This is a genomic window from Silvibacterium bohemicum, from assembly GCF_001006305.1.
Lineage (GTDB): Bacteria > Acidobacteriota > Terriglobia > Terriglobales > Acidobacteriaceae > Silvibacterium > Silvibacterium bohemicum.
In genome coordinates this window covers 1-57,379 of the sequence record NZ_LBHJ01000008.1, presented here as the reverse complement: position 1 = coordinate 57,379, position 57,379 = coordinate 1, and the positions used below count along the sequence as shown (strand labels likewise).

At 59.1% G+C, this 57,379-nt stretch carries 49 protein-coding genes, 1 tRNA gene and 1 pseudogene; 25 read left to right on the top strand and 26 right to left on the bottom strand.

Translation table 11 applies throughout. From position 1 onward, the window contains the following. Positions 1 to 97: 97 nt before the first annotated feature. Both queG and bla read right to left on the bottom strand, forming a co-directional pair. On the bottom strand, positions 98 to 1,282 hold the full coding sequence (gene queG / locus XX99_RS15420; RefSeq protein ID WP_050060307.1) for a tRNA epoxyqueuosine(34) reductase QueG: 1,185 nt from the start codon (positions 1,280 to 1,282) through the stop codon (positions 98 to 100). 42 nt (positions 1,283 to 1,324) lie between these two features. Continuing rightward, positions 1,325 to 2,200: a class A beta-lactamase gene (gene bla / locus XX99_RS15415; RefSeq protein ID WP_231581416.1), complete on the bottom strand. Its 876-nt coding sequence runs from the start codon at positions 2,198 to 2,200 to the stop codon at positions 1,325 to 1,327. 307 nt (positions 2,201 to 2,507) lie between these two features. Between bla and XX99_RS15410 the strand changes: the two genes are divergently transcribed. The 4 genes from XX99_RS15410 (at position 2,508) to XX99_RS15395 (ending at position 7,250) form a co-directional block, all read left to right on the top strand. Continuing rightward, on the top strand, positions 2,508 to 3,455 hold the full coding sequence (locus XX99_RS15410; protein ID WP_050060306.1) for a UDP-glucuronic acid decarboxylase family protein: 948 nt from the start codon (positions 2,508 to 2,510) through the stop codon (positions 3,453 to 3,455). A 187-nt stretch (positions 3,456 to 3,642) separates the two neighbouring features. Then, positions 3,643 to 4,572 carry a LysR family transcriptional regulator gene (locus XX99_RS15405; protein WP_050060305.1) on the top strand — a complete coding sequence of 310 codons (930 nt, stop codon included), beginning with the start codon at positions 3,643 to 3,645 and terminating at the stop codon, positions 4,570 to 4,572. Between the two features lie 69 nt (positions 4,573 to 4,641). Beyond that, the gene (gene pstS / locus XX99_RS15400; RefSeq protein ID WP_050060304.1) at positions 4,642 to 6,105 is read left to right on the top strand and encodes a phosphate ABC transporter substrate-binding protein PstS; all 1,464 of its coding nucleotides are present in this window, start codon (positions 4,642 to 4,644) and stop codon (positions 6,103 to 6,105) included. 263 nt (positions 6,106 to 6,368) lie between these two features. Then, positions 6,369 to 7,250, top strand: coding sequence for an alpha/beta fold hydrolase (locus tag XX99_RS15395; RefSeq protein WP_156186014.1), 882 nt, complete (start codon positions 6,369 to 6,371; stop codon positions 7,248 to 7,250). A 75-nt stretch (positions 7,251 to 7,325) separates the two neighbouring features. Here XX99_RS15395 and XX99_RS15390 read toward each other — a convergent pair whose 3' ends face one another. Further along, complete coding sequence (locus tag XX99_RS15390; RefSeq protein WP_231581415.1) at positions 7,326 to 8,441, bottom strand: LacI family DNA-binding transcriptional regulator; 1,116 nt, start codon at positions 8,439 to 8,441, stop codon at positions 7,326 to 7,328. Positions 8,442 to 8,573: 132 nt separating this feature from the next. Between XX99_RS15390 and XX99_RS15385 the strand changes: the two genes are divergently transcribed. From XX99_RS15385 to XX99_RS15365, 5 genes are all read left to right on the top strand, one after another. Next, positions 8,574 to 9,266: an L-ribulose-5-phosphate 4-epimerase gene (locus tag XX99_RS15385; protein WP_050060302.1), complete on the top strand. Its 693-nt coding sequence runs from the start codon at positions 8,574 to 8,576 to the stop codon at positions 9,264 to 9,266. Positions 9,267 to 9,349: 83 nt separating this feature from the next. Further along, positions 9,350 to 11,077, top strand: coding sequence for a sodium:solute symporter family protein (locus XX99_RS15380; RefSeq protein ID WP_082125620.1), 1,728 nt, complete (start codon positions 9,350 to 9,352; stop codon positions 11,075 to 11,077). Between the two features lie 14 nt (positions 11,078 to 11,091). Then, entirely contained in the window at positions 11,092 to 11,304 is a 213-nt protein-coding gene (locus XX99_RS15375) for a hypothetical protein (RefSeq protein WP_050060300.1), read from the top strand. A 46-nt stretch (positions 11,305 to 11,350) separates the two neighbouring features. Then, a complete protein-coding gene (locus tag XX99_RS15370; RefSeq protein WP_050060299.1) occupies positions 11,351 to 12,772 on the top strand; it encodes an L-fucose/L-arabinose isomerase family protein in 1,422 nt (473 codons plus the stop codon). 166 nt (positions 12,773 to 12,938) lie between these two features. Beyond that, entirely contained in the window at positions 12,939 to 14,552 is a 1,614-nt protein-coding gene (locus XX99_RS15365; RefSeq protein ID WP_050060298.1) for a ribulokinase, read from the top strand. Positions 14,553 to 14,583: 31 nt separating this feature from the next. Here the strand turns inward: XX99_RS15365 and XX99_RS15360 are convergent, their stop codons facing one another. Next, positions 14,584 to 15,348 carry a hypothetical protein gene (locus XX99_RS15360; RefSeq protein WP_231581413.1) on the bottom strand — a complete coding sequence of 255 codons (765 nt, stop codon included), beginning with the start codon at positions 15,346 to 15,348 and terminating at the stop codon, positions 14,584 to 14,586. Between the two features lie 155 nt (positions 15,349 to 15,503). After that, a pseudogene (locus XX99_RS28685) lies at positions 15,504 to 15,989 on the bottom strand (glycosyltransferase family 39 protein); the annotation flags it as partial. On the opposite strand from XX99_RS28685, the gene XX99_RS28375 reads away from it, so the two are divergent. Next, positions 15,936 to 16,070 (top strand): hypothetical protein, encoded by a 135-nt coding sequence (locus XX99_RS28375; protein WP_260315464.1) that lies wholly within the window; start codon positions 15,936 to 15,938, stop codon positions 16,068 to 16,070. The pseudogene XX99_RS28685 and the gene XX99_RS28375 overlap by 54 nt on opposite strands. A gap of 242 nt (positions 16,071 to 16,312) precedes the next feature. On the opposite strand, the gene XX99_RS15350 is transcribed toward XX99_RS28375, so the two are convergent. Together XX99_RS15350 and XX99_RS15345 are read right to left on the bottom strand one after the other, a co-directional pair. Then, positions 16,313 to 16,960 carry a nitroreductase family protein gene (locus XX99_RS15350; protein WP_311732244.1) on the bottom strand — a complete coding sequence of 216 codons (648 nt, stop codon included), beginning with the start codon at positions 16,958 to 16,960 and terminating at the stop codon, positions 16,313 to 16,315. A gap of 232 nt (positions 16,961 to 17,192) precedes the next feature. Next, complete coding sequence (locus XX99_RS15345; RefSeq protein WP_156186013.1) at positions 17,193 to 18,311, bottom strand: hypothetical protein; 1,119 nt, start codon at positions 18,309 to 18,311, stop codon at positions 17,193 to 17,195. 101 nt (positions 18,312 to 18,412) lie between these two features. On the opposite strand from XX99_RS15345, the gene XX99_RS15340 reads away from it, so the two are divergent. Then, entirely contained in the window at positions 18,413 to 19,324 is a 912-nt protein-coding gene (locus XX99_RS15340) for a hypothetical protein (RefSeq protein WP_050060293.1), read from the top strand. A gap of 39 nt (positions 19,325 to 19,363) precedes the next feature. Here the strand turns inward: XX99_RS15340 and XX99_RS15335 are convergent, their stop codons facing one another. Further along, positions 19,364 to 19,996: an MBL fold metallo-hydrolase gene (locus XX99_RS15335; protein ID WP_050060480.1), complete on the bottom strand. Its 633-nt coding sequence runs from the start codon at positions 19,994 to 19,996 to the stop codon at positions 19,364 to 19,366. Positions 19,997 to 20,130: 134 nt separating this feature from the next. Here XX99_RS15335 and XX99_RS15330 point away from each other — a divergent pair, with 134 nt between their 5' ends. Both XX99_RS15330 and XX99_RS15325 read left to right on the top strand, forming a co-directional pair. Further along, positions 20,131 to 20,388, top strand: a complete 258-nt coding sequence (locus XX99_RS15330; RefSeq protein WP_050060292.1) for a hypothetical protein — start codon at positions 20,131 to 20,133, stop codon at positions 20,386 to 20,388. A gap of 152 nt (positions 20,389 to 20,540) precedes the next feature. Continuing rightward, positions 20,541 to 22,184: a tannase/feruloyl esterase family alpha/beta hydrolase gene (locus XX99_RS15325; RefSeq protein ID WP_082125619.1), complete on the top strand. Its 1,644-nt coding sequence runs from the start codon at positions 20,541 to 20,543 to the stop codon at positions 22,182 to 22,184. Between the two features lie 207 nt (positions 22,185 to 22,391). On the opposite strand, the gene XX99_RS15320 is transcribed toward XX99_RS15325, so the two are convergent. Then, positions 22,392 to 23,192, bottom strand: coding sequence for an ABC transporter ATP-binding protein (locus tag XX99_RS15320; protein ID WP_050060291.1), 801 nt, complete (start codon positions 23,190 to 23,192; stop codon positions 22,392 to 22,394). Between the two features lie 29 nt (positions 23,193 to 23,221). On the opposite strand from XX99_RS15320, the gene argJ reads away from it, so the two are divergent. Together argJ and XX99_RS15310 are read left to right on the top strand one after the other, a co-directional pair. Beyond that, entirely contained in the window at positions 23,222 to 24,442 is a 1,221-nt protein-coding gene (argJ, locus tag XX99_RS15315; protein WP_082125642.1) for a bifunctional glutamate N-acetyltransferase/amino-acid acetyltransferase ArgJ, read from the top strand. Between the two features lie 269 nt (positions 24,443 to 24,711). Continuing rightward, complete coding sequence (locus XX99_RS15310; protein ID WP_231581411.1) at positions 24,712 to 25,527, top strand: hypothetical protein; 816 nt, start codon at positions 24,712 to 24,714, stop codon at positions 25,525 to 25,527. A gap of 150 nt (positions 25,528 to 25,677) precedes the next feature. Here XX99_RS15310 and XX99_RS15305 read toward each other — a convergent pair whose 3' ends face one another. From XX99_RS15305 to XX99_RS15295, 3 genes are all read right to left on the bottom strand, one after another. Next, positions 25,678 to 26,511 carry a DUF2076 family protein gene (locus XX99_RS15305; RefSeq protein ID WP_050060289.1) on the bottom strand — a complete coding sequence of 278 codons (834 nt, stop codon included), beginning with the start codon at positions 26,509 to 26,511 and terminating at the stop codon, positions 25,678 to 25,680. A gap of 160 nt (positions 26,512 to 26,671) precedes the next feature. Then, positions 26,672 to 30,607 (bottom strand): TonB-dependent receptor, encoded by a 3,936-nt coding sequence (locus XX99_RS15300; protein ID WP_082125641.1) that lies wholly within the window; start codon positions 30,605 to 30,607, stop codon positions 26,672 to 26,674. A 247-nt stretch (positions 30,608 to 30,854) separates the two neighbouring features. Beyond that, positions 30,855 to 33,320, bottom strand: a complete 2,466-nt coding sequence (locus XX99_RS15295; RefSeq protein WP_184085204.1) for a TonB-dependent receptor — start codon at positions 33,318 to 33,320, stop codon at positions 30,855 to 30,857. A gap of 377 nt (positions 33,321 to 33,697) precedes the next feature. Here XX99_RS15295 and XX99_RS15290 point away from each other — a divergent pair, with 377 nt between their 5' ends. Beyond that, positions 33,698 to 34,873 carry a cytochrome P450 gene (locus XX99_RS15290; RefSeq protein ID WP_156186012.1) on the top strand — a complete coding sequence of 392 codons (1,176 nt, stop codon included), beginning with the start codon at positions 33,698 to 33,700 and terminating at the stop codon, positions 34,871 to 34,873. Between the two features lie 217 nt (positions 34,874 to 35,090). Here the strand turns inward: XX99_RS15290 and XX99_RS15285 are convergent, their stop codons facing one another. After that, a complete protein-coding gene (locus XX99_RS15285; RefSeq protein WP_231581410.1) occupies positions 35,091 to 36,251 on the bottom strand; it encodes a pyridoxal phosphate-dependent aminotransferase in 1,161 nt (386 codons plus the stop codon). Between the two features lie 175 nt (positions 36,252 to 36,426). Here XX99_RS15285 and XX99_RS15280 point away from each other — a divergent pair, with 175 nt between their 5' ends. Both XX99_RS15280 and XX99_RS15275 read left to right on the top strand, forming a co-directional pair. Continuing rightward, on the top strand, positions 36,427 to 37,080 hold the full coding sequence (locus XX99_RS15280; protein ID WP_050060285.1) for an HAD family hydrolase: 654 nt from the start codon (positions 36,427 to 36,429) through the stop codon (positions 37,078 to 37,080). 125 nt (positions 37,081 to 37,205) lie between these two features. After that, a complete protein-coding gene (locus XX99_RS15275; RefSeq protein WP_184085207.1) occupies positions 37,206 to 37,670 on the top strand; it encodes a hypothetical protein in 465 nt (154 codons plus the stop codon). A 79-nt stretch (positions 37,671 to 37,749) separates the two neighbouring features. Here the strand turns inward: XX99_RS15275 and XX99_RS15270 are convergent, their stop codons facing one another. The 3 genes from XX99_RS15270 to XX99_RS15260 form a co-directional block, all read right to left on the bottom strand. Continuing rightward, positions 37,750 to 38,583, bottom strand: a complete 834-nt coding sequence (locus XX99_RS15270; protein ID WP_221302535.1) for an alpha/beta fold hydrolase — start codon at positions 38,581 to 38,583, stop codon at positions 37,750 to 37,752. A 54-nt stretch (positions 38,584 to 38,637) separates the two neighbouring features. After that, positions 38,638 to 38,973 carry a PspC domain-containing protein gene (locus XX99_RS15265; protein WP_082125618.1) on the bottom strand — a complete coding sequence of 112 codons (336 nt, stop codon included), beginning with the start codon at positions 38,971 to 38,973 and terminating at the stop codon, positions 38,638 to 38,640. Positions 38,974 to 39,113: 140 nt separating this feature from the next. Further along, a complete protein-coding gene (locus XX99_RS15260; RefSeq protein WP_156186011.1) occupies positions 39,114 to 40,289 on the bottom strand; it encodes a tetratricopeptide repeat protein in 1,176 nt (391 codons plus the stop codon). A gap of 326 nt (positions 40,290 to 40,615) precedes the next feature. Between XX99_RS15260 and XX99_RS15255 the strand changes: the two genes are divergently transcribed. Then, positions 40,616 to 41,077 (top strand): hypothetical protein, encoded by a 462-nt coding sequence (locus XX99_RS15255; protein ID WP_184085209.1) that lies wholly within the window; start codon positions 40,616 to 40,618, stop codon positions 41,075 to 41,077. 238 nt (positions 41,078 to 41,315) lie between these two features. Here XX99_RS15255 and XX99_RS15250 read toward each other — a convergent pair whose 3' ends face one another. The 4 genes from XX99_RS15250 to XX99_RS15235 form a co-directional block, all read right to left on the bottom strand. Next, positions 41,316 to 41,621, bottom strand: a complete 306-nt coding sequence (locus XX99_RS15250) for an ATP synthase F0 subunit C (protein ID WP_050060283.1) — start codon at positions 41,619 to 41,621, stop codon at positions 41,316 to 41,318. 140 nt (positions 41,622 to 41,761) lie between these two features. Beyond that, entirely contained in the window at positions 41,762 to 42,505 is a 744-nt protein-coding gene (atpB, locus tag XX99_RS15245) for a F0F1 ATP synthase subunit A (RefSeq protein ID WP_050060282.1), read from the bottom strand. Between the two features lie 26 nt (positions 42,506 to 42,531). Next, entirely contained in the window at positions 42,532 to 42,996 is a 465-nt protein-coding gene (locus XX99_RS15240) for an ATP synthase subunit I (protein ID WP_050060281.1), read from the bottom strand. 6 nt (positions 42,997 to 43,002) lie between these two features. Beyond that, positions 43,003 to 43,257: an AtpZ/AtpI family protein gene (locus tag XX99_RS15235; RefSeq protein WP_184085212.1), complete on the bottom strand. Its 255-nt coding sequence runs from the start codon at positions 43,255 to 43,257 to the stop codon at positions 43,003 to 43,005. A gap of 117 nt (positions 43,258 to 43,374) precedes the next feature. Here XX99_RS15235 and XX99_RS15230 point away from each other — a divergent pair, with 117 nt between their 5' ends. Next, a complete protein-coding gene (locus tag XX99_RS15230; RefSeq protein ID WP_050060279.1) occupies positions 43,375 to 45,129 on the top strand; it encodes a lysine--tRNA ligase in 1,755 nt (584 codons plus the stop codon). Between the two features lie 371 nt (positions 45,130 to 45,500). Here XX99_RS15230 and map read toward each other — a convergent pair whose 3' ends face one another. Genes map through XX99_RS15210 form a run of 4 tightly spaced genes read right to left on the bottom strand, consistent with a single transcriptional unit; the run spans position 45,501 to position 47,686 of the window. Continuing rightward, complete coding sequence (map, locus tag XX99_RS15225; protein ID WP_050060278.1) at positions 45,501 to 46,244, bottom strand: type I methionyl aminopeptidase; 744 nt, start codon at positions 46,242 to 46,244, stop codon at positions 45,501 to 45,503. 10 nt (positions 46,245 to 46,254) lie between these two features. Next, entirely contained in the window at positions 46,255 to 46,569 is a 315-nt protein-coding gene (locus XX99_RS15220; protein ID WP_050060277.1) for a BrnA antitoxin family protein, read from the bottom strand. Then, positions 46,538 to 46,846, bottom strand: a complete 309-nt coding sequence (locus XX99_RS15215) for a BrnT family toxin (RefSeq protein ID WP_050060276.1) — start codon at positions 46,844 to 46,846, stop codon at positions 46,538 to 46,540. Before XX99_RS15215 ends, XX99_RS15220 begins: the two co-directional genes overlap by 32 nt. A 42-nt stretch (positions 46,847 to 46,888) precedes the next feature. Further along, entirely contained in the window at positions 46,889 to 47,686 is a 798-nt protein-coding gene (locus XX99_RS15210; protein ID WP_050060275.1) for a TIGR00282 family metallophosphoesterase, read from the bottom strand. Between the two features lie 230 nt (positions 47,687 to 47,916). Between XX99_RS15210 and XX99_RS15205 the strand changes: the two genes are divergently transcribed. Beyond that, positions 47,917 to 48,330, top strand: coding sequence for an Rrf2 family transcriptional regulator (locus XX99_RS15205; RefSeq protein ID WP_050060274.1), 414 nt, complete (start codon positions 47,917 to 47,919; stop codon positions 48,328 to 48,330). Between the two features lie 89 nt (positions 48,331 to 48,419). On the opposite strand, the gene XX99_RS15200 is transcribed toward XX99_RS15205, so the two are convergent. After that, positions 48,420 to 49,856, bottom strand: a complete 1,437-nt coding sequence (locus tag XX99_RS15200) for an MATE family efflux transporter (RefSeq protein WP_082125617.1) — start codon at positions 49,854 to 49,856, stop codon at positions 48,420 to 48,422. 36 nt (positions 49,857 to 49,892) lie between these two features. On the opposite strand from XX99_RS15200, the gene XX99_RS15195 reads away from it, so the two are divergent. From XX99_RS15195 to poxB, 4 genes are all read left to right on the top strand, one after another. Beyond that, positions 49,893 to 49,982 (top strand) — tRNA-Ser (locus XX99_RS15195). A 1,905-nt stretch (positions 49,983 to 51,887) separates the two neighbouring features. Then, on the top strand, positions 51,888 to 53,603 hold the full coding sequence (locus tag XX99_RS15185) for an NAD-dependent malic enzyme (RefSeq protein ID WP_050060272.1): 1,716 nt from the start codon (positions 51,888 to 51,890) through the stop codon (positions 53,601 to 53,603). Positions 53,604 to 53,668: 65 nt separating this feature from the next. Beyond that, positions 53,669 to 55,114, top strand: coding sequence for a class II fumarate hydratase (gene fumC / locus XX99_RS15180; RefSeq protein ID WP_050060271.1), 1,446 nt, complete (start codon positions 53,669 to 53,671; stop codon positions 55,112 to 55,114). A gap of 116 nt (positions 55,115 to 55,230) precedes the next feature. Further along, positions 55,231 to 56,958, top strand: coding sequence for a ubiquinone-dependent pyruvate dehydrogenase (poxB, locus tag XX99_RS15175; RefSeq protein WP_050060270.1), 1,728 nt, complete (start codon positions 55,231 to 55,233; stop codon positions 56,956 to 56,958). 91 nt (positions 56,959 to 57,049) lie between these two features. On the opposite strand, the gene XX99_RS27295 is transcribed toward poxB, so the two are convergent. Then, on the bottom strand, positions 57,050 to 57,223 hold the full coding sequence (locus tag XX99_RS27295; protein WP_156186008.1) for a hypothetical protein: 174 nt from the start codon (positions 57,221 to 57,223) through the stop codon (positions 57,050 to 57,052). Positions 57,224 to 57,379 lie beyond the last annotated feature (156 nt).

Sequence of the window (57,379 nt, the reverse complement as noted above, 5' to 3'; positions counted from 1 at the left end):
CTCTTTCGCTTGCATCTCCAGACGGGTCGTTTCGGCGCAGTCCCAGCCGATAAGCCCGCATAATCTTCTGCGGCCTCTTGCCAGTCCCGCCTATCGGTCAAGGGGCCGTTCGTGTCTCTGCGGCATCATCCGGGGTGCTCTCGCCTTCCAGCCGGCGTACCGCCCATTCCGCCGCATCGGAAAGTCCCGATTCGGCGGATCTTGCCCACTCGCGCAGTTGTGGCAGAAATCGCTGCAATCCGCTGTTGCCCATGGCGATGGCCAGATTGCGCCGGAAACCATCGAACCGCGCCCGCTTCACCGGCGAGCCGTAAAACCATTCGCCGAAGTCTCGTTCGCTCATCGAAGCCAGCCAGTCGAGTGCGGGATTGATCAGCGCCGTGCGCGGAGCAAGCTCCGGGTCGGCGACGATGAAAGCTCTTCCGGCAGCGCTCTTCTTATTCCAGGGACAGACATCCTGGCAGATATCGCAGCCGAAGACATTGCGGCCGATTCCCTCGCGCAGATCGGTGATGCCGCCGTCGCCCGGAACGGCGCCCGGGATGATTCCCCGCTTCTCGATGGTCAGATACGAGATGCAGCGCGTGGCATTCATCCGATAGGGCGTAAGCGCCTGGGTGGGGCAGGCGTCGATACAGCGGGTGCAGCTTCCGCAGCGGTCGGCGGCCGGCAAGGCCAGCTCATCGGCTCTGACTTCGAGCGAGGTAATGATCACGCCGAGAAAGAGCCACGACCCTAGCTGCTGATTCAGCAGGCAGGTATTTTTTCCTGTCCAGCCCAGGCCGGCATAGCGTGCGTAGACCCGCTCCACGATGGGGCCGGTGTCCACGTAGCATCGCGATTCGATGGCCCCGAACTGCTCCTGCAACCTGGCTTCGATGGCCTTGAGGCGCTTCAGCAGCATCTTGTGATAATCGGACGGCCGCTGCGCCTCGCCCATATTTTGAGAACCCGACCAGGCATAGCGCGCGATCCACGCCGCGCCTTCGGGCGCAGGATCGATTGATCGCGGATGCTCCGAGCTGTAATCGGCCACGCAGACGATCACCGACTTCGCCCACGGAAAAGGGGCGCGAACCGAAGACCGCAGCGGATCTCCCTGTTCGTTCACACGCTTCAGGTAGTCCATCTCGCCAGCGTGTCCGGCATCGACCCACGCAGCGAAACGCTCGCGCTCTTCTTGACTCGCGATTGAGGTAGCATCCGGCACCGCAGCCACTCCGCCCAGCGTGAAACCCGCCTCTCGGGCCAGCTCGCGTATGAGGGATTGGGTGAGTGCCATGGAGATAGAGTGACACGGCCGATGCGGATCGGCACATGCCTGTTAAACGAGCGACAGTCGAACCAGCCTGCCGACCTCGGCAAGCATCGCTCCCCGCTTGCTCTCCTGGCCGGGACATTGCGTGATGTAGGCGGTGACGATGACCGGCGGGCGCCCCACAGGCCAGAAGACACCGATGTCATTGGTGGTGTGCTCGCCGTTCGAGCCGGTTTTGTCGGCTGCGCGCCAGCCCTGCGGCAGATTTGCCCGCAGGCGTTCCAGGCCGGTGAGGTTCGCTTCCATCCACTGTGTCAGCTGATCGCGCGAAACCGAAGAAAGCACATTTCCCAGCAGCACGGATTTCAAATCGTCGGCCATAGCCCGAGGCGAAGTGGTATCGCGTGGATCGCCGGCTAGCGATTCATTCAGCGATGTCTCGGTGCGATCAAGCCGCGTGACCTGGTCTCCAATGGAGCGCGAAAACGCGGTGATGCCCGAGGGACCGCCGATGCTTTCGAGCAGAAGATTCGCGGCGGTATTGTCGCTGCGCGTCAACGCGGCGTGGCAGAGATCGGAGATGGTCATGGTTCCACCGGCATGCGGCTCAGTGAGCGGCGAGTAGGGCACCAGCGGCTTGGGAGGAATTGAAATGGCGCGATCGAGCGTCTCGCGATGGCCCTCGACATGGCTATCGACGCGCTGCAACACCGCGGAGGCCAGCAGAAACTTGAAGGTGCTGCACATGGGAAAGCGCTCGTCGGCACGATGGCCTGTGCGCGTACCATTTGCAGTGTCGAGCACGCTCACGCCGAGGCGGCCGCCGCTGGTCTGTTCGAGCCGCGCGAGAGCTGTAGGCAAGGTGCTGAATTCCTCCGGCATCGCATGAAGAAGAGCAGGCGTAGCAAGAGCGGTGACGGCAAGAAAACGGCGGCGGCTCAATATCGTTCGCATAGTGTGCATGGGCAGGTGGCAGAACAGGCTAGCTGAAACGATTAGAGCATTGCGCACGCATCGCGCCCATGCACATCTTGATTCTCCGCATAACTCGGGAATAAATAGCCGCAATTTGGGTTGCCGCTAACTGCTTGATAATCCTCTTCGAGTTGTTGCGTTCTCTGCGCTGCTTGCCTACTATTGAGGCAGAGTATTTGTACATAGGGTCTTTGCGTCGTCAACGCTCTGATTTATTTCACGCACGCGTTTCATCGCCATTCAAATACAAACGACAAGCGAGTTTATTGCACAAATGCGCATACTCATCACCGGAGTCGCCGGATTTCTAGGCTCACATTTGGCAGATGCTTTGCTCGCGGACGGAAACAGCGTCGTCGGCGTCGATAATCTGGCCACGGGATCACTCAACAACCTGAAGCATCTCGACAACGAGGTGCGCTTCGAGTTCCGCGAGCTGGATATCTGCGAAGCGTTCGATCCGGGCCGCGTCGATTACGTCTTCAACTTCGCGTCGCCGGCCAGCCCGGTCGATTATTCGAAGCTGGGCGTCGAAACGCTGGCGGTCGGTTCGTCGGGCACGCGTAATGCTCTCGAAGTGGCCAAGAAGTATCGCGCCAAATTTCTTCACGCCTCCACCTCCGAGTGCTATGGAGATCCTTCGGTCCATCCGCAGACTGAAGACTACTGGGGCAACGTGAATCCCATCGGACCGCGCTCGGTCTATGACGAAGCGAAGCGCTTCTCCGAAGCGCTGACCATGGCCTACCATCGCTACTACCACGTCGACACGCGCCTGGTGCGGATCTTCAATACCTACGGTCCGCGTCTGCAGAAGAACGATGGCCGCGTCATCTCAAATTTTGTAGTGCAGGCGCTCAAGGGCGAAGACCTGACGGTCTACGGCGAGGGCGATCAGACGCGGAGCTTCTGCTATGTCGCCGATGAGATCGAAGGCATTCTCGGTCTCTCACGTTCTGACGAACATCTGCCGGTCAACGTCGGCAATCCCAATGAGTGGACCATCCTGGATTGCGCGAAGACCGTGCTCAAGGTCACAGGCTCGAAGAGCAAGATTGTTTATCGTCCGCTGCCGCAGGATGATCCCATGCAGCGCAAGCCGGATATCTCAAAGGCGAAGCGTCTCTTTGGATGGGAGCCGAAGATCGATCTCGAGACTGGGCTGCAGCTTAGCCTCGAATATTTCCAAACGACTATTGATGAGGAAGCCAAGGTTAAGTAACACCTCGTCAACGGCGCGGGACGAGCGATCGACGCACAACGATAATCCTTTCAATCCGTAAAAAAGTTCTTTATGCTTGCATTAATTTTGCAAGCGAGAGAGCTGCGATAGCGTTGTCTGGCCGGCCTGGTCCTGTCGACGGAGATTTTTCGCCAGCTCTCGCCGCGGGAATGGATTCGAGTCACGCATGGATTTTGAGCAACTGCGAACCTTTCTGGAAGTCTGCCGGCTGCGCAGCTTCTCCCGCGCCGCGGAAAAGCTGATGGTCACCCAGCCGGCGATCTCGGCCCAGATCCGCACGCTTGAAAACGAAGTCGGCGCGCGCCTCTTCGACCGCGACGGCGGCAAGGTCACCTTCACCGCCGCGGGCAAGGTCTTCGAGCCCTTCGCCGAGCACTGCTTGCAGGTACACAACCACATCATGGTGGCAATCGGCGAGCTACATCGTTCGCCGCGCGGGGAGATCTCCGTCTGCGCGAACGAGGCGACCAGCCTCTACGTGCTGCCCACCGTCTTTGCGCAGTTCAAGCGGCAGTATTCGCGCGTGGGCTTGAGCATCGTGCGCGCGGATCGCGGCCGCACCCTGGAGTCGGTTCTCAATCGCGAAGTCGACTTCGGCGTCATCTCGCTTCCCCTCAAAGATCCCCGGCTCACAATGGATCTCATCCATCGCGATGAGATCGTGCTGGTCGCCCCCAAGAATCATTCGCTGGCCGCGCGCGAGGTAGTGAAGTTCCCCGAGATTCTGCAGCACTCGCTGCTGCTGCCCAAGCAGGGGCGCCAGCGCGAGCTGATCGAAGACCTCTTCCGCAGCTACGACGTGCATCCTCGCGTGGCCATGGAGGTCGAATCGAGCGAGTTGCTGAAGCGCCTGATCATTGCCGGGCTGGGCATGGGCTTTCTGCCCCGCACCAATGTGCTGCTCGACGAAAAGGCCGGCCTGGTGCAGATCATCAAGCTCGAAGGGGTGCGGCTGAACCGCGAGCTGGCGCTGGTCTTCCGCAAGGACAAGACCCTCACCCGAGCCGCGCATGCTTTTCTGGAGATCGCCACCGGCCGCGCGCGGCCGCACACGCCTCCGCCTCCACCGGTGAAGAGCGGCCGCCAGGCAAAATAGCGTATCGGCGGCGAGAATCGCTCCAATTCATCCAATTTGTATAAAGATTGTTGCAAGCTATTCTCGGCCATGAGATTGACTTTTTGCGGCGGACGAATTCCGGGCTATCGCACCAGCGGCGGGAAGCTCCTGCTCTTCGCTGTTCTTTTCGCATTCTCGCTTTTTCAGAGCGGCGCGCAATCTCAGACCAGCACAGGCTTGCATACCGTTCATTCCGTCTTCGTAGCACCGGCAGGCAGCGGGCCGACTGCGGAGGCGACGCGCAGGCGGCTCATCGATCGCTTAAAGAAGAGCAGCGCGGTCCGGGTCGTAAACGACGCGGCATCGGCCGATGCCATTCTGCATAGCAGCGCAGTCATCTGGCCGACGGGAACGGTTTCACCGAACCCGCGTTCGAAAAGCGTAATGCTCACCAACTATCAGGGATACCTGTCGGCCGAGCTCACTGACGCCTCGAATCGCACGCTCTGGTCCTATCTCGTAACGCCGAGCCGCTTCCGCATGACGAATATCCTCGACGATCTCGCGGACAATCTGAGCGACCGGCTGCTGGCCGCATTGAAGGCCGGTGTCTCCACCGCTGCGACAGCTCCGGGGGCAACTGGAAGCACAACCGTATCGCTCCGGGCTGCGGGCGCGACCTTCCCTGCTCCGCTCTATCAGAAATGGTTCCAATCTTTCGCCGCGGAGCCGGGCGGATTCCCGATCGGCTACGGCGCGATCGGCTCGGTAGATGGTCTTCAGCAGCTCGCCGCGTCCAAGATCGATATGGCAGCTTCCGATATCCCAGCGCAGCAGGATTCGGCACAGCCCGGTCTCCTCTACTTCCCCACCATCGTCGGCGGCGTGGTGCCGATCTACAACCTGCCCGGCTCCGGCCGGTCGTTAAACCTTACGCCGCGTCTGCTCGCCGATATCTACTCGGGCAAGATCCGCAAATGGAACGACTCACTCATTCGGGAAGCAAACAGCGGTGTTCGACTGCCCGATACGGAGATCGCCGTCGTGCATCGCTCCGACGGCAGCGGTACGACCTATGCCTGGACCGCATTTCTCGCGACAGCCAGCCCGGAGTGGAAGACGAAAGTGGACGCGAGCGTTACATGGCCGGTCGGTGAAGATGCCTCCGGCAACGAAGGCGTAGCCGACAAAGTCGCGCACACCCCCAACGCCATCGGATATGTCGAGCTCATCTATGCCATTCAGCATCGGCTCAGCTATGCCGCCGTGCAGAATCCCGCAGGACGATTTATCAAGGCCGATCTCGACAGCATCATTGCGGCCGCCGCGAATGCGCACACACCGGGAGCCTCGATCCTGAACGCCGCAGGCAGGAACGCCTATCCCATCGCAACCTTCACTTCCCTGGTGGTGCCAACCACAGGCGGCAACATCGAGCGTCGCGCAGCGGTAGGCAAGTTTCTGCGCTGGATGCTCACCACCGGGCAGAAGCAAGGCTCTGCGCTGGGCTACGCTCCGCTGCCGCGAGAGGTTGTCGCCGACGAGCTGCGCGCGGTCGATGCGCTGAAATAAAACGCGCGGATACGATGGGCTATCGCTTTTCGTTGACAGGGATTTGCCGCTCCTCTAGTCTGATCTCGTCAACCCGGGTAGCGATAGACGCAGGGGCCTGAAATAACAGGTGCGTGTCTAGAGCGATGGTTGATGCGAGCTTCCCTTGCCGTTTTGGGGGAAGGGCTCGCCCAAAGCTACCCGACCCCATCGAGTGAAGTTCCTCAATCTTCCCGCAAGTTGAACATTCATGCGGACGCACTGCGTCCGAGGGGAGATGTTCTGTGAGCAAATATCGAAATGTGAGGATGGCCCTGTGCGCCATCTTTGTCGCCACGCTGATCGTGTTCGGTGCGCAAGCGCAAAACAAGGTCGAAACAGTCCCGTATGGGGCGAACCCGGCGGCTGGGCATTCTCTGCGCGTGGATGACGCGAACATCTATTACGAGACTTACGGAAGCGGCGGAACTCCGCTCGTGCTGCTGCACGGCGGCCTGTACGGATACATCGAAGAGTTCGGCGAATTGATTGGGGAGTTGAGCAAGCATCGCCGCGTGATTGCGATCGCCACTCGCGGCCATGGAAAATCGGATATCGGGACGAAGCCTTTTTCCTACTCCCTGTTCGCCGACGACGCCTTTGCGGTGATCCGTCACGAGACAAGCGACAAAGTCGACGTGCTGGGCTTCAGCGACGGAGCAATCACCTCGTACACCCTGGCAAGCGCGCATCCGGAGCTGATACGGCGCTTAGTCGCCATCGGTGGACCTCGGAAGTTTGCCGATTGGACTCCAAGCGCGCAAGCGGAGGAGAGGAATTCGAAGCCCTCCGATGTGGAAAGAGACTCGCCCCAGTTCGCGTCCGCCCGGAAGATGCTGATGCCGCAGCCGGAACGATGGCTGGAGTTTAACGAGAAGCTCAATGCCATGTGGCTGGGTCCGGTCTACGTGACCGATGATCAGATTCAGTCGATCAGAATTCCGACTCTGATCATTGCGGGTGATCACGATCCCTACAATCAGATTCCCAAGTTTGTCGAGCTCTTCCAGCTATTGCCCAAAGGAGAGCTGGCCATCATTCCCGGCTGCGGCCATGTAGTGCTCGAGTGCAAAGGACAGTTCACCATCTCCGCGGTCAAGACTTTTCTCGATGGAGCGGAAAACTGATGCGTGATTTTCATGAGATAACCAGCCGTGTGTTGATGTCAGCATATAGCCTGCTCGTCGAAATCCCGGTACTCGTTACACCTTCTTGCTGCTCTTCTTTTTCTTTGTGCTCGGCGTGCCTGCGGCCGGCGCCAGTGCGCTGTCGCGAGGGTAGCCGGTCGATTGCCGGACGACGAGCGAGGTGGTGACCTTCCATTCGCGAGGATGGCCTCCCTGCTCCTGTTCGGCGATGGCGCGCAGCGCGCCGAATGCGGAGCGGGCAAGGTCGTTCCTCGACATGCGGACCGTAGTCAGCGGCGGATTGACGAACTCCGCGAGGTGAATGTCGTCGAAGCCGATCAGCGAGATGTCTTCGGGAACGCGCAAGCCGGCGCGGGTGAGCACGCGCAGGCCGCCGATGGCGGTCATGTCGTTCGAGCACATGATCGCGGTGGGCAACTCGGGCAGCGCCAGCAGCTGCTCCATGCAGCGCATGCCGCCCTCCAGCGTGTGGTCGCCTTCGAAGATCCACTCCGGATTGGGCGTCACCCCGATCTGCTCCAGCGATTCGAGAAACGCGGCCGTCCGCAGTTGCGACGACCGCTGTTGCGAAGGGCCGCTGATGTATCCCAGCTTGCGATGGCCCAGCACGGCCAGATGCTGCACGCCCTGCTGAATGCCCTTGCGGTAATCCACCAGCAGCGGGCGCACCAGGTCGCCCGGCGGTCCGGAATCGACGAAGACCATGGGCACATGGCGCGAGGCCAGCTCTTCCAGCAGCGGCTGTTCCACGCCGAAGGTCATCACCGCGACGCCTTCGACGTTGCGCTCGATCATGCGCCGCACGGCGAGCGACATGCGCTCGGGATGGTAGTTCGTTGAGCCGATCAAAATCTCGTATCCATTCTCGACGGCGATGTCCTCGAAGCCGCGGATCAGCTCGGGGAAAAACGGGTTGGTGATTTCGGAGATGAGCAGGCCCAGCAGCCGGGTGCGTCCGGAGACCAGGGCGCGCGCCTGGGTGTTCGGAAAATAATTCAGCTCGCTAATGGCGAGCCACACGCGGTCGGCCAGCTCCTTGTCGACCGTGGGGACGCGGTTGATGGTGCGCGAGACGGTGGCGATTGAAACCTTGGCGTGTTTCGCCACATCGCGGATATCCAGACGGCGGTTTTCACTCTTCGGTTGACGCGGACGTTTTTTGATGGCCAAAAAGACTACCTCTTGCTTGACTTGAACAGTTTAAAGCGCATACTTTCAAAGTTCCAGTAAACGTTTGCCAAAGATTAGGTGGTAAAACGCTTTAGTAACTGGCATTATGCTCGGGGAGGAGTTTTCGGCTCGATGTTAGACCAACTGCGCAGCGAGGTGCTCGAAGCCAATCTGGAGATCGTGCGCCGCGGCCTCGTCCTCTACACCTTCGGCAACGCCAGCGGCATTGACCGCGCGGCCGGGCTGGTGGTCATCAAGCCCAGCGGCGTGCCCTACGAAACCATGAAGCCCAGCGACATGGTGGTCACCGATCTCAACGGCAAAATCGTCGAGGGCACCCTCCGTCCCTCCTCTGATCTGGGAACGCATCTGCTTCTCTACCGCGAATTCCCTGCCATCGGCGGCGTTGTTCACACCCACTCGGAATATGCGACTTCATGGGCGCAATCCGGCCGCGAGATTCCACCCTTCGGCACCACCCATGCCGACTACTTCTACGGCCCGGTCCCGGTGACCGAGGAGCTGACCGACGAAGAGATCGGCAGCGACTACGTCTTGAACACCGGCGTGGCGATCATCCGGCGCTTCCAAAACCTCGATCCAGCCGCAGTGCCCGGCGTCCTGGTGCGGGGACACGCGCCATTCGCCTGGGGGAAGACGCCCGGCGAGGCCGCCTACAACGCCGTGGTGCTCGAATCGATCGCCCGCATGGCCTATTTCACCGTCACCCTCAACGCTGCCTGCGGCGGAGTTTCGCAGGCGCTGCTCGACCGTCACTATTTCCGCAAGCATGGGGCCGATGCCACCTACGGACAGGCTCGCTAGACGTTTCACGCAGGGTAAGAAGTTACACATATTTTCCGGCTTTATGGCTTTGCATTTTGTCACAACCTAAGGAACGTAAATAGATGCACCTTCTACCCGGTCTCATGCTGGCCCTCTTCGAGGGGCCCGTCACCAAGCAGCTCGCCCACCTCAACGCGGTCGACATCGCCGTCATTGCCATCTACTTCGGCATCGTCCTCTTCATCGGCTTTTACTTGAAAGGGTCGGCCAACACCAGCGAAGAGTTCTTCATGGCCGGCCGCGAGATGACCGCCTGGATCGCGGGCCTGAGCTTCGTCTCGGCAAACCTCGGATCGCTGGAGCTGATGGGCTGGGCTGGCTCGGCTTATCAGTACGGCATCCTGGCCACACACTGGTACTGGATCGGCGCGATTCCGGCGATGCTGTTTCTCGGCATCATCATGATGCCGTTTTATTACATCTCGAAGGTCAATTCCGTTCCCGGCTATCTCTACCTGCGTTACGGCAATGGCGCGCGCGCTCTTTCCGCCGTCAGCTTCGCCTTCATGACGGTGCTGATGAGCGGCATCAACATGTATTCGATGGCGCTGGTGATGAAGGTTGTCCTGGGCTGGAATCTGAACTTCAGCATCTGGGTCTCGTCCATCACCGTGGCGCTCTATGTCGCGCTGGGCGGACTGCGCTCGGCCATCTACAACGAGGTGCTGCAGTTCATCCTCATCTGGCTGGGAGCGCTGCTGGTGCCGATCCTGGGGCTCATCGAGGCCGGCGGCTGGACCAAGCTCAAAGCGCAGATCCTCACCAACGTTGGCAACACGCAGTACGTTCACATGTGGAGCGGCCTGGGCCACTTCAGCGACAATCCCATGGGCGTGCACTGGTCGGGCATCGTCTTCGGCCTGGGGCTGGTGATCAGCTTCGGTTACTGGACCACCGACTTCCTGGTCGTCCAGCGCGTGCTCTCCGCGCATAACCTGCGCGCCGCGCGCATGGCTCCCATCATCGGCGCGGGCTTCAAGATGGCCGTGCCCTTCATCGTCATCCTGCCCGGCCTGATCGCACTGTCGGTGCTTCCCTTCCATCTCGTCGGCGAATCGCAAGCCGTGGCCACCGGTCAGCACAGCTACAACGAAGTGCTGCCGCTGATGCTGGTGCGCTACTGCGGTCCCGGCCTGCTCGGCCTGGGCGTAACCGCCCTGATCGCTGGATTCATGTCGGGCATGGCCGGCAATGTCAGCGCCTTTTCGACAGTGTGGACCTATGACATCTACGGCGCATTCCTGAACAAGAAGGCCAGCGACCGCCACTATGTTTCGATGGGCCGCTGGTGCACCTTCGTCGGTGTGCTCATCTCGGTGGGCACGGCTTATCTCGTGCAGCACGCAGCCAGCATCATGGACTACGTGCAAAGCCTGTTCAGCTTCTTCATCGCGCCGCTCTTTGGGACGGTGATCCTGGGCATGCTCTGGAAGCGCGCCACTAAGGCGGGAGGGTTCTGGGGCCTCCTCGCCGGCACCGCTACCGCAGTCGGGCTGTGGGCGTGGGTGCACAACGATCCTTCGGCGGTGCGTTATGTAGCGCTCTCGCCAGACGCCAGGGCCCTGGCTCTGGATATGTATCGCGCGCTGTGGTCGTGGCTGGTGTGCGTCATCGTAACCGTGGTGGTCAGCTATATGACTCCGGCGCGGCCGGTGGCGGAGCTGGAGGGCCTGGTTTACGGAGCATCGCCAATCCCTCAAGAACATGACGAGCACTGGTATCAGAAACCGATCGTATGGGCGGGCGCCATCGCCGTCCTCTTCATTATTCTCAACATCATCTTCTGGTAGAGGGGAGCAGGCCGATGCGTGAAGCACTTTCAATTTGGTTCTTTGCAGGAGTTCTGTTCTTCATCTACGGAGTCGTCATTACCGCCGAGGGGATATGGGAGCTCAGCCATCCTCTCGTTCACCCTCCGGTGCTGAATTCGCTGCATGCTCCCATCTGGTGGGGTGGGCTGATGTTTGTTGCCGGACTTTCTTACACCATTCGTTTTTGGCCGCGGAAACTGCGCTAGGCAGTTCCATCGATATTTTTAAGCAATTGAAAGAGATTAGGGGCATATGAAAAAGCAACTTACCTTCGGAGTCATCGTCGGCAGCCGCGGATTCTTCCCGCACCACCTGGCCAAAGAGGGCCGCGAAGAGATGATCAAGGTGCTCGACGCGGCCGGCTACAAGTCGATCGTGCTCACACCCGAGCAGACGCAGCATGGAGCCGTGCAGACGCCGGACGATGCCCGCCACTGCGCCGAGCTCTTCAAGAAGCATCGCGAAGAGATCGACGGCATTATCGTGACGCTGCCCAACTTCGGTGAAGAGCGCGCGATTGTCGACGCCATCCGCCTCTCCACGCTGCAGGTGCCGGTGCTGGTCCAGGCCACGCCCGACCGCGCCGACACCATGAAGATCTCGCATCGCCGCGACAGCTTCTGCGGCAAGATGTCGGCCTGTAACAACCTCATGCAGTACGGCATCCCTTACTCAATCACCGCGCTGCACACGGTGTCGCCGAGCTCCGAGGCCTTCAAGAAGGATCTGGCCTGGTTCTCCGCCGTCTGCCGGGTGGTCGGCGGCTTCAAGAACCTGCGCATCGGCGCCATCGGCGCTCGCCCCGCGGCCTTCAACACCGTCCGCTACAGCGAGAAGCAGTTGGAACGCGCGGGCATTTCGGTCGAGACGCTGGATCTCTCCGAAGTACTGGGCCGCATCGCCCGCCTGAAGGATTCGGACGACGCCACGCAGGCCAAGCTCGCGGCCATCAAGGCCTACGTGCCGACCAGCGGCATCCCCGAAGAAGCGCTGCTCAAGATGTCCAAGCTGGGCGCGGTCATCGACGGCTGGATGAAAGAAACCTACTGCACCATCAGTGCCATCCAGTGCTGGACATCGCTGGAAGAGTATTTCGGCGTGGTGCCCTGCACCATCATGAGCATGATGAGCGAGAACCTCTTCTCGAGCGCCTGCGAAGTGGACGTGGTCGGGGTGCTCAGCATGTACGGCCTCGCGCTGGCTTCAGAGACGCCCTCTGCGCTCCTCGACTGGAACAACAACTACGGCGAAGATCACAATAAAGCCGTCTGCTTCCACTGCTCCAACCTGCCCAAGCACTTCTTCGCCGACGTGGTCATGGACTTCCAGGCCATCATTGCCGGCACCGTGGGCAAGGAGAACACCTTCGGCACCTGCGTGGGCCGCGTGAAGGCCGGAGCCATGAGCTACCTGCGCTTCTCCACCGACGACTACACCGGCAAGATCCGCGGCTACATCGGCGAAGGCGAGTTCACCAACGATCCGCTGGAGACCTTCGGAGGAGCCGGCGTGGTGAAGATTCCCAAGATGCAGAAGCTGCTGCGCATGATCTGCGAGAAGGGCTTCGAGCATCACGTCGCGGCGAATTTCTCTACGGTGGCCAGCTCGGTCTATGAGGCGGCAACCCGCTATCTGGGCTGGGATATGCACTATCACGAGCAGCCGCAAGACTAATCCCACTGTTTCAAGCAGCGGGAAAGTTTGTTGTTCGAAGAGAAAAGGCTGCCGTGTTGATTCCACGGTAGCCTTTTTCCGGCTAGAATGATAAAACGTTTTCTCGAAAGCCGGACTACTCGTTCCGGCCTGATTTTTTTAACCGATTTTCGTTGAAGGAGCCTGTGTGGCAGTCGTAGCCGGAGTCGATTTTGGAACCTTGAGCGTTCGCGTAACCCTGCTGGATAGCGGCCACGGAGCGGGCACCGTGAACTGCGGCCGCCTGAGCACCGCCAGCGCGGAATATCCTCTCAAGCGCAAGCGTGAAGACCCCGACTACGCCACTCAGTCCCACACCGATCAGATGAACGCGCTGGTGCGCGCCACGCGAAAGGCCCTCGACAGCGCTGGTATCGACGGAGCGCAGGTGGAGGCCATCGCGCTCGACACCACCGGCTCCAGCGTGGTGCCGGTGAACGCGCAGCTCGAGCCCCTCGACGACTACTACCTGTGGTGCGATCACCGCGCCAAGAAGGAAGCGCAGCAGATTACCGCGCTGGCCCACGCGCAGAAGCTCGAAGCCATCCAGTGGTGCGGCGGCGTCTATTCGCACGAGTGGGGATTCGCCAAGCTGCTGCACTGGCTGCGCCATAATGCCCAGAAACGCCAGCATTTCTTTACCGCATTCGAGCATTGCGACATGGTGGCCGCCACACTGGCGGGCATTACCGACGCGACCCAGGTCAAGCGAAGCGTCTGCGCCATGGGCCACAAATGGCTGTGGAACCCGAAGTGGGGCGGGCTTCCGCCGCAGGAGTTTTTCTCCGCACTCGATCCCCTCTTCGACGGCATCCGCGCGCGCTTCGATGGCGAATACCTCACCTCGGACAAGATTGCCGGCCATCTCGCGCCGAAGTGGGCGGAGGCCATGGGACTGAAAGCAGGCATTCCCATTCCGGTCGGAGCCTTCGACGCACACTGGGACGCCATCGGCGCAGGCTGCCGCGAGGGCGACGTAGTGAACGTGGTCGGCACATCGACCTGCATCATCGCCATGGAAAAGAAGACCACGCTGGTGCCCGGCGTCTGCGGCATCGTGCCCGGCAGCGTGCATCCCCACTACACTGGCGTCGAAGCCGGGCTCTCGGCCACTGGAGATATCTTCGAGGCCATTGCGCGGCGTGCCGGAACACGGGTCGCAGACCTGTCTCAGGGACTCGAAGCCTATCGCGCCGGACAGACCGGGCTGCTGCGTCTCAGCTGGGACAACGGTGACCGCACCGTGCTGGTCAACTCCGAGCTGGGCGGCGTGACGCTGGGATGGAATCTCATCCACACCGCGCAGGACGAGCTTTTCTCGGCCATCGAAGGCACGGCGTTTCACACCCGCATCATCCTTGAACGGATGGCGGGGCATGAGGTGCCCGTCGACCGGGTCATCAACGCCGGCGGCATCCCGCAGAACAATAAAGTCCTGAATCAGGTGTACGCTAACGTGCTCAACAAGCCGGTGCTGGTGCCAGCAGGGATTCCCACCAGCCTGGGCTCGGGTATCTTTGCGCTTTTGGCGGCTGGGGCATTCCAGACGATTGAAGACGCCCAGGCGGCGATGTGTCTCGACTACACGACCTACAAACCGCAGCCCGAAGCGGTCGCGATCTACGACCGGCTCTTCAGGCACTATCGCGATCTCTATTTCGCGTTGGGAAGCCGTGGCGCTGGGGCAGTGGCTTTGGGAGATGTGCTGCCCGAGCTGCGTGCGATCGCCGCCGAAGTCAGAAGAGTGGAAACGGCCGTCTGACAGCAGACCGATGTAAGTCTGCATCGCGACCTCACATCATCGGACGGCCATCGGCGGGTTCCCTGCCCTCTACTCTCTGCCAAAGGACGTCTCCGTCCGGGAATGCCTGCACCGGCCGGAAAGACGCTGTTAAATAGGATCGAACGGGCGACAGATCGTCCCTGCAAGCCGTGAAATCGCATCGCTCATCCAGGTGGTGCGTCCACAACACATAGCGGACCTGCCTCGCATCCAGCTGCCGGATGACCGGCTTCATGTCTTTGTTGAAGCCCGGATCCCATCGAGACAATGTCGGCAGGTAAAGCGGATTCTGTACCTTCAATGGGAGATAGCCGCCGGGCCACCCGGCTTGAAGAAAGAACTCTCCCGGCTGTGTACGCTGCGCTAACAGCTGCAACTTCCCGTAGACTTCGCGAGTGGCGGCAAACTGCCCGCCAGCCAGTTCGCCACGCGAGCTGTTCACGGCGTGCTTCTCGATCGTCTGATAGGCGCCGAATACAATCACGGCGACCGAGGCTGCGAGGAACATTGCTCTAGCAGGAAGGCGCAACCTTCCGGCCGCCCACACCACCAGCACGATTCCAGGCATCGCGATCGCGAAGAGCCTCAGCACGTTGACGCTGACTGCCACATCAAGGAGGAGTAAGAGTCCGGTCAGACTGAGGAGCGTGGCCTGGTTCCAGGGAAAGAGCAAGTCGCTGCGCAGGCGCCAGCATTTCCAGAGGGCAAACGCGTAGACCAATGGCAGAAGGATGTAAACAGCCAAATACGGCAGCAATCCGGGGAGAGTCGCCATCCTAACCGCCCGGGGAGACCAAAAGACCAAGGAGTTTCGGCGGCATATCGGGATACGGCTTGCACCAGGCAGAACCATAACCGCTCGAAACCGACGGTGCCGAGATAGTGGGCATACAGACACAGCGCAACAGCCCCGAAAGTGAGGATGAGAGCCGCTGCAGACTTCGCCATATGCACGCGCTCTTCGTGCTTCCGCACGCCGCTCAACAAGAGATAAATCACAAAGGCGAAAAGAGCTGCTGCCGCGTGGACATGATTAAAAAAACTGGCAAGCCCCAGAAGCGCGCCTGACCATGCCATCCTTCCGATGCTCAATCGCTCCATGCTGACGCGCACTGCGAGGAAAATCAAGAGGACGGCGAACCAATGATGTGTAGCATTCAAAAATTTGCCGTATATGAGGACCAGGAACAAGGCCGTCGCCAGCATCGCAGGCGCATTCTTCATGAGCTGCCGCGCGAGAGAAAAGCACAGGCAGGCCGAGAGCACCCCAAGGACGAGAGCAACTGCATTGGTCACCCAGATCGTCTCTCCGAAGACTTTGAAGCAGGCTGCGTAGACGAGATCGGTGCCGGGAGGCGTGCATTGAAAAAAATCACGGTAGATCGCCTGCCCGCCCACGATCCGCTGGGCTCCCATCCAGAAATAAATCTGATCGCCGCTGAGCAGGAACGGAAACCGGAGCGAACTGAAGAGATTCAGGTAAAGATAAATCGCTGACGTGAACGCAAGGACAATATGCCATCGCGCGATGTCGCCGTGAGGGCGCGAAAAGGCGCCAACGCTGTTTTCTTTCATAGCGATAGAACTAACCTTCAGGAAATTTCTTCTCTGTGTCCGAAAATCGTTGTGATGAGCTGCAAAAAACTGCGTGGCGGCAGGAATTTTGTGGCGCTGCTACCTCGGAAGGAGATGGCTACAGGAGGATACAGCGGAAACGACAAGAGAGAAGGATCGAAAGGTCAGGAGCTGAAGCGGATGGGCTTCCCGTATTCCCCCTCGAAGACCGTTCGTCCCATGCTGAAGCGTCCGCCGAAGTATTTGTCCGAACCGCTGAGATGTCCGATGGCCAGCAGCGCGACTACCTGATAACTCAAGGGAAGCTTCAGCGCCTCGCGAACCTTCTGTTCTTCGAAGCCTTCCATTGGAGCGGTGTCGTAGCCCATCACCTCGGCCGTCCACATCATGGTAGTGAAGGCCAGCATCACCTGCTTGTTCAGCCAGGCCGCCATGTCAGGCAGCTCAGAGAAGTAATTGGGGATATTTTGCCGTGCCCGCTCGGCGTAATTTTCCGGCATGCCGCCGGCGCAACCCATGCGCAGCATCTCCTCGAGATCTCCGTTGCGCCATCCATCGGCGTCTCCGCAGGCCACAATCACCACCGGAGCCTCTTCCACCTTTGCCTGGTTGTAGGCCGCAGCCCGCAGGCGGCGCCTCTGCTCCACATTGCGCACCACGACGAAGCGCCACGGCTGCAGGTTATAGCCTGAAGGCGCATGGAGACCCGCGTCCAGAATCCGCTTCAAGTCGGCTTCCGGCACAGGCGTTCCGTCAAAACTCGGAGTGTCGCGCCGGCCCGCGATTGCCTGCGAGAGTGTCTTTTCCGTCATATTCCCCATGCGGCAGATGGTCCCTTCTGGTTGTAACCTGACTCATCTCTGGCTGTCTAGGTTGATCGAGCGCGCACTCTTATCGACACTTCCGCTTCCAAAGACACCAACGATAAGATGCGACGCCCATCGCATGACTCGACCGGGGGCGAGAGTCGATGCCGTAAAAGCAAAATAACAGCGGGATGAGGGATACCCCGTCAATTCAAAGTACGTTCTGTCGCAGTGACCACTACGAAATCTGTCCCATGGGAAGCTCGATCGCGAAGGTACGTTGCCCCTGCGCTTGAGCATAGACCCAGATGCCGTGAAATGCCTGTCGAATCTCGGGGTGCGCGGCGATCAGGGCTTTCATGAGCTCGACGATCTCCGCACGCGTGGCGACCGGGTCCGAGGTGTCTTTCGAGTTGTAATTCACGACCAGGTCCAGCTCGCCGGAGAATGCCTCGGTACGCAGATTCGTAATCTCAAATGTCTTTCCACCCGCAGCCAGCTTCATCGGCTCGGCGCCGGGAAGATCCGGGGGACGTACACCCTGCATCTCCTTCTGCAGCTTTTCCAGGTTCGGGCTGGAGAGAAAATCTACCGGGATGAGCAGAAAAGCCGCGGTCTGATAGTAGAAATAGGCGGTCCATGGCTGCTTTTTCTGCGCATACTGCCGCGCCTCCGACCAATACCAGGTGCCTTCTTTGCCTCCCAGGCTCATGGGCTTGACGAAGAACCCGGCCAGCTTCCAGCTTGCCGGCGTTTCCGGACTGGCAGGCGGCGTCTTAACCGACGCACTTGTAGCCGTCGCACTTACGGCCCCTGCCCCTACAGTCGCTGCGCCAGGCGGCAATTCTTTCTGCAGAATCAACGAAACCTGCTGCGGATGCTCGACGCCGGTGGCATGCGACAAGGCCAGCAGATAGACCCCGGGCGGAAGCTGGGGGATGGTGACCGTCACTACCATCGACGATCCTCCGACGGAGCAGAAAAACTGCGTCTCCTCCTCCGTGGTTTTGAGGTCGGTGGAATCCAGCCGGTACATCACGTTCACGGTGAAGGCCGCGCCCTGGATCTGCGGCGAGAGGGTTTGGATACTTTGCGCGATCCCCTCGAAGGAGGCCGCGACCGGGGCGATGGTGAGAGCCTTGACGGCTTCCGTGTTCCCGGCCTGCATGGGAGCTTCCAAGGCCCGCAGCGCGCGAACGTACTCCGCACGCTCGGCGTTGGTCATCTGGCTTTCTGTGGTGCAGGTGACGGCGTGAGCCTGGGTGGCAGCACAAAAGATTGCTGCGACGGCGAGTCCTATTTCCGCAAAGCGCCGATAAGGAGAGGTGAAGGAAAAACCGCGGCTAACTGGATGCATAGATTGAGAAACCGGCACGCAAAATTGGTGAGCGAATCGAAACCACTGCTAGTCTAGTACAGAGAGGGCAGAAAGGCTTATGCCCGGAAGCTGGTAGAGTCATGAACCGTATTCCGCAGCTCGGGTTGGATGAAGAATTTCGGTCCGGAGACGAAGGCAAGGGCGCGTCCGTAGCTGCTCCCCTAACGTCCATCGCGCATTACGCCTGCCTGCGGACGAATGCCCCCAGCCGCCTGTTTCTTGCTTCGACGTTGACCTTTTTGCTCGGCGCGACCGCCTCGGGGCAGGTGATGCAGCCGCCGGGAACCTTTCAGGGACACGGCCATCTCGGCTTTCCGAATCAGCAGCCCAATGCCCAGCAAGCCGGTACGCCGCAGAACCAGTCTGTTCCACCACCACAGGGCGCCGGGGCGCAAGCCGCTCCCACACCAAGCGCGATGGCGCCGGCCTCCTCATCGGGCCTGCCCGCTTCCGTTCTCGACCATCCCGCGGAGGCTGCCAAGGTCGATCTGGCCGGAGGCAAGCTGACCATCGCTGCCAACAATTCCAGCCTGAGCGCCATTCTGAATCAGCTTTCCACCTCCGCCGGCATGACCGTCGACGGCATGAATAAAGATCAGCGCATCTTTGGCACCTACGGCCCCGGCGATCCGCGCGAGATCCTCTCGGCGCTGCTCGACGGCACCGGCTACAACATCGTGATGTTCGGCAAGACGACGGCTGGGACGCCGAGCCAGTTGACTCTGAGCCCACGCGGCGCCAGTGCCGGCTCCGCGGCCGCCGGCGGCATGCGAAATTCGGTCCGCTCCAATCAGGACGACGAGGACGAAGAGCCGGCCCCGACGCAGTATCAGGACAACCAGCCGCCTCCACAACCGGCGCCTTCGTCACCAGGACCCGGCGTCCCTGGCCAACCTAACGGCGGCGTGAGAACCCCGCAGCAGATCCTGCAGGACATGCAGTCGCGCCAGCAGCAACAACAGGCTCAGCCGCCAGAACAGCAGCAGCCATAGAGCCATAGGAGCCATAGGAGCCGAGAAAAATCCCTTTCTTCAGACTCCCTGGAGAAAGGGGTTTCTCTCCCGCTCTTCTCCGATGCTGGTCTCGTATCCGTGTCCAGGAATGACGCGCGTCTCCTCCGGAAGCACCAGCAGCCGGTTGTGGATGGAGGCCAGAATCTGCGCCGAATTGCCTCCGGGCAGATCGGTGCGCCCCACTGAGCCGGCAAAAAGCGTATCCCCCGCGATCAGCAGCTTCTCCGGCGCGAAGTGCAGGCAGATCGATCCCTGGGTATGTCCCGGCGTATAGATCACCTGCGCCGCATGGTTGGCGATGCCGACCACCATGCCATCGTCCGCGCTCATATCTGGTGGAGCGACCTCGGGCGGAGTCATGCCCAGCCATCCCGCCTGCACGTCCATAATCTCCAGCAGCTCCATATCCTTCTCGTTCATCAGCACCGGTGCGCCGGTTATCCGCTTCAACTGCAGAGCCCCGCCCACATGATCGATATGCCCATGGGTAATGATGATCTGCTTCAGCGTCAGCTTATGTTTGGCCAGCCGCGCCAGGATGTCGGGAATGTTGTCACCGGGGTCGATCACCATGGCTTCGCGTGTCGTCTCATCGCCCACAATCGAGCAGTTGCATTGCAGCCGGCCTACCGGAAAAGTCTCAAAGATCATGAGCCCATTGTCGTCGATACCGGATTGTCTGGAAAGCCGCTCCGGGAGTACAAATGGCTTCGCCCGATTCGCGTGAACGAACTCCGATTGCACTAAAATGAACGTGCGCAATCGACGACAGAACAGGAGCAAACATGCCGGTAAGAAAAGAGTGGACCGAGTGGCATCTCACCCCGCGTGGCTGGGAGAAGGGCGCAACCCGCGTACACGGCCAGGGCAACACCTGGGTTGAGGAGCCTTTGGACCGCGTCCTTAGCTGCGTCTATCAGGAGCTGCAGACCGACGCTTCGCCGGAGGCCAAGAAGTGGAAAGAAGAGACATGGCGATCCAAGAAATCTGAAGATGTCACCGCTCTCGAACAGAAGTTCGGCGCCTGCCCCGATAGCCTTTGAGGATTGGAAACACCGGCGCTTGCGCTACCGCCGGGATGACAACAACAGGGCAAGCGGCGCACGGATTCATCCAGCCAATGCGAAGCCGCAGTATTCATTCCAGCGCGACATGAAAGATGTTTCAATACCTCTACCATTCCTGGAGGAATTGAATGCATCGGTGGTTACATTTAGGGATCGCCCCGTTTTTGCTGGCTTCCGCGGCTCTAGGTCAGAAGGCGACGTCGTGCGCCGACCTCGCGAAGTTGAATCTGCCCCACACCAAGGTTCTTCTCGCCGAGGAAGTCCCAGCCGGCCAGTTCGTTCCTCCGGGAGACGCGGCCTCGCCTGCGGACGCCGCCATTTACAAGCACATTCCCGCCTTCTGCCGGGTCGCAGTAGAAGCCGCGCCGACACCCGCCTCCGAGATCAAGATTGAAGTGTGGCTGCCCTTGAACGGTACGCCGGAAAGCAGCCAGTCGGCGGCCGCCTGGAACAGCAAATTCCGCGGACAGGGAAACGGCGGCTTCGCCGGCGACATCAACTACTCGCTGCTGGCACTGTCTGTGAGCCAGGGCTACGCCACAGCGGGAACCGATACCGGGCACGCGACCCGAGGCGCAGCGTGGGCGCTTAACCAGCCGGAGAAGATCATCGATTTCGGCTATCGCGGCATCCATGAGATGACCGCCAACGCCAAGGCCATCCTCGACGCCTACTACGGCAAGCCGGCGGCGCGTTCCTACTTCGCGTCTTGTTCAGACGGCGGCCGCGAGGCGCTCATGGAAGCGCAGCGCTTCCCTGAAGACTACGACGGCATTCTGGCCGGCGCACCCGCCTATATCTGGACCAACAACCTCACCGCCGGCATGCACAAGACGCAGGCGCTCCTGTCCGATCCCGCAAGCTACATCTCTCCGGCCAAGCTTGTCACCCTTTCTTCGGCCGTTCTCGATGCCTGCGACGCCAACGATGGGCTAAAGGACGGCGTGGTCAACGATCCACGTACCTGCCATTTCAAGCCCGAGATGCTGGCCTGCACCGGCGAGGATTCGAACAGCTGCCTGACGCCTCCTCAGGTGGCGATATTGAAGACCATCTATTCTCCGACGCTGGACTCAAGCGGCCGGCAGATTTATCCGGGTGGCCTGCCCGGCGGCGAGCTGGGTCCTAACGGCTGGGTGCCATGGATTTTTGGAGCGGAGCCCGGCAGGAGCCAGGGTGCTGGCTACGGCATCGGCTATTTCTCCAACATGGTCTACGACAACCCGCACTGGGACTTTAAAACTTTCACCGTCGACGACGGCCTGAAAACCGCGATTGCCAAAACGGCAACGGCGCTCAACGCCACCGATCCCAACCTGAAGCCCTTCGCCAGCCGCGGCGGCAAGCTGATCCTCTATCATGGCTGGAACGACCCGGCCATATCGCCGCTCAGCACCATCGACTACTACCAGCAGGTGAAGCAGGCCAACAGCAATGCGGATTCGTTTGTCCGCCTCTTCATGGTTCCCGGAATGCAGCATTGCTATGCGGGACCCGGCGCGAGCAGCTTCGGCCAGTTCGGATGGCGTCCCGGCACCGGACCCGATGACGTCCAGCACGATATCTACCGCGCGCTGGAGCAGTGGGTCGATGGGGGCATGGCGCCGGAACAGGTTATCGCCGCCAAGATCGAGAGCGACGGCAAGAGCGCTCCCAAGCTAACCATGACCCGGCCAGTCTGCGCCTATCCGAAGGAGCCGAAGTACAACGGAACTGGAGACACTTCGGATGCAACGAACTTCAGCTGCGTAAAGACAGCGGATAAGAAGTAGGGTGTAGGGGGCGGAAAAACAGGGGACAGGGGATAGGGTTCAGGGTGCAGAAAACAGGGTATAGGGGATAGCGTTCAGTGCGGCCGACCAGGCTTGTCTTCTAAACCCTATCCCCTATACCCTAGTTTGCTGCCCCCTATACCCTAGTTTGCTGCCCCCTGTACCCTGATTTGCTGCCCCCTAATCCCGATTCCCTACACCCTGCCTTTACCAGTGGTGCCAATATCCATCCCGTTGGGTGAGCGTTACCTCGACTCCGAACAGCTCTTGCAGCTTCTGCGCGGTGATGAGTTCCGCCTTCGTTCCGTCGGCGAAAATGCGTCCTTCGCGCATCATGATGACGCGATTCATCTCGGGCAGAATGTCGGCGAGATGATGGGTCACCATGATGACGCCGGTTCCCTGTTGCACCACCAGCCGCAGCGCCTCGCGCAGCTCACGCTGCGCGGCAATGTCCAGCGCATTCGAGGGCTCGTCGAGAAGCAGCATACCGGGCCGATGCACCAGGGCTCGCGCAATCATGATGCGCCGCTGCTCGCCGGCTGACATCTGTCCAACGAATTTCTGTTCCAGATACGTTGCTCCCATGCGGATCAGCGCCTCGTGCGCTCGCTCGCGCATCTCTGGCGTGACGTGCAGATTCGGCCACAGCGTCGAAGCCGAGAAGAAGCCGGCCACCACTGCATCGATGCCGCGGGTGACGCCGGTGCGTTCGCCGGGAAGATGCGCTTCGACGACTCCCAGCTGCTGGCGAAGCTGCGAGACATCCCACCGCGCGCGGCCCAGAAGCTCGATGCTGGTCCCCGGCGCGCAGATGGGATAGCACTCGCAGGTGATGGTCTTGATCAGCGTCGACTTGCCGCAGCCGTTCGGGCCGAGGATGGCGACGTGCTCACCGGCATCGATTTTGAGGTTGATATCGTGCAGCACGATCGCTTCGCCGCGGGCGACATCGACGTGCTGCATATCAAGAAAGCGTAAGGATTCTGCACTCTGCAAACGTGTCATCTCTTCAGTTGATAAAGTAAATGCAGACCATGATGCAAAGATCTCTGCTCCCCGAAAACTCGCTCCCCGGCGGGTTTCGTTTTGCCGCCGTAACCGCCGGACTCAAACCCAGTGGCAGACCCGATTTCTCGGTCGCCGTCGCCGACCAACCTGCCAGCGCCGCTGCCATGTTTACTGGCAATAACGTAAAGGCTGCCCCGATTCACGTTGGAGACCGCCATTTGCAGCGCAGCGGAGGACGCGTGCGCGTCGTTGCCGTGAATGCGGGCAATGCCAATTGCGCCACGGGCGAAATTGGCATGCAGGCATGCGAGACAGTCTGCGCCGCTGCGGCCAGGACCTTCGGAGCGGAAGGCCATGAGGTCTTCCCTTCTTCGACAGGGATCATCGGTGTGCCGCTGCCTGCGGAGAAGCTGGTGGCTGCTCTGCCCGAGGTCGAGCGTCAGCTTGCCGGGACCACCGAGAACTTTGCCGCATTCGCGAACGCCATCCTTACCACGGACACCCGGCCCAAGGTTGCGCATGCGCTGGTGAGCGTCGGCGACCGGACGGTGCGGATCGCCGGAGTGGCCAAAGGCGCGGGGATGATTCATCCCCAGCTGGTGCCGCACGCAACCATGCTGGTCTACGTGTTTACCGATGCCGCCATCGAACCTGCAGAGCTGAATACTCTTCTGCACGATGCGGTCGAGGTCAGCTTCAACCGCATTTCCATCGACGGCGATACTTCGACCAACGACACCGTTCTCTTACTCGCCTCAGGAGCGAGCGGAGCGGCGGTCGATGCGAAGCATCCGGCATTCCGCGCGGCTCTCCAGGATATCTGCACCTCGCTGGCGAAGCAGATCGTCGATGACGGCGAAGGCGTGACGCACGTCGTCGAATTGCAGATCGAAGGCGCAACCAGCGATGCCGATGCGCTCAAGGTTGCCAAGGCCATCGCGCATTCGCCACTGGTCAAGACCGCCTGGGCCGGCTCCGATCCCAACTGGGGTCGCCTCATGGCGGCAACCGGATACTCGGGAGCGCAGATCGAGCCCGAGCGTATCGCCATCTGGCTCGGCGAACAGCAGATTTGCATCAACGGCGGACGCGTTCCCGACTTCGACAAGCAGCGCGCCCACGAATACCTGAAAAATCGCGAATACACGATACGCATCGATCTCGGCATAGGACAGGGCAAGTGCCGCTTCTGGACTACGGATCTCACGGAAGAGTACGTCCGCATCAATGCGGATTATTCGACGTAGCCGCAAGACATAGTCGAGAGACGAGGGCCGCCCTGCCGATAGGTATATCCGGTCAGGGTGGTCAGACTCCGATGGCGTTTCTTGCGTCTAAACAAATTGCAGCGTTCGATGATTTGCAAAAGCCCGTAAGATAAGCAACCAAGCGGGTTTTTCATCAGGGGTCAATGAGAGATAAGGGCGACAGAATCCAACGGCCTGTTTTTCCATTCAGCATTGTCGTAAGTCTGCTCTGCCTGACGTTTTCCTTGTACGCCTGCTCCCGGGCTGCGATGGGCCAGGCGATGACCCAGGATGCGGTTGCCGCCGATCCCGTGGCCCTGGTGCGGCGCGCGGTGGCCAACGAGCTGAAACCCGGCAACGGTGCTCATCCCTATCGCTACAAGCTTCATAAGGTTGATAACAACCGCGTCACCACCAAAGAAATTATCGAGACGAAAGATGGCGACGTGGCGCGACTCATTGAATATGACGGCCATCCTCTGGGACCAGTGGCTAACCAGGACGAGCTCGACCGGCTGAACAACCTGCTTCAGCATCCCGAGGTCCAGGAGCATCGCCACAAGCGGGAACAGGCGGACAGCAATCGTGCCAACGAGATGATCCGGCTGCTGCCGGATGCCTTTCTCTATCACTTCGAGAGCATGGAGCAGGGCCCGAGCGGCCAAGCGGTCAGGCTCTCACTGAAGCCCAACCCGGCATTCCATCCTCCGGACCGCGAGGCGGAAGTGTATGCAGGCATGGCCGGCGAGCTATGGATCGACCAGCAGCAGGAGCGCATGGTCAAGCTCGACGTGCATCTGATCGATTACGTCAACTTCGGCTGGGGCATTCTGGGCAAGCTCTACAAGGGCGGGTCAATCCTGGTGGAGCAGAAGGATGTCGGCAACGATCATTGGGAGCAGTATCACTTCAAGCTTAACCTTCACGGTAAAGCGCTGATGCTGAAATCATTGGAGTTCGACACCACTGAGGACGAAACTGATTTCGCTCCGGTTTCGGCGGGCTGGGGATATCAGGACGCGGTCAAGCTGCTGCTGACGTTGAAGCCGCCAGTGGCGGAACCCAGCCAGCTTAGCCAACGCTGACCGGATTCGCCTGCGGTTAATACTGCTTCCAGTCATCATTCTGAGTGAAGCGAAGAATCTCCGCGATGCTGCGTGAAAATACAGTCGCTGAGATTCTTCCTCTCGTTGGTCGTCAAAATGACGGTGAGGTTTCAAGGCCTAGAGTTGGCCTTAGCCCATATCGTCGCTGCCGTAGTTGCCGCCGCCGTCGTCGCCCATGTCGGCATCCATGCCCTGATCGTCGTAGCTTGCCTCTTCGGTATTCCCGGAATCGTCGTACGGTCCCTGCGGCTGCATGTCCTGATCCTGGCCGCTGCCTTCATAGGGGCCTTGAGGCTGCATATCGGGGCCATCCGTATAACCGCCCTGCGAGTTCGGATCGCCGTAGTAGTTGTTGACCGTCTCTTCGACCGGCGCGCCGCCGCCCATGCCGTAGCCACCGTATCCTCCACCGCCGTAGCCCGGACCACCGCCAAAGAATCCGCCTTCGTGACCGCCATGAATCAGCGACTCGATCCCCTCGAAGGCCAATGCGCCTGCAGCAACACCCGCTGCCGTCGTCGCGGCCGAGCGCAGAAAACTGCCTGCGCCGCTGCTGGGTGCCTGCTCATAGACCACTTGCTGTCCCGCCTGTGGAATGGAGGAATACTGCGGCACCGTCTGGTATTGCGGCGGAGCATACTGCGGGGCTTGATTCGGAGGCGGCGCTGCGGCCGGCTGGCGATGCAACAGGCTGCCTAAAAAGCTAGTGGCGCGGGCCGGCTGTTGCTGTGGAGGCGCCAGCTGCTGGCGAAGCTGATCCGACTGCGCCTGCAACTGCGCACGCGCCTGATTCAGGGCCAAATTCTGCACCAGCACGGTCTGCGCCAGCTTGTAGAGGGCATCGGGATCGCGCGCCAATCCGTCATTGAGAAGCGCCTCGGCATCCGGGTCCTTCTCGGAGAGCTGAGTGCTCTCTACCTTGTTCACTAAATCCTGCAACATCTGCGCTTCCTGCGGGGTCATACTTTCTCCTTCATCATGCGTGGCGAACCACTTAGCTTAGACGCGATAAAACGTATCGGCGCTGGCCCGCACTCGAAGAATACGCCAGCAGCATGTGCAAGGTTCCCCCGCAAAGAAAAGAGCCGGCACATGGCCGGCCCTCGGTAAGAAGAGAAACAGGTTAGAAGTTGACGTGGAGCGACATCTGGACGATGCGCGGGCTGCCGATGGTGTTCTTGACCGCACCGAGTGAGTTGGACTTGGCGCCCGGAGTGGTATAGAGCTGGTAAGCGCAGTTCGGCGACGCTCCCTGACAGGTTGCAGAGCCGGTTGGCGTGGTTACGGTAGCCGGTCCACCCGTGTTCGCTGTACCCGGCTGCACCTGGTTTCCGGATTCGTTTCCATTCAGCTCACCGAACTCAGGATTGAGAGTGATGTTGTTGGTCGGGATATCGAAGCTGGGCGTATTGGTGAGGTTGTAGACATCGAAGGTGTAACGAGCTGACACCCTCTCGGAAATCTTCGTGACCTTTTGCAGTGAGATATCTGCACGCTTCTGGAAGGCCTGGCGGAAGATATTACGCTGTCCAGGTACGAAACTCGTTTCGTATACGTCGCAGAGAGGACCGCCTCCAGGACCGCCGCTGGGATCGCAGCTGGGAACACCGTTGCTGCCCGGGTTGACCAACGGGATCTGGAACTTGGTCGGATTGAGTGATGAGGAAAGCGGGTTGTTGGAATTGAAGAAGGCGCCGGAATGTCCGGTCTTCGCCTGGTGCGGTGTGACTCCCGGAGCCAGAGGCAGAACAGGGTTGATCAGCTCGATGTTGTTGCCGAAGTATTGGCTGCCTACCGAACCTGAGAAGTCATAGATGCTGAACGGCTGTCCGCTCTGCAATACAGTCAGGCCGATCAGTGACCATCCATTCGTGGCGTAGCTGATCAGATTCCTACGGTGCTCCAGATTGGGCAGTGCGAAGACGTAATTGAAGGTGATGATGTGCGTCCGGTCGAAGTCCGACGAAGCATAGGAGCTACGGAGATTACTCGGGTTGTCGCCGGTGAAGAAGAGTCCTACATCGGACTGTTCGTCGAGGGTGTGCGAATAGGTGTATGAGGCTCCCACCTGCACGCCATGGCTCATGCGCTTTTCAGCATGGGTCTGGAAGGCGTCGTAAGCGGAAACACCGGCCGCCTTAAACTGCGTCGAGTTCGGATCGTAACCAACAAATGGCACGCGTAGATCGACGTTACCGCCGCTGAAGGTGTTGTACGGTTCCGTGGAGAGAGCGCAGCCATTGCTAAATTGACTGGATTTAGCCGGGTACGGGTTCGGGCACGAGGTCGTTGGAGTCGCGGCCAGCACCTGGTAGCCGTAAGATGCGGTCTCCCCATTAATAGCGTGAGTGGGAGTAGCAATCTGCGGCTCGTTGAAGGGCAGAGGAATCACGGCATGACGACCGCGGTTGCCGACATAGCCGAAGGTCAAAGCCAGATCGCTGCGCGGCTGCCATTGGAAATCGAGACTCCAGTTTTCCGCATACGGGAGCTTGTTATTGACGTCGTAGTCGCCGATCACATACGGGATCGCCGAGCAAGCGAAAGAGGATGAGTTGTAGACATTCGCTGCTGTGCAAGCGTTTTTGATCTGGTTCGCGGTAGGCAGCACGCTATTGAAGTACTGGGTTATGCTGCTGCCGGCTGGTACTCCACCGGGAGGAAGCGGCTTGGTTCCGAAGGGCGCATCGAGAGTGCCGCTGAAATTCTGATACGAGGCCAGCGGGGCTTCCTCGGTCACACCGAAAGGACCACCGATGCCCTGTCCGGCCGGCGGCGAGAGGTACTGGAAGAGCTCACCGCGATCATAGTTGATGCCGAAGCCGCCGCGGATGATCACCTTGCCCTGGTTCCACGGCGGAGCGTAGGCGAAGCCCACACGCGGCGCGATACCCCACTGCCGTCCCTTGAGCGTCGAGTCGCTGACGCCGGGAGTTGCGCAGTTCTTGTTATTGCCCGCGCAGATGAAACCGCTGTTCGTAACTACGGAATCCGTCGCCGAATAAAGAGCGGGATCGAAGTTGAAGAGGTTGCCGTATTTTTCCGTCAAAGGACCGTTAAAGTCGTAACGCAATCCGGCGGTGATGCTGAGATTGGATCTCGCCTGCCACTTATCCTGGACATAAGCGCCGATGTCGTGGGAGCGGTAGTAGCGCTGCGAATCACCCAGCAGGATGGTGCCGTCGCTTAATTTACCGGAAAGGAAACTGGGAAAGTTCTTCGTCTCGAGCTCAGAAAAACCCCCGCGATTGTTTCGGATATTCAGCTGGTTATAGTTGTAGTTCGCACCGGCAGAGATGGTATGCGATCCCGACGTGAAGATGACGTTCGAGGAGGGCGACAACCGGTTCTCAAAGTATCCGGCGTCGACGAATGCCGACTCCGGACCAGCGTCGACCGTCTTCGAGCTGCTGTAGGCAAAGTCTTTCAACTCGAGACCGGGGAAGTTATTGAATCCGGGAATGGTGATTCCGCCCTGGTTGGCGCCGAGCTGTGGGTTGAAGTTGCTGAAGACCTTCTGCCGGGAAAATCCAAGACGCTGCTCCCAATTGATCTTGGGGCCGAGCACGATGTTGTTGCTCAGGGCTGCGACCTGCGCGCCGGAGTCTTCGTTCTGAGGAAAACCCTCCGTGCTAGAGACGCCGAACGGGGCGAAGGCCGGAGAATGCTGGTAGAAATACTTGGCGGAAAGATGATCAATGGAGCTGAGGCTGTAGTCAAGCGAGGCATCCGCCTGATCCGCCTTGAAGGTGGAAGTCGAAGAGAGGGTGACGTCCGGGTTGTCAGCCGTGAGTTGGGCCTGAGCATTGGCGCCCGCTGACGGAAATAAAAAGCTTCCATCGGGCAGTTTGGCATTTAACAGAGCAACCGCCGCCGAATTGTATTTCGCGATGGGTGTGTATTTCGTTCCCGATTGCGTGTAGTAGGACTGAAGCGCAGCGGTAATGCCGGCTGTGGAACGGTCGTCGGTGAGGCCGAAAGGAACCTGGAACTGAGAGACGCCGGCGAACTGATCGTCCGACCCGGTATGTTGATAGCCGAGGAAGAAGAAGAGCTTGTCCTTGATGATGGGACCGCTGGCCGTGCCGCCGGCGGTGAATCGGTGCAGCTGTGGCGTAGCCAATCCATCCTGCTTGAAGAAGAAGGGATCGGCATTCAGCCAGTCGGTGCCGCGCGTTCCCCAGGCAGTGCCGTGAAATTTATTTCCACCGCTGATGGTGTTGACGTCGATGTGCGCGCCGCTCGTGGTTCCCTGCTGCGCGTCATACATCGAGGTGTTCACCCGCAGCTCCTGAATGAAATCGGGAGGAGGCGAAGCTAGGCCATTGCCGTTCGAACCGGCGACCGAGGTGCTGGTCTGGTCGCTGCCGCCCGGCTGGCCGCTCTCGCCAATGTTGAAATTGTTACGCTGCGACTCGCTCTGGCTGGAGCTCTTGCCGTTGAAGAGGTTGGTTACGTCAACACCGTTCACGGTGAAGGTGTTGCTGGTGTCGCGCTGACCGTTGGCCCAGATGGGCTGATTGCCGAGGCCGGCGTTGCTGCCGGTTCCGCCGAGGAGCTCGGCGCTAACGCCGGGCGCGAGAATGGCCAGCTGGGTAAAGCTGCCGGTGGCCAGCGGAGTCGCCTCGATCTGCGCGCGATCCAGCGTATAGCCGTTGGTGGTGTCGGTTGCATTCAACATCGGATTCTCGATGACGGTCACCGACTCCGACGCTCTACCGACCTTCAATTCCGTATTGACGGTCGAGGCGCGCGCTTCCTGCACGGTAATCGCAGGGATATTGGTGGTGTCGAAGCCATCGTGAGAGATGCTCACGGTATACGGACCGATGGGCAGATTCAGGATCTCGAAGTATCCGTTTTTCTGGGTCTTAGCGGAACGAGTCAGCCCGGTAGTGTCGCCGGTGACGGTTACAGTTGCTTCTCCGACCGCAGCGCCCGACTTATCCGTGACTGTACCGTTAATAGTCCCAAGGGTTTGCTGCGCCCAGCTACGCGGCGCGACTGCAAGCGACACACCCACAATGAGAAAAAGTAAAAGAAATGCGCGAGTGCGCATAAGGAAATTCATTGATCAGCCTCAAAAGGAGTTGATGAAATCGTTCTTAACTATCTGTTAATGCGACGGGGGAGCTTCAACGTCAGAGACGAGACTACAAAGCAGCCGGATCGGGAATGTTAAGGACGGGATAAATTATCGGCGGCGGTTACGATTCACGCCGCGGGGGCAGCGTATTTGTTGATCGAATCGCAAAAACGAGTTTCATCAATAGAAACCACGTCTTCCGGACCGGTATCTGTAACCGTTACTGCGTCTTGCGCGGGTGGCCGATCGAGAAGCGCAGCCCGAGGCGGTAATTCATCGGCAGGGAGGGGTAGCCGATCGGTCCGATATGTTGCTGGCTGAGTAAATTGTCGAGTTGAGCATAGATTCCCAGCCAGGACGTAAGCCGGAAGGTTCCACCGAGATCCAGCTTGGCGTAACCGGAATCCAGATTGCGATTGGGAAGCAGCAGCGTGTTTTCGCCGAACGGATCTTCTCCGCCAAGATAAGTGGAGTCGTCGCTGCGGCTGGCGAATGCGCCTGTGCCTACGACGGTCAGCGACTTGCCGGTATAGCTCACGCTGGCGAAGCCGGTATGCGGCGGCCTGCGGAACGGCCGCGCTCCGTCCAGCGGCGATACATTGCCGATCAGCACGCCGGGGATATTCGGATTGGTGCTCGGGCCTACGGCATCCGACGAAAACGAGCGCTGTACCTGGCCATCGAGGTACGTATATCCGCCGCGCATGAAAATATTCTTTCCGATGCCGTACTCGACTTCAGTCTCCAGACCTTGCGCGCGGAAGGCCATCGAATTCAAAGTGAGCGCGAAGGCGCCTTCACTTTCAAGAAAGCTCTCCAGCTGCTGTTGTTCGGCGGACGATAGCTGAGGGAGAAGCTGGGGCACAAGGTTCGCGCCGACATACTCGATCTGCCTGCCGAATTCATTGTGGAAGTAGGTCGCACGCAACAAGACGTGTTCATCGAAGAGGCTTTGCTCAACGCCGCCGTCGTAGCTGCGCGATTGCTCCGCGCCGATGGGAGTGATGCCCAGCCGGTGAATGGTCGACGCTCCGCCATTTTCTAGCAAGAATGTGTAGAGCGAGCCGAACTGGTCGTCGATGGTCGGCTCTTTTACGCCCTGAGCGTAGTTGAAATTAACCTTGGTGCCGTGGAAGATGCCTTTGCCGGGACGGATCGCGTAATAAGACACACCCGCGCGCGGCGTCCCCTGTGTGCCGTAGAGCTGATTTTTCTGGATACCACCAGCGAGCGAATAGAAGATGCGCTGCTTGTATTCGCCATTGATGGTCAGCATGTAGTCGTAGTTCGCCCGCTCCAGAGTTTCGTTGAGACCGTAGGCAAACTCCTTCTCCGCGCCGCGCTCATCTTCATAGCGGAAGCCGGCAATGGCGGTGAGGTGCGGAGTGATGCTGTAATCCGTCTGCGCATAGAGATTGTCGCGGTTCGAAACCAGATCGAGAGTATAGGGATAGGTGCCGCCGAAGTTCATGAGAGCCTGGCCCGACGCGGAATATCCATTTGCACCGTGGATCGTTACCTGATTGCCGTAGTAATTACCTTCGATCAGGTGTCCCGCCGGATACCACTGCTCCTCTTCTTCCCTCTTGCGCGCCATGCCGTACCGCACCAACCCATGCCAGGCATCGCTGAAGCTGTGATCGATAGTTCCCGAGAGAGATATGTCCTGGTCGGATTGCTTGCCGTCATTGGACATGCCAAAGAACGAGTAGGTTCCCGGCAATCCGGTCGCAACATCGGCATTGCGCGCCGTCAAGCGGACCGAAGTCGCACCTGAAAGCTGATATCCAAGATTCGCAACGCTTGTGATGTTGTGATATTCGTCCATGGGCAGCGAGTTTTTGGTCTGCAGATCGGCGAAGCCGCCGTAGTAATCGAATTTGCGCAACGTACCGCCGAGCTGCACTTCGTTGCGATAGGTGCCGAAGCTTCCCGCATCGCCTTCGTACAGCAACGAAGGAAACGAAGTCGTGCCTCGCGGCGTATCGAAGGCGATCACTCCCGCGGCCGCATCCGAGCCCCACAGCACGCTGTTCGGTCCGCGATAGGCTTCGACCGACGAGATGCCGGTGCTCGAGATAGTAGAAAGATCGAAGCGTCCGCCGATGTCCTCGATCGGGATGCCGTCGAGCAGCACCTTGTTCGAATCGGAGTTGCCGCCGCGGATGAAAACCGATGTTACGCCGCCGCGCTGGCCGGTCTGCACCACGTCGAATCCGTTGATCTGCCGCAGTGGATCGACCATCTCGGCGCGATTCAGAAAATCGGTCTTGGTGATGGTGGCAATGTTCGCGCTGACCTGCGCCTGGGGCTGCGGCGTTCCCGTGGCCGTCACAACGATGGACTGATGCACCCATTCCGGCTCGAGGACAATATTCTGCTCGATGGAGTCGAGCGTGGCGCCGTAGAAGTTCTTCGAAAGCAGTTGCCTGAATGAGACCCCGCCAGCCAGAACATTGAATTGCCCCGAGGCCGAGGAGCTGAGCTGATAGCTGCCGTCATAAAGCGTGTGCCCGGTGGCGATGACTTGTCCCTTTTGCACCAGAGCGACGGTCGCATTCGAGACTGGCCTGCCCAATGGATCGGAGACCGTGCCATGCACCGCTACAGCTTCCGACAGGCGAGCGGCCATCAGCACGAAGATCAGAGTCAGAGCGGAGCGGCAGAGCAGCTTAGAGGCTAGCATTCATCAGCAATTCTAATGAGTTCCCTCTTCGTTCGCCCAAAAAAGCGGCAGGCCGTTACCAACTCAGGCCGCTATCCCTGTGGCCGGTGCGATGCCTGATAACAACCGGTGAATTTCAAGACTTCTAACCGCGGGAATTTTTGCTCACTCCATTCGTCAGAACGACGACGTGATGGCGGGTTATCTTTCCTGCGGGGAATAAAAAGAAAAGAGCCCGGTTTACATATCAGAGCGGTCGGGTTGAGTTGGCAAACTCACGTTATCGCAAATATGGGTAAGACAGGGGTGTGGTTCAAGTGAAAAGTCAGCAGATATCGGCTCCGGCAGCACATAAATACGATTTGCATGCGCCGTCGAATTTACAGGATCCCTTTGCCATGTTTACGCAATTGAGGGCAGAAGATCCTGTCTATCGCATGGGCGAGCCATATTCCTTCTGGCTTTTATCCCGATACGAGGACGTGCGACAGGCGATGCGCGACAGCCAACGCCTGTCAAACAATAACAGCGAAATCGTAGAACGGCGCGCAGAGAATCTGCCGGCGAGTACGCGTCCGAGCTTCGAAATCTGCAGACGCCTCCTGCTCCGGCATATTCAGGCGTTGGATGCGCCGGCGCACACGGCGCAGCGGCAGACAGTCATGAAGGCATTTACACCTCTGGTCACCAACGTGATCAAGAGCTCGCTGGAGCGGCGGGTTAACGACCTGCTGGACAACATGGAACGAAGCGCGACATGCGACTTCATTTCCGATTTTGCCAAGCCATTACCCTCGCAGGCGATCGCCGATATTGTGGGCATTCCCGAGGAATACCGCGAGCTGATGGTGAAGGCCGCGGACCTGCAGATAAGCTTTGTCGGAGCAATACTACGTTTGGACGATGCACAGGTGGAACGTATCGCCGAGCAGCTCCACGTTGCCGAGGCAGTTCTGCTGCGGCTCTTCGAGGAAAGACGCCGGGAACCCAAGGCCGATCTGATTTCCGCGCTGGTGAATGCGGACACCGCATCTTTGGGTATGTCGGAAAATGACATCGTGGTGCTCTCCATGTTCATGTTCGTCGCCGGACAGGAGACCACCGTAAATCTGTTGGGGGGATCGTTGCGGTTCCTGTTGTCGGACAGAAAACAGTGGGAGCATCTCTGTGCTGCTCCCGAATTGTGGCCTGGCGCCGTTGAGGAGCTACTGCGATTTGTAAGCCCGGTGCTCTGGGTTCAGCGAGTCGCGACCGAGGACATTGAGATGCGTGGGCAGCTTATTCGCAAGGGCGATGAGGTATTGATGGGAATCGGTTCCGCCAACCACGACCCGGAGAAGTTTTCCAATCCACAGGTGTTGGATGTAACCAGGAAAAATGTCTCCTCAGTCGCTTTCGGCTACGGCGCGCACACCTGCCTCGGTGCAGCGCTGGCCCGGATGGAGACAGAAGTGGCGTTATTGCATCTGTCGCAGCGCATGCCTCACATCCAGCTTAGGACCGATCAATTCGAATACGAGCCTGTTTTCTTTCTCCGATCTCTCAAGTCGCTTCCCGTTGCCATTCGAAATTAGGAATCGACCCTTGGGCAGATAAAGCCGTCATTCTCAGCGAACTCGATACGCATCGTTCGCTGAGATTTCTTCTCTCTGCCCTCGTTAGAAAAACGTTTCTTTTGAATGATGAGTAGCTTCTGCGCGACTCTTTTTCGCGAATGGAATTCCTGAACTGCCATTCGGTTTTGTGGAACTCCACGTCCGAAAGTCGGGGCGTCGGGCACCCGGCTCGCGATTAGCGGAAGATATCGAGGATACTCTGAACTCCCGCTAGAAAATCAGCCGGAGGCACGAGCAGACTTAGCACCAGCCATCCGCTGTCGGCAAATCCGAAGGACGAGCCGGGATGCACCGAGACGCCATGCTCGCGCACCAGGCGGATCGCCAGCTCTTCGTCGGGCGCTAGCGCTGGAACGCGCAGAATCGCATACCATCCCGCCTCGACATCGAGCCGGGTCACCATATTTTGCGAGGCGAGAGCTGTATCGAGAATGGCGAGATTCCCTGCGAGGCGCGAGCGAATCTGCTGCTGTATCTCTCTTCGTCCCCGGAGCCATGCGGGCAGCGCGCATTGAATGGGCGCGTTCATGGCCAGAAACGTGTCGGCAATAATTTCCAGCCGCGCAAGGGCGTCGGCTAATTCCGGTTCCGGTCCAAAGGCTGCGATCCACGCCGCTTTCATCTGCGGAAGTGCGGCGATCTTGCTCAACCCGCTCAACACGAAGGTCAGGGCCGGATGCTCCCCGGTCGCGAAGCTTGGTGCGGCCTGGCCGGTGAGCGCGTAGTCCAGAAAAACCTCATCGACGATCAGCGCCAGGCCATGCTCGACACATAGCTCCTCCAACGCCTCGCGCTCGGAGGGTCTGGTGAAATGTCCTGTGGGATTGTTGGGGTGAACCAGGGCGATGGCCCGGGTCTTCGGCCCGATTCGCTGCCGCAAAGATTCGATGTCCAGATGCCAGCCGTGATCGTAAAAGAGCGCATAGGGCACCAGCCGCACATCCTCCAGCTGCGCCAGAAAATCGAAGAGCGGATAGCTGGGCTGCGCGATCAGCACCTCGTCGCCGGGATCGGCAAGCAGCCGGAAGAGGTAGCTGTACGCCTCGCTGGTGCTGGTGGTGAGAAAAATGCGCTCCGGATCGATTGCAATGCGGTGATCGGAGTAATAACCGGCGACTGCCGCGCGTGCCGATTCCATCCCGCGCGGGTCGGGATCGTACTGCAGGGCTTGCCGATCACTCAGCGCCGACAGGATCGCCGCCTCGTCATAAAGAAAGCCGCATTGCGTGGGGTTGGACGCGGTCAGATCGATCAGCGTCAGGCCCGCTGTGCGCCGCTCGCGTATGGCCCGCGTCAGATCGGTTTCCGCCACATCCCAGGCGGTGCGTGATGACAATTTAGGAACCGCTCTCATCGCAACTATCTTTTCATGAGCAGCGGCGCAGTCCGATTAGGCATAATGAAAGGAGCAGCTTGCTTGCAACGGCTAGCGAACATTCTGCCTGCAACCGGCCGGCTGCAACGACCACTCCTCATCCGCTTCACAACCGATCGACAGGAGAAATTCCTTCATGGCCATTACAGCGGTGATCTTCGACTACGGACGCGTGCTGAGCAACAGCGAGGACCCCGTTGCCAAAGAAAAAATGATTGCGCTCACCGGCCTTGACGAGTCCAAGCTCTTCGCGTCCTACTGGCGTTTTCGCCACGAGTATGACCTCGGCCAGCTCAACGGCATCACCTATTGGAACAGTGTGGCCAAGGATGCCGGAGTTGCGTTCACACCGGAGCGGATTCAGTACCTCATCGAGACCGACGTGCTCATGTGGACCTCTCTGAACGAAGAGATGCTGGCCTGGGTGGTCGCTCTGCAGGATGCCGGCTTCCCTACCGCGATTCTCTCCAACATGGGCGAAGAGATGCTCTGCTACATGCGGCAGGAGTTCGGCTGGCTGGCTCACTTCCAGCACCACACCTGGTCGTGCGAGCTGGGCATCGGCAAGCCCGATCCCGCGATCTACGTTCACACCTGCGAAAGGCTGGGCGTTGCCCCGCAGCAGACGCTCTTTCTGGATGACAAACCGGAGAATATCGAGGCGGCGACCAGCGTCGGGCTGAACGCGGTACTGTTTCACTCCATCGGCCAGCTGCGGCAGGATCTCGAAGCGCGCAACCTGCTCGAGGGATTGCCCATTCCCGGCGAAGCCACGCCGGCACACGCGTAGGTTTCATTTCCACTTGCGGGTGGTTCGACGTACAGAACGCGCTTTAGGAAAGCTCAACGGCGAAACCGGTAGAATAATACTCGACGGAAGAACCGAATCTGGCTCGCGTGGAATCTATCTCTTCGATGCCGAACCTTCTTGCGGTAGCAGAAAAATCCGAAGTCGCCATTTCGCCGGCAACGTCGCAGGACAATGGGCGCGCACAAGGACTGATTGCATGGTCCAGCTTTTTATTTGCGCTGCTGCAGAGCATATGCACTTTTTTTGCAGCGCTCGACGGCCTCCGTCTGGCTATTGGGATAAGCGCTCTGGCGCTAAGCGCCGAGGTGGGTGCGGCCTTCGATCGTTTTCACGCTGACTGGATTCGCGTGCCGATGATCGCGTTCGCGCTGTTCGGCTCGCTCGCCAATCTCGGCATCCTCTTCCAGGTTCGACGGCTGCGCCGTCGTCCGGCGTCGCAGTGGCGTCAGCAGCCGCCGAGCCGGCACAAGCTTCGCATGGAGCGTGTGCAGCTCGCCCTCTCCGTCGCGACCCTGTTGCTTATCGGGATCGAGGAGTATCTGCATTTTCGCTGGTGCCATCACCTGTAGGAAAGAACTGCAGGTCCCTCCACTTCGCTTCGCTACGGTCGGGGGGACAACTGCTGCGAAAGACCGCTGACTCAGAAGGCTAGCTTACTGAATCGAAGAACCGCCGGAGCAGGCGGCCGACCATCTGCGGCTGTTCCCATGGGGCGTAGTGTCCGGCGTCGCGTATCTCTGTAAATTCCGCGCTGTAGCCGCCATTGCGGATGGTGTCGGCCAGCAGCTTCATGTCGGCCGTGGTCGAGGATTGGTCTTCGCCGCCGGCCAGCACAAAGGCCGGCACGCGAATGGTTTTGGCGGTTTCCACCGAATCGGGCCGCGCGGCTAGCCCCTGCTGTAGTGCAATCGCTGCTGCCGGCCGTACCATCTGCATCATCTCGCGCGCCTCGCCGATCTTCTCCGGCTCCCGCCGCCGGGCCGCTGACCCGATCAGCTGCGCCAGCATGGACTCGATCCAATCGCCGGTTCCCCGCTCGGTGATCATCCGATTCCACTCCTCACGCCTGATTCGATTGGCTTCGGTATCGGCCTGAGGACGCGAACAGCAGAAGGCCAATGCCGTCACGCGGCCGGGAACCTTTCGCCACAACTCATAGAGCGTGTATCCGCCGATGGAGCATCCCGCGAAGAGAGCGCGCGGAATCTGCAGCTCATCGAGAAGGCGCTCGATATCGCGGCCCAACTTCTCCATGGTGATGGAGCCTTCGCCGGCCTCGGACTGGCCGTGGCCGCGCAGGTCGGGCAGGATCACCCGGTATTTCGGGGTAAGCGCGGCGGCTACCTGCAGCCAGAAGCGGTGGTTGCAAGGCATGGGATGCAGCAGGACCAGGGGTTGCCCCTCGCCCTGGATGTCATAGAAGAGCTTGGCGTCGCCGGAGTTGTAGAACACGAAGAATAGTTTAGCCCGGCCTGCCGCCATAATCTGCAAACGGCAGGTCGCTGCATTCAGAGCGATTCCCGATTAGAGAAGACTCTAGCTTGCCGGCGGAACGTAGGTGGTTCCGGACGGGAGCGCCAGCGGCTCCTCGGGCATAACCACCCAGAAGACCACGTAGGCGACGATTCCCGCGCCGCCGCCGAAGATGGACAGCAGCACCGTGATCACCCGCACCCAGGTTACGTCCCAAGCATAGTTGTTCGACAGCCCCTGGCAAACGCCGGCGACCATGCGCCCGGCGCGCGGACGAATGAGCCGGGTTTGCGCGGTGTAGACCGGTGGAGCAGCGAAGTTCATCTGTGCGCCGCAAGCGGAACAGAAGCGAGCGCCTTCGTTCATCGAATTGCCGCAGTTTTTGCAGAATACCGCCATTGCGATTCCCTCTTGGAAAGAAAGCTTACACCCAGTCGTCCGCTGCGCCCTTAGGCTTTGCGGATTTCCGGTCAGTAAAAGGTACGCGGGAAAGGGAGCCGCAGTTCCCCGATGCGACTGGTGCGGCAGGCGCTCCCGAATCAATGGCCGGTGTAGGCCGAATGCTGGAACTTGCGCGCCTGTTCCGCCTGCACGCTGTCGCTGCCGGCGTCGATCACTGCCTGGTACTGTTGGCGGGCCTTGTCGTGATCGTTCATCAGGTCGTAGACCTGGCCGGCTGCCAGCAGGCAGCGCCGCTTCAGCTCCGGGCTGGTGGTCGGTATAAAGGCTGCCTCGCGATAGGCGTCCACGGAGGCGGGATACATCTTCTGGCCGCGCAGGGTATCGGCCAAGCCGAAGTACGCCAGCTCCAGATGCGAGGCGGGAAAGTAGCCGGGGCGCTTGGAGTTATCGATGACCAGCCGGTACTGCGCGATGGCCTTCGGCCCATCTCCCGCGTCTTTGAATAGATTCGCCTGTTCCAGGCTGAACAGGAAGTCGTGCGGATATTGGTCAGCCAATCCGCGGGCGATCTCGCCGGCCTGCGGATACTTGGCCTCGCGGCGCAAGAACAGCATCGTCGCCGTCCGCGATTCGACGCTGGTGATGACCCCGCGCGCCGACGAATCCTGAAGCAAGGTCATGCCGGCGCTCTTCGAGCCGTGGATGCCTGCAAAGCCGATGAGTATTTTGAAGCCGAAGGGCAGGGCTCCGACAACATATTGGTAGATCCCCACTACCATTTTGGCGTCGATATAGTTGGGATCGAGCTGCAGCACCTTTTCGTGATCGTTCTTGGCACCCAGAGCCAGCTTTAGGCCTGCGCCGAAGCTCCGTTCAACCATTGCCAGGTAAGCGGCTTCAAGGCTGCGCGCCCAGCCCCGCGCGAAGAGTGCATTCGCGTCGTTGGAGTTGATTTTCAGCGCTGCATCGGCTTGGTCGAAGGCCTTGTCCGACAAGGATTTGATCTGATCGCGGACCTTGGGGTCCTCGACGACGGTGTGCTTGCCGGTGAGGAAACCGTCGTTGGCATAGAAGGTGGTATCCAGCAGGTCAAGCCGGAAGAGTTCCTTAAACAGAGTCACATCCAGCACGTAATCGGTGGCGATGGGATCCTGGGGATGCGCGGCCTGGATGGCCTGGAAGCGCGAGAGCGCCCCGTCGTAGTCCATGACATAAAAGCGGTCGAAGGCGGCCCGCGTTTCGGGCGCACGGTTGAGCGGGTTGGTGTCGACGGCCTGCGCGCCTGCAGTCGCGGAAATACCGATTCCAAACACAAGAATGGCCGTCCGGCGGCCGAGGCCGCGGCTTGATCTTCTAAAAACTCGAGTGAGCAACTCCACCAAAATGAATGTCTTTCCTCAAAATAGAATCCGACCGAACAACTGTACTCCAACGATAGACGAGATCACGGGACCTTTTAGATGCGGCGAAAAAGCTCCCAAAGAAAGGGATTTCTTGCCGGAAATCGGTTTGTAGATTGTGAGTCTCAGCTGGATATTCCTCGAACCCGGGCGCGAAATTAATTTTTCGGTGCTATTGTCGAGTTATCCGTGGAACCGGCTGTCTGACGTATCCCCAACGTGCCCCCGGAGGTGCTGGAATGACCAAGAGAGAGCTTCTCCGCCTGCTTCTATTGCAGGCGCGTACCAACGGATTCGATCTGCGCCCATGGTATGAGGCGATGATCGATCCCGAGTGGCGCGACGCGCAGGCCGCCGTCGATACCCTGGCCCGCGGCCACCGCTACTATGCGCTGCTGTTCTCGCACGACTTCGCCAAGCATTTCTGGAAGCAGGGCCAGCCGACGCAGTTCGTCGTTCCCATGCAGCAGTTCTCCCGGCTTAACAGCCGCGGCGAGACGATCACGATTACGCGTAAGGCCTATGTTCGCCGGACGCTGAAACCGCATGCCTGGAGATATCATCTTCGCGAGATGGCAACGCTGGACGAGCCACTGCGCTACGTCCGCCGCTTCCTGGTAACACCGGAGGAGCAGCTGCTCGCGCCCCTGAGAGTGGAAAGCGCCGGGGCCCTATATGGACATCCCGAGGCTGCGGGCTAAAGGAAGGATAGCGCTATAGGCTCGTCATTCTGAGCGCAGCGAAGGATCTCAGTTCCGTTGACGGCGCAACATCGCTAAGATCCTTCCTCCCTCAGGTCGTCAGGATGACGGGACGTTACAAAAAAGCGGCGATGGCTCCACGGCCGACGAATCTGTCCAATGATGTTGTTCCCCTGAACCTGCCATAAGAAAAAGCCTCCGTCGACGGAGGCTTTTCTTATGGATGTTACCAACTGCGTTACTTGGCCTTGAGGAAGATCACAACCAGGGTGAACAGGGTGAGGGACTCGATGAAGGCCAGGCCGAGAACCAGCAAGAGCTGGATGCCGGCGCGGGCTCCGGGATTGCGGGCGAGCGCTTCGGTTGCCGAAGCGGTGGCTTTGCCCTGACCCAGGCCGCAGAGACCGGCAGCGATGGCCATGCCGATTCCGGCTCCGATGGGAACCAGGCTGGCCGATCCGCCGCCCTGTCCGGTTTGTGCGAACGCCGGCACGGCCATCAACAGCACGGCCAGCGTCATAAGAACATATTGCAGTTTGCGCATCGTGTATCTCCTTGCTTCCCGGGTGATATGCCGCCAGTGGGTGGTTGAGGCTCACCGTGCTGGCCCCCTCACGCTGAACGGCGCTTCCGGCGGCGGCGGAAGCGCTCCGCCGCGGAAGAATTTTCTTTTAAAACAAAATTCTAGTGGTCCTCTTGCGCGACCGCCTGCGAGAGGTAGATCAGAGTCAGCAGCATGAAGACATAAGCCTGGATCAGCGCCACACCGAAGTGCAGGCCCAAAAATACTACTGGAAGTCCGAGAGGCACCATCGAAAAGAAGACCAGGGTGAGCAGATCGCTGGCAAACATGTTCGCGTAAAGACGGATGGTGAGCGACATGATGCGAGCAAGGTGCGAGATGATCTCAATCGGAAACAGCAGTGGCGCGACCCACCAGATAGGTCCGGCGAAGTGCGCGATATATCGAAACAAGCCCTGGGTGCGGACGCCATTCCAGTTGTAATAGACAAAGGTGAGCAACGCGATGCCCAGGGGAACCACGGGATTCGCGGTCGGAGTCTCAAGACCGGGCAGAAGCCCGATGAGATTGCAGAGCCCGACGAAGAGCAGAATCATGGTGGCGAAGACCAGATGCGGCTCGTAGCCGTGTCCGATGATGGCCTCGCCCTGGCTGCTGACAAATTCGTTCACGATCTCGGCGAGATGCTGCGTCGTTCCCGGCTTGTCGACGCTGAGCGTGAGCCGCGCGACGAAGAAGAAGAGCAGCAGGAAGAGCGTGACCAGAAGTTCGAGGGTCAGCGTGTTGTCGCGCAGCGGAGCGTTGGGATGGGCGATGTGAATGCCGAGCTTCGTGAGAAACGGGACCAGCGGCGCGGCAAAGTAGAGGTTCAGCAGTCGCGTGAGCGCGTTGATGAGGCTGAGCATAAATCCCTGAAATGCGAAGATTGGTTTTAGGAGCGGATGAGCCGCACGGCTTCGATGGCGAGGGCCAGGACTCCCAGTCCCAAACCTGCGATCAGCGCGTAAGGCGTACCGCGAGAACACTTTAGACTAGCATAAATGACAACGGCGGCGAATCCCAGGCGCAGAAAGAACATGACCGCGACCCGCGCCGCGGGGCGAGCCGGCTTTTGTCGGTCAAGGCGCGCGTTGACGAAGTCGATGAGCTGCTGCCACTCGTAAAGACCCACCAGCGAAACGATGGTCCCGGCGATGGCCAGCAATGCGGAGCGCCAGCCGGAGACAAATCCGAAGATGCCGGTAAGGATGATGCCCATGGCCGCGCAGGTACGCAGCGAACGCTGCATGGCCGCGCGGAGATCGGCGTCGGTGAAGTTCATGGCGGCATTGGCTTCAGCCGTCGCATCGGAATTCGGGATGGAATCAGACTGCGGTGTGGTTACAGAATCGGTCATGTGTTCCTAACTAGCTCGCAATGCCTGACGGACGGCCTCGACCAGGCCGGCAACCGCTCCAAAGATAAGGCCGACGATGTAAATCCAGTGCTGGTGCAGCCACTTGTCGAGCAGAACACCGGCTCCCAGGCCGATGAGCAGCGCGCATGGCAACACGAAAGCGATCTGGGTGAGTTTTTCCGCCCTGACGAGGGTGTGGACTCCTCCGCTGGCCCTGGCCGACTTTGCATTGGGGTTCGGGTTTTGTGGCGGGACATCCATGATTCTGGTTTGGCGGGCATTGACCGAAATCCTATTGAAACACAACCGGGAGAGGCCTGACCCCATGCTCCCGACCGAACATCTATACTGACCCAAGACCAATTCAAGGGAAATCAAGTGTTCCAATCAGATTTCGAGCGGGAGCTCTCTGCTCAGCGCCAGGAAACGTTGAAAAAAATTGAGGCGCTGGGTCAGCGCGCCTATCCGAATTCTTTTTCAGCCACGCATACGGTGCCGGAGATTCGCGCCAAGTACGATCCGGTCAGCGGCGAGCAGTTTGAGGCCGAGCGCGTCAATGTAGCCATCGCGGGCCGCATCATGGCCATCCGTGCCCAGGGCAAGGCGGGCTTCGCGCAGCTGCAGCAGAACGGCGAGCGGTTACAAATCTACGTTCGCAAGGATGCGGTGGGCGATCAGGGCTTCGAGCTCTACAAGCTGCTCGATCTCGGCGACCACATCGGCGTGGGCGGCTATCTCTTTCGCACCCGCACCGGCGAGCTGACCATCCACGTCGAGACCATCACCTTTCTGGCCAAGGCCATGCTGGCGCTGCCCGACAAGTTTCACGGCCTGGCCGACATCGAGCTGCGTTATCGCCAGCGCTACGTCGACCTGATCATGAACGGCGTGCTCAATGGAGAGACGGAGCCGGCTGACGGCGAGGCATCGAACGCTGAGCCCTCCGACGATGCGCGGAAGCCGATCCGGGTGCGCGATGTGTTTGTGAAGCGGGCCAAGGTGCTCTCGTCGATACGGAAGTTTTTCGATGATCGCGGCTACATCGAAGTCGAGACGCCGATGATGCAGTCCATCGCCGGAGGCGCGGCAGCCAAGCCCTTCACCACGCATCACAACGCGCTCGATCTCGATCTCTTCCTGCGCATCGCGCCGGAGCTGTATCTCAAGCGGCTGGTGGTGGGCGGCATCGACCGCGTGTACGAGATCAACCGCAACTTCCGCAACGAGGGGATCTCGACCCAGCACAACCCCGAGTTCACCATGCTCGAGTTCTATCAGGCGTATGCGAATTATCACGACCTGATGAAGCTGACGGAGGAGCTGATCACGTTTGTGGCTTTGGAAGTGAATGGGACTACGGTTACGAACTTCAATGGTGTTGAGATTGATTTAGATAAGTGGAAGAGGCTTTCGATGCGCGAGGCCATCATAAAGTTCTGGCCTGAAAACATGGCTCATAAGCCAACTGAGCTAGATCTTGCTACCGAAGAGTCATTTCTGCATTGGTCTAGAGATTACGAATTTATAAAAGTTGACGACGCGGGATCGGATAAAGAACTCGAGTCCTCGCGCCAATTGTTAGCGGGCAAAATCAGGGGAATATTCCGATCTTTAGGCGCGACAACTATTGAGAGCGGAGGCAGAATGGGGCCATCGTTGTCAGCCTCCGATCCGGCAGGCAAGCAGATCGCAACGCTATTCGAAATCTTGGCTGAACCTCACCTCATCCAGCCCACGATCATCTACGACTTCCCTCTCGCCGTTTCTCCGCTCTCGAAGCAGAAGCCGGATGAGCCGGACTGGGTGGAGCGCTTCGAGTTTTACATCGGGGGATTCGAAGTCGGCAATGCTTTCAGCGAGCTGAATGATCCTGTCGAGCAGGAGACACGATTCAAGCAGCAGCTCTCCGAGCGCGAGCGCGGCGATGACGAGGCTCACCAGATGGACGAGGACTACGTTCGCGCGCTTGGCTATGGCCTGCCGCCCACCGGCGGCGAAGGCATCGGCATCGACCGGCTCACCATGATCCTTACCGGCGCGAAGTCCATCCGCGATGTGATTCTGTTTCCGCTGCTGCGTCCGCAGAAGAGTGTGGTTGAGGGCGAGCGCCGGGAAGATCAGGCGTCAAAGTAATAGCGCTTGTGGCCTCCCACCCTTTCGCAAATACGCGAAAGGGATGGGGCACCCATCGTCCTTTGCGCGTCATTCTTCGCGAAGAATCTCAGAGTGGTTGTTGCGTAAACTTCGCTGGGATTCTTCCTCGCTTTGCCCGTCAGAATGACGGCCTAGGTTTGACGACGACCCAGGTTGCAAGACGAGCGAAGCTGTACAGCTGCGAAGGTTCATGACCACAGTTTTATATTGATCAAGGTTCAGACAATCACCGGGTCCTGACAGTCGTCGGGTGCCCCATCCTTCATGGTCATATCGTGAAGGGTGGGAGACCACGAACGTGCGACCTGTCTATGCCGACAACGACTGACGAGCGATAAACCAAACAGGCTCTAAGCCGCTGTCAGCAGCAACGGCTCTCCATCGGTGATCATCAGCGTGTGCTCGTAGTGTGCGGCGAGGCCGCGGTCGGCGGTGCGCATGGTCCAGCCATCCTGCGCGAGGTACGCATTTGCCGAGCGGCTGGCGATGATGGGTTCGACGGTGATCACCAGACCCTCGGTCAGAATGCCGCGCGCGTTGGGATCGGCATAGTTCGGAATGTTCGGCCGCTCATGGATGGTGCGTCCGATACCGTGGCCGCATAGCTCGCGGATGACGAAGAAGCCGCTCCTGCGTACCTCGGCTTCGACAGCCGCGCCCATCTCGGAGATGCGCGTGCCCGCCTTCGCCACCGACATCGCCGCATCGAAGGCGCGCCGCACGCAGCCGATCAGCTGTTTCGCTACGCCACTCTCATCGCCGACAACTACGGTCTCGGCAGCATCGGCCATAAAGCCATCTTTCTCAATGGTTACATCGAGCTTGAGCAGATCGCCGTTCTTCAGCGCGCGAGCGCCGGGGATGCCGTGGACGATCTCCTCATTCACGCTGATGCAGCTCACGCCGGGAAAGCCATAGACCAGCGACGGAGCGGAGCGGGCTCCGTGTTCGCGCATGGTTTGCGCGCCGATCTGATCGAGTTCGAGCGTAGTGACGCCGACACGCACGCCTGCCTTCATCGCTTCGAGCATCCTGCGAACGACGTGGCCCGCGGCCTTCATCCTGGCCAGCTCTTCCGGAGTTTTGATGGACATAGGCTCTCCTTTAAGATTGGCGCTGCTTTGTCGTAATTTCCTTCAGCATGGCAGAGCGGAGAAGCGCATTCATCCTGGTCTGATAGCCTGTGCCTTTTTTTCGCAGCCAGGCAATGATGTCGGAATCGAGCCGGACTGTGACCTGCTTCTTCACCGGGCGATAGAAGGGATTTCTGATTGCGCCCTTGAAGAAGTCTTCCGTCAGCTCGGGAATATCGGAGAAATCGATCTCGCTGTCCGGGCGGCTGGCGAGCTCTTTGAGATGGCGCTTCATGGCTGGAGTCACTTTGATGTCAGCCAAGGTCTTTCGTACGATTTTCGTCATAGAGAATTTTCTCCTTCCTGGTCGCCACTCGTGCCGAAATAATGCGGATTACCTCGTCCGGCCCTACTGATGGATCTCGCAATGTATGTGCCACCAGCAACACCGTCATATTCGAGGCGACTCCGATCACGTGCCATCGCAGTTCGCCATCTATCACTCGGTCTTCCCGAAAAACGGCGTACGCATCATCGAAAACAGTAGTCGACTCTTCAAACGTAATGCCGTGCTTTCTTCGGTTCGTCTCCGCTTTGGCCTTATCCCACTCGAACAAGATCATGCGCTACTCAATTGTAACTACAAATCGGTAACTCTATAAAGTTTATTCGCCGAGCAACAGGCGCTGTGTTGACTGTGCTCTTCCCGTCTTTCCATCGCATTCGATCAATAGAGCAGCCATGCGGGGATCGCCTTTGGCGGCGTCGAACTTTCCCGGCATGCCGGTGAGGAAGCGATTCAGCACTTGCTCCTTCTCGACACCGATCACGCTGTCGTACGGACCGCTCATGCCGACGTCCGTCTGGTACGCGGTGCCACCGGGAAGCACACGGTCATCGGCCGTCGGAACGTGCGTGTGTGTGCCGACTACGGCGGTGACGCGGCCGTCGAGATACCATCCCAGCGCGACCTTCTCCGATGTCGCTTCGGCATGGAAGTCGACGAAGATCACCTTGGCCTTAATCTTCTCGAGCAAAGCATCTGCTGTACGAAAGGGATCGTCGTTGGTGGCCATGAAGACTCTTCCCTGCAGATTGATGACGGCGTATGCCTGTCCGTTGGGTAGCTCGCCCTCATAGACACCGTGGCCTGGCGTGCCGGCAACATAGTTTGCCGGGCGGATGACGCGGCGCGGCCGCTCGTGGCTGCCGGCGGGCGCCGACTGCATGTATTCGATGATCTCGCGCTTGTCCCAGACATGATTGCCGGTGGTGAGCACGTGTGCTCCGAGATCGAAGAGGTCTTCTGCTATCGCGGGAGTTACGCCAAAGCCGCCCGCGGCGTTTTCGGCATTGACGATGAGCAGATCCACACCGCGCTCGGCGACAACGTGCCCCAGATGCTCACGGACGATGCGTCTACCCGCGCTGCCGAAGACGTCGCCTACAAAAAGAATTCGCAAGTACTTTCTCTCCCTGCTTTTGATCGAAGGCTGAACCCAATATCGATGCTATAACGCCGCGCGGCTTTCATGGATTCCTATCCCTTCAGCGATCGCGATGCGCCTCTGCGGCAGTAACGGCGATCGATGCGACTCCTGCTCGGGAAAACTGCGATCCGCGTCTGTTACAAATTAACTTTCCTCAGAATCCCTTTCTGGAATTTCCAAAACCTGTGGTAGCGTGGCAACATATGGCCGTCAATACCCGATTCGCTACCGGCGTCCACGCCCTCGTTTTGCTCGCTGCCGAACCGGATGTACTGCAGACCTCTGAGGACGTAGCTCGCAAGCTCAACACTAATCCCGTAGTGATTCGCCGTGTCTTTTCGCTGCTGCAGCAGGCGGAGATTGTGGAAAGCCAGAAGGGCCCGCACGGAGGGTCGAGACTCGCACGCCCGGCGAAAGAAATCACGCTCAGCGATGTGCATCGCGCGCTGGATGCCGGTGAGCTCTTTCATTCCGGATCTTTTCCAGCAGCGTCGCACGCCAAGATTAATTCCACTCTCGACCAGATCTTCGCCAATGTAGCCAAGACTGTAGAAAAAGAGTTGGCACAGACCACGCTGAGCCAGCTGGCGAAGAAGGTATCAAAAAAGACTCACTAGAGCGCCGGCCTGATCGTTTCGATCGTGGTTGGGTCGACTGTGTCCGAAACAATCCTGCACGCAATTTTCGTTGCGTGCAGTTTTTCACTCTAAAGAACCGGCATCTTTGCGACCTGCCATCTTCTTACCAGCAGCGAAGCAATCAGGACTAGCGAAAGCGTCAGGCCGATCCACAATCCCGGCAAGCCCCAACGCATGTGGAAGCAGAGCCACGCGCCAAGGGGCAATCCGATCAGCCAATAGCCGGCGAAGTTCATCAACATGGGAAAGCGCGTCTCGCCCAGTCCGCGCAGTGCGCCGGTCGTTACAGCCTGCGCGCCGTCGAAGACCTGAAAAGCTGCAACAATGATTAGGATGTGGCTGCCGAGCATCAGCACCTGCGCATCGCGGCTGTAAATCTCCATGATGGGTCGAGGCAGAAAGAGAAATAACAGCGCGGTCACGACCATGAAGCCGACTCCGAGTCCGAGCGCCATCCAGCCTGCGCGCCGTGCACGCGCCGGGTTCTTCGCTCCAATGGCATGGCCTACAGCAACCGCGCCCGCTGCGGAAATTCCCAGTGGAACCATGTAGGTGTAAGCGGCGCAGCTCAATGCGATTTCATGCGTGGCCAACGCCACGGGATTGAGATGCGCGGCCATGATGGTGGCAGCTCCAAAAGCCGCAACTTCAAGGATCACTTGAAAGGCTGCAGGAACACCGAGGCTCAAGAGACTGCGTATGCGCGACCAATCGGGACCAGGCCAGTGCGCGAACAATCCGTGGCCGCGGCGGCGCTCATGCTGCCATGCGAAAAATACCAGCACGCCCGCCATATAAATGCGCGCCACTACGGTGGAGCAGGCTGATCCGCGCACGCCGAGCGCTGGCATGCCGAATTTTCCATAGATGAAGACCCAGTTCCCGGCAAGATTCACGAGATTGGCCGAGATGAGCGCGAAGGTCACCGGCCGCACCCGTCCTACTCCCTGCAGATAGCGGCGAAATCCTCCGTACACCAGCAGCGGCAGAGTGCCCCAGTTGAGCAGGCCCACATATTGCCGCGCTAGCAGGCTGACCGTCGGGTCGATTCCACTACCGGCAAAGAGCGGCCGCGCCACGACCATGAAGAGCATGAGAACCGGTGTGAAGGCAAGGACAATATACATGGCCTGCGCCAGCGAGCGATGGCAATCGTCGAAGTTCTTCGCGCCCCAGGAGCGCGACACCAGCGTATCGAGGCCGAGCAGCAGGCCGATGCCAAAGATGGAGGGCGCATAGTAAATCGCGTTGCCCAGGCCGACTGCGCCGATCGCGTCTGGTCCCAGCTTGCCGACCATGACGACGTCGACCACGGTCATGGTCATCCATCCGATCTCAGAGAGCGCAACCGGGATGGCCAAGGCCAGCAGCGCGCGCAGCTCGGCGGCGACGTCGACTTTGCCGCCGAATTCGCTGCCGCTTTCGTCGAAGATGAGATGATCGGTCACTGCGTCGCGCCCCTGAGCAAATCGAGAAAGATTTCCCGATTCTACCCGCAGCGCCATCCGCAACCGGCTATGTTAAATTCGATAGAGAAGTCAGGAGAGTTGGCCGAGTGGTTGAAGGCGCACGCTTGGAAAGCGTGTTTAGGGGAAACTCTAACGTGGGTTCGAATCCCACACTCTCCGCCATCGATTTTTAGATATCTTCCAATCAAAGGGATATATTAGCCGGCCCCTCATGCTGCCTTGTCCTGGTCACCGAGATTTTCAGTCGATAATCGCGATCACAATTTAGCGCCGGTATTGGACCTTGAGGAGTCGACTCGTGCGATCCTTCATCCTGATATCTCTGCATGTTCATCGGCATCTGGCGGATGGACATAGGCGGTCCCGTCAGGTTCCGAGGAGCATCTGCCTTCTCCGCCCGTCTGCCTGGGTTGACAAAATTTAGATGCAAAAAGAACGCTTTCGGGCGGGCGTTGTTTCCCACAGGAAGCCTATGGAAAAGGAGAAGGAAACCTAGGTAATCACCTAGGCAGTAAGTCCTCTACGATTAGATAGGTTAGATGAAAGGCCATTTGCGCCCAAACTACCGCTCAATTGTGGAGGCCTAGTTCGTGGCAAATCTTACCTTATATCATCCTGAAGTTCAAAAATTTTGGAACTCTTACTATAACGGCGTGCAGGCCTGCCTTGCCGGAAGGCCATTCGACAGCAAGGAACCGCTGCACTGGCAAATGGGCTGGCAAGACACTCATGCAGAAGTAAGCTGCCACAAACCTCAGATAGCCCCATTTACACCACATAGCTCGTGACTTCTTCTACCAACCCTGGAGCCCCCACACTATGGCGACATCCTCTCAACATCTTCCTGACTCCCGATTCAGCCATCGATTCAACGGCGTTGCCCAATACTACGATTCAATCTGTATGGCCTGCTCAAGGACGGTAGGAAGCTCGGTCATCGAAGCGGATCTTCTCGACTTTGAGAATCAGCACAAGTGCCAGGGCAGTATCCTTATCGACTTTCTAAGAGGTTATAGAAGGACCGGGATGGAAAGTATTGAGCCTGAGTGATGGCACAACCAGCCTCCAGGAACAACCCAGGAACCAGGCGCCATCCATACTGGGATGGTTGAATGGGGATGGATAAGAATCGCGACCAAGGGTTTGCCACTTATGCATCCTCTTCAGCCATTCAGGAGTAGATGCTGACGATTGTTACCTCCATCGACCTTGAACCTAGGCATTTGCCTAGTTACTCCCGTTGCTTCCTACCTGCTACTTTCCACCCAGCAGTTAAAGTTGCTCCGAGCCTCATCGCGTGGTGGGGCAAACAACTTGCTCCGCATGGTCTCCGTTCCCCAATTCCTCCACGCTCTTCTCATTCTCCGGAGCACATCATGTTGCGATTCCCCGAGAGCCGGCCCGATTCCCGTTTCCTTCATCGTTTCAATGTCGCTTCCAACAACCATGATTCGATCTGCAGATCTTGTGCCAAGACTATCGGGAGTTCTAGCGTGGAAGCGGACTTGCTTTACTCCGAGCTTGAACACAAGTGCAAGGACGGAATCTTAATCGATTTCGCTGAAGCCGTCCGAAGAAGCGGAAAGACCTCTGAAATCTCCAAGTAACCGCGCCTCCGGTTCTTGAATCCCGCCTCTAAAGTACCAGGCACATCAAGCCGGACATTGCAGTTCACCGCGCCGTGGGCGGCAGCGCAAAAAGAGATACGATCTGCCGTATCTTGACCACGGCGCATGGGAATGCGCCGCCTTCATTGCCGATAAGCGCGAGTGTTGATGGCTGTGTCCTCTTTCGATAAGTCTTATGAATATCTATTGACATTATTCTGCGGCAAATTTTGTTCCTTGAAGAAATCCCACACTTTCTGCTTCGATCTTCGTTTTATAAAAATTAGGAAATCTGCACTCGGCCACCAGGCGGGAGATGCACATCCTGCGGGATGGTATTTGCTGTTTCCGTCACGCAAAATCTGACGGCCAAATTGCTGAAGCCGATGTTATTTGACTCGCATCCTAGGCTGTGGAGACATCGCTGTTCTGTCTCCTAAATCCAGCAAGGACGGATCGAATGAGCTCCCCATCCGAAGTAACAGAGAATTCTGAAGCGGGCGTGGTGAAAACCAGGCTAGCTGGCTACGACCTTCTGCTTCATCCCGCATTGAATAAAGGTACGGCGTTTAGCGAGGCTGAGCGGGACACCTTTGCGCTGCATGGGCTGCTGCCGCCGCATGTGGGAGCGCTCGACGAACAGTTGGAGCGCCGCATGAAGGCCTTCGACCTGCAGACGACGAGCTTTGGACGATACAGCTTCATGCGGGAGCTGCAGGACACGAACGAGACGTTGTTCTATGCGCTTGTCACCCGCAATGTCGAGAAGTTTTTGCCGATTGTTTACACGCCTACAGTGGGCGAGGGCTGCCAGCGCTTCAGCGAGATCTGGCGCAAGCCGCGCGGCCTGTTCCTCAGCTATCCCAACAAGCATCGCATCGACCAGATACTTGCGGACCCGCGTTATGACAAGGTGCGGTGCATCGTCGTCAGCGATGGCGAGAGGATTCTGGGCCTGGGCGACCAGGGCGCCGGAGGCATGGGCATCCCGATTGGGAAGATGGCTCTTTATACCGCGCTCGCCGGAATTCCTCCGCAGCATTGCCTGCCGGTGCTGCTCGATGTGGGCACGGATAATGAGGACCGCCTGCGCGATCCGATCTATATCGGCTGGCGCAGCAAGCGGGTGCGCGGTCAGGAATACGATGACTTCGTCGAGGCCTTTGTTTCAGCAGTGAAGCGGCGCTGGCCGCACATTCTTCTGCAGTGGGAGGATTTTGCCGGCACCAATGCCGCCCGTCTTCTGGCGCGTTACCGCGATCAGCTGTGCACGTTCAATGACGATATTCAAGGCACTGCGGCAGTGACTACGGCGACTATTCTAGGCGCAGTTACGGCGACCGGTGTTCCACTGAAAGAGCAGAACATCGGAATTCTGGGCTTTGGTACGGCGGGTATCGGCATCGCGAATCTTTTGCTCGCAGCCTTGAAAGAGGAGGGCCTCAGCGATGCGGAGGCACACAGGCATTTTTATGCGGTCGATCGCTACGGCCTGCTGGTGGAGGGCGGAAAAGATATTCGGCCTGACCAAGCTCCGTATGTGCGCAAGAAATCGGATCTCAAGGGATGGATACTCTCTAACTCCGATGAAATATCTCTCGCCGACGTCGCGCGCAATGCGAAATTAACCGTATTGATCGGGGTTTCGGGGCAGGCTGGCGTGTTTACAGAAGAGATTGTGCGGGAGATGACGAGGCATGCTGACAGGCCAGTCATCTTTCCTTTGTCGAATCCCACCTCCCGCTCGGAAGGCATCCCAGCCGACCTGCTCAAGTGGAGCGACGGTAAGGCATTGATCGGCACCGGAAGCCCGTTTCCTGCCGCCGAGATCAACGGCAAGACGGTTCACTTCGCGCAGACGAACAATTCTTATATCTTTCCGGGACTCGCTCTCGGCATTCTCACATCCAAAGCAAAACGTGTCTCCGATGCGATGATCATGGCGTCGGCCAAGGCACTGGCAGCGCAATCGCCCACGCACCGCGACAAGAATGCCGATCTTCTGCCTCCGCTTGCGGATTCACGAAAGGTGAGCCTGCTAGTTGCTGAAGCAGTGGGCAAGCAGGCTATCGCCGAGGGGCTTTCCGGGTTCAGCGACGAGAAGGCCTTCGAGAAGGAACTTCACAGCTACGTCTGGGAGCCGTTCTACCGGACGTATGAGCGCCTCGACGATTAAGCTCATTCCATCAACACAAGTCCCTTACCATTCACCCGGGCGACCCCTTCCACGCGAGGTAATTTGTGGCAACGCAAGAAACGCACGAACTGCAGCAGCTCCCCATCGGAATCGGCACAACCGGAACCCGTAAAGAGACGGACTCGATGGGCGAGATCGAGGTTGCGGCCAACCACTATTGGGGAGCGCAGACCGAGCGGTCGCTGATCCACTTTGCGATCGGCGACGACCGCATGCCCAAGCAGGTTTATCACGCTTACGGCTACGTGAAGAAGGCCGCTGCCCTGGTGAATGCGGCCTCGGGTCATCTCGACCGGTGGCGCGCCGAGGCAATTACCACCGTTGCCGATGAGGTGATCGGCGGCAAGCTGGACAGCGAGTTCCCTCTTTACGTGTGGCAGACCGGCTCAGGCACGCAGTCGAACATGAACGTGAACGAAGTGCTCTCCAACCGCGCCATTCAACTGCTCGGTGGAGAGCTGGGAAGCAAGACGCCCATTCACCCCAACGATCACGTCAACATGGCGCAGTCTTCGAATGATACCTTTCCCACGGCGATGCACGTCGCCAGCGTTCTCGAAATCAAAAACTATCTCCTGCCGCGAGTCGATGCGCTGGCTGCGACGATCGAGGAGAAGTCGAAGCGGTGGCATGACGTCGTCAAGATCGGCCGCACACACCTCGAAGATGCGGTGCCGCTCACCGTGGGCCAGGAGTGGTCAGGCTATGCGGTTCAGATTCGCGACGCCATGGCGTTGATCGAGCATTCTCTCGGCGGTCTCTATCAATTGGCTGCCGGCGGCACTGCGGTAGGTACGGGGCTGAATGCTCCGGCTGGGTTCGGCGAAGCCATCGCCGCGAAGATCGCGGAGCTGACCGCACTGCCCTTCGTCACAGCTCCGAACAAGTTCGCCGCACAGGGCTCGCTCGATGCCATGGTGAACGCGCATGCCGCGCTGCGCTCTCTCGCCGTCGCACTGATGAAGATTGCCAACGATATGCGCTGGCTGGCCTCGGGTCCGCGCTGTGGGCTCGGCGAACTTGAACTGCCGGAGAATGAGCCGGGCTCGTCGATCATGCCCGGCAAGGTCAATCCCACGCAGTGTGAGGCCATGGTAATGATCTGCATTCAGGTTATCGGCGACGATGCCGCAGTGGCCTTCGCCGGTTCGCAGGGAAACTTCGAGTTGAATGCGATGCGGCCGATCATCATCAACAATTTCCTTCACTCTGCGCGCATTCTTGCCGACGGCTGCGAGAAGTTTCGTGTCTTCTCTGTCGAAGGAACAAAGCTGAACGAGAAGCGCATCGCGCAGTTCGTGCAAAACTCGCTGATGCTCGTGACCGCGCTCAGTCCAGTGATCGGCTACGACAAGGCTTCGAAGATCGCTCACAAGGCGATGGATGAAGAGACAACCTTGAAGCAGGCGGCGCTGGCGACGGGATGGATCGATGAGAAGACATTCGATGAAGTCGTCGACCCGAAGAAAATGGTCTTCCCTAACCACTGACTTTCGCAATCCACATCGATGGACGACGAAAGCGCTCTTTCGTTGTCCATCGATGTCCGCCGTGATCCCTTCGATTGCCGGCGGCAATTTCAATACAACCGAATAAGGATGAGGACATGTCCAAGACCGTCGCTGAAGTTCTGGTAGATACGATGATCGCGGCAGGCGTAAAGCGCGTGTACGGAGTTCCCGGAGATTCCCTCAACGGCATGACGGATACCATCCGCCGCCGCGATGGTATCGCATGGATGCACACGAGGCACGAGGAGGTCGCTGCTTTCGCGGCAGGCGCAGAGGCGGCATTGACCGGAGAGATTGCGGTCTGCGCGGGCAGTTGCGGCCCCGGCAATCTGCACCTGATTAACGGGCTCTATGATTGCCAGCGCAGCCGTGTGCCCGTATTGGCTATCGCCGCGCAGATTCCCAGCCTGGAGATCGGCAGCGGCTACTTCCAGGAGACCAGTCCGGAACATCTTTTCAAGGATTGCAGCTACTACTGCGAGCTGGTCTCGCACCCGGCGCAGATGCCGCGCGTGCTGGCCATCGCCATGCGCACGGCCATTGCCAAGCGCGGTGTCGCGGTGGTGGTTCTGCCCGGCGATATCGCTCTGCGCGAATGTCCCTCGCCTGCGATTGAACTGGGATTCAAGGACCTTGCCACTGTCATTCATCCTTCGGAGAAAGAACTCAAGGCAGCCGCGCAAATCCTCAATGGCGCCAAGAAGATTACGATCCTCGGCGGCGCGGGATGCGAGGGGGCGCATGCGGAGCTGCTGGCTATTGCGGAGAAGCTCAAGGCTCCCGTTGTGCATGCGCTGCGCGGCAAAGAGTTCATCGAGTACGACAATCCTTACGACGTGGGCATGACCGGTCTGCTGGGCTTCGCCTCCGGCTACCACGCCATGATGAACTGCGACGCGCTGCTCATGCTGGGGACGGACTTCCCTTACCAGCAGTTCTATCCCAAGTCAGCAAAGATCATTCAAGTGGATGTGCGCGGCGAGCAGATCGGCAGAAGAACTCCTGTCGATCTGGGGTTAGTCGGCACGGTGAGAGATACGGTCAGTGCGCTATTGCCGCTGTTGCAGGAGAAAGCGGATCGCGGGTATCTCGATAAATGCGTGGAGCACTACAAAGAAACACGCAAAGATCTCGACAGCCTGGCCACCGGCGAGCCGGGAAGAACGCCGATTCATCCGCAGTACGTGGCCAAGATCGTCGACGAACTCGCCGACGAAGATGCGATCTTCACCTGCGATGTGGGCACGCCGACGGTTTGGGCATCTCGCTATCTCACGATGAACGGTAAGCGCCGCCTGCTGGGATCGTTCAATCACGGCACCATGGCCAACGCCATGCCTCACGCGATTGGCGCACAGGCTGCGTTCCCCGGCAGGCAGGTCATCAGTCTCTCCGGCGATGGCGGCATTGCCATGCTGCTCGGCGACCTACTCACTTTGAGGCAGCTCAAGCTCCCTGTCAAACTGGTGGTCTTCAACAATAGCGCGCTCAGTTTTGTGGAACTGGAGCTGAAGGCGATCGGCATGGTGAGCTTCGGCACGAATCTGGTGAATCCGGATTTCTCCAAGCTGGCGGGGTCTGCGGATATTCTCGGCATCCGCGTGGAGAAGCCGGAAGAACTGCGCCCCGCCATGACGAAAGCGCTCGCTCACGATGGGCCGGCGCTGATCGAGGTGATCGTCAACAGCCAGGAGCTTTCCATGCCTCCAACTATCACCCTGGAGCAGGCTCGCGGGTTCACCCTTTACATGCTTCGCACCGTGATGAATGGACGGGGCGACGAGGTCATCGATCTGGCTATGACAAACTTTCTCAATCGGTAGACGATCGGCTTATGGATCAAACGAGGAGGGGATGCGGCATTCCGCCGCATCCCCTCTTTCTTTACCGATCGATCTCAGTTAGCGTGCCGGCCTATTTCCGTTGTCCGGAATCGCCGTGCTGCTGATGTTCCTGTTTCTTTCCAGTGTCACCATGCTGCCCCGACTTTTGATCGTTGGGCTGCTGTTGCTGCTGCTGATGGCCGGCGCCTTCCTTCTCTTTTTTGTGGCTTCCCTGGTCATGCCCGGATTGCTGAGTGTTCGACATCGATACTCCTCCACGGGATTGCTCCCTGAATAGTTGGACCCGATCCGCAGGTGCAGGGTTGCCCGAAGCGTTTTCTCTGCGAAGTCGGCTAATGAGATGGTCCGCCGCTGTAAGTCTCCGCTAAGGCGGAGGATGGTAGCAGCGGTTTCAGAGGAG

Excerpts from the sequence above, each read along its gene's own strand:
- XX99_RS15380 (WP_082125620.1), top strand. The coding sequence starts at position 9,350 with ATGCACCTTCTACCCGGTCTCATGCTGGCCCTCTTCGAGGGGCCCGTC.
- XX99_RS15310 (WP_231581411.1), top strand. The coding sequence starts at position 24,712 with ATGGGCCAGGCGATGACCCAGGATGCGGTTGCCGCCGATCCCGTGGCC.
- XX99_RS15340 (WP_050060293.1), top strand. The coding sequence starts at position 18,413 with ATGAACCGTATTCCGCAGCTCGGGTTGGATGAAGAATTTCGGTCCGGA.
- XX99_RS15350 (WP_311732244.1), bottom strand. The coding sequence starts at position 16,960 with ATGACGGAAAAGACACTCTCGCAGGCAATCGCGGGCCGGCGCGACACT.
- XX99_RS15320 (WP_050060291.1), bottom strand. The coding sequence starts at position 23,192 with ATGACACGTTTGCAGAGTGCAGAATCCTTACGCTTTCTTGATATGCAG.
- XX99_RS15205 (WP_050060274.1), top strand. The coding sequence starts at position 47,917 with ATGGCCGTCAATACCCGATTCGCTACCGGCGTCCACGCCCTCGTTTTG.
- map (WP_050060278.1), bottom strand. The coding sequence starts at position 46,244 with ATGTCCATCAAAACTCCGGAAGAGCTGGCCAGGATGAAGGCCGCGGGC.
- XX99_RS27295 (WP_156186008.1), bottom strand. The coding sequence starts at position 57,223 with ATGTCGAACACTCAGCAATCCGGGCATGACCAGGGAAGCCACAAAAAA.
- XX99_RS15290 (WP_156186012.1), top strand. The coding sequence starts at position 33,698 with ATGTTTACGCAATTGAGGGCAGAAGATCCTGTCTATCGCATGGGCGAG.
- poxB (WP_050060270.1), top strand. The coding sequence starts at position 55,231 with ATGTCCAAGACCGTCGCTGAAGTTCTGGTAGATACGATGATCGCGGCA.
- XX99_RS15255 (WP_184085209.1), top strand. The coding sequence starts at position 40,616 with ATGACCAAGAGAGAGCTTCTCCGCCTGCTTCTATTGCAGGCGCGTACC.
- XX99_RS15300 (WP_082125641.1), bottom strand. The coding sequence starts at position 30,607 with ATGCGCACTCGCGCATTTCTTTTACTTTTTCTCATTGTGGGTGTGTCG.
- XX99_RS15410 (WP_050060306.1), top strand. The coding sequence starts at position 2,508 with ATGCGCATACTCATCACCGGAGTCGCCGGATTTCTAGGCTCACATTTG.
- XX99_RS15265 (WP_082125618.1), bottom strand. The coding sequence starts at position 38,973 with ATGGCGGTATTCTGCAAAAACTGCGGCAATTCGATGAACGAAGGCGCT.
- XX99_RS15360 (WP_231581413.1), bottom strand. The coding sequence starts at position 15,348 with ATGGCGACTCTCCCCGGATTGCTGCCGTATTTGGCTGTTTACATCCTT.
- XX99_RS15295 (WP_184085204.1), bottom strand. The coding sequence starts at position 33,320 with ATGCTAGCCTCTAAGCTGCTCTGCCGCTCCGCTCTGACTCTGATCTTC.
- argJ (WP_082125642.1), top strand. The coding sequence starts at position 23,222 with ATGATGCAAAGATCTCTGCTCCCCGAAAACTCGCTCCCCGGCGGGTTT.
- XX99_RS15240 (WP_050060281.1), bottom strand. The coding sequence starts at position 42,996 with ATGACCGATTCTGTAACCACACCGCAGTCTGATTCCATCCCGAATTCC.
- XX99_RS15405 (WP_050060305.1), top strand. The coding sequence starts at position 3,643 with ATGGATTTTGAGCAACTGCGAACCTTTCTGGAAGTCTGCCGGCTGCGC.
- XX99_RS15235 (WP_184085212.1), bottom strand. The coding sequence starts at position 43,257 with ATGGATGTCCCGCCACAAAACCCGAACCCCAATGCAAAGTCGGCCAGG.
- XX99_RS15385 (WP_050060302.1), top strand. The coding sequence starts at position 8,574 with ATGTTAGACCAACTGCGCAGCGAGGTGCTCGAAGCCAATCTGGAGATC.
- XX99_RS15250 (WP_050060283.1), bottom strand. The coding sequence starts at position 41,621 with ATGCGCAAACTGCAATATGTTCTTATGACGCTGGCCGTGCTGTTGATG.
- XX99_RS15335 (WP_050060480.1), bottom strand. The coding sequence starts at position 19,996 with ATGATCTTTGAGACTTTTCCGGTAGGCCGGCTGCAATGCAACTGCTCG.
- XX99_RS15220 (WP_050060277.1), bottom strand. The coding sequence starts at position 46,569 with ATGACGAAAATCGTACGAAAGACCTTGGCTGACATCAAAGTGACTCCA.
- pstS (WP_050060304.1), top strand. The coding sequence starts at position 4,642 with ATGAGATTGACTTTTTGCGGCGGACGAATTCCGGGCTATCGCACCAGC.
- atpB (WP_050060282.1), bottom strand. The coding sequence starts at position 42,505 with ATGCTCAGCCTCATCAACGCGCTCACGCGACTGCTGAACCTCTACTTT.
- XX99_RS15305 (WP_050060289.1), bottom strand. The coding sequence starts at position 26,511 with ATGACCCCGCAGGAAGCGCAGATGTTGCAGGATTTAGTGAACAAGGTA.
- XX99_RS15345 (WP_156186013.1), bottom strand. The coding sequence starts at position 18,311 with ATGCATCCAGTTAGCCGCGGTTTTTCCTTCACCTCTCCTTATCGGCGC.
- XX99_RS15330 (WP_050060292.1), top strand. The coding sequence starts at position 20,131 with ATGCCGGTAAGAAAAGAGTGGACCGAGTGGCATCTCACCCCGCGTGGC.
- XX99_RS15185 (WP_050060272.1), top strand. The coding sequence starts at position 51,888 with ATGAGCTCCCCATCCGAAGTAACAGAGAATTCTGAAGCGGGCGTGGTG.
- XX99_RS15275 (WP_184085207.1), top strand. The coding sequence starts at position 37,206 with ATGCCGAACCTTCTTGCGGTAGCAGAAAAATCCGAAGTCGCCATTTCG.
- XX99_RS15270 (WP_221302535.1), bottom strand. The coding sequence starts at position 38,583 with ATGGCGGCAGGCCGGGCTAAACTATTCTTCGTGTTCTACAACTCCGGC.
- XX99_RS15370 (WP_050060299.1), top strand. The coding sequence starts at position 11,351 with ATGAAAAAGCAACTTACCTTCGGAGTCATCGTCGGCAGCCGCGGATTC.
- XX99_RS15280 (WP_050060285.1), top strand. The coding sequence starts at position 36,427 with ATGGCCATTACAGCGGTGATCTTCGACTACGGACGCGTGCTGAGCAAC.
- XX99_RS15325 (WP_082125619.1), top strand. The coding sequence starts at position 20,541 with ATGCATCGGTGGTTACATTTAGGGATCGCCCCGTTTTTGCTGGCTTCC.
- XX99_RS15200 (WP_082125617.1), bottom strand. The coding sequence starts at position 49,856 with ATGGCGCTGCGGGTAGAATCGGGAAATCTTTCTCGATTTGCTCAGGGG.
- XX99_RS15215 (WP_050060276.1), bottom strand. The coding sequence starts at position 46,846 with ATGATCTTGTTCGAGTGGGATAAGGCCAAAGCGGAGACGAACCGAAGA.
- queG (WP_050060307.1), bottom strand. The coding sequence starts at position 1,282 with ATGGCACTCACCCAATCCCTCATACGCGAGCTGGCCCGAGAGGCGGGT.
- XX99_RS15375 (WP_050060300.1), top strand. The coding sequence starts at position 11,092 with ATGCGTGAAGCACTTTCAATTTGGTTCTTTGCAGGAGTTCTGTTCTTC.